This is a genomic window from Streptomyces sp. AK08-02, assembly GCF_033795085.1.
In the GTDB taxonomy this organism is placed as follows: Bacteria; Actinomycetota; Actinomycetes; order Streptomycetales; family Streptomycetaceae; genus Streptomyces; species Streptomyces echiniscabiei.
Window position 1 is genome coordinate 518,377 of the sequence record NZ_JARAZV010000002.1, and the last position, 54,501, is coordinate 572,877.

Annotated in this window: 42 protein-coding genes and 2 pseudogenes; 21 read left to right on the plus strand and 23 right to left on the minus strand. The window is 71.0% G+C overall.

From position 1 onward, the window contains the following. Nucleotides 1-468 precede the first annotated feature (468 nt). Together PV734_RS06165 and fxsA are read left to right on the plus strand one after the other, a co-directional pair. Nucleotides 469-1,263 (plus strand): polyprenol monophosphomannose synthase, encoded by a 795-nt coding sequence (locus PV734_RS06165; RefSeq protein WP_319093927.1) that lies wholly within the window; start codon nucleotides 469-471, stop codon nucleotides 1,261-1,263. Between the two features lie 91 nt (nucleotides 1,264-1,354). Then, nucleotides 1,355-1,954 carry an FxsA family membrane protein gene (gene fxsA / locus PV734_RS06170; protein ID WP_319093926.1) on the plus strand — a complete coding sequence of 200 codons (600 nt, stop codon included), beginning with the start codon at nucleotides 1,355-1,357 and terminating at the stop codon, nucleotides 1,952-1,954. Between the two features lie 191 nt (nucleotides 1,955-2,145). On the opposite strand, the gene PV734_RS06175 is transcribed toward fxsA, so the two are convergent. From PV734_RS06175 to PV734_RS06190, 4 genes are all read right to left on the minus strand, one after another. After that, on the minus strand, nucleotides 2,146-2,520 hold the full coding sequence (locus tag PV734_RS06175) for an RNA polymerase-binding protein RbpA (protein WP_003977404.1): 375 nt from the start codon (nucleotides 2,518-2,520) through the stop codon (nucleotides 2,146-2,148). A gap of 267 nt (nucleotides 2,521-2,787) precedes the next feature. Beyond that, the gene (locus PV734_RS06180; RefSeq protein ID WP_319093925.1) at nucleotides 2,788-4,146 is read right to left on the minus strand and encodes an MFS transporter; all 1,359 of its coding nucleotides are present in this window, start codon (nucleotides 4,144-4,146) and stop codon (nucleotides 2,788-2,790) included. A gap of 42 nt (nucleotides 4,147-4,188) precedes the next feature. Next, complete coding sequence (locus PV734_RS06185; protein ID WP_319093924.1) at nucleotides 4,189-4,956, minus strand: glycerophosphodiester phosphodiesterase; 768 nt, start codon at nucleotides 4,954-4,956, stop codon at nucleotides 4,189-4,191. Then, nucleotides 4,953-5,576 carry a YczE/YyaS/YitT family protein gene (locus tag PV734_RS06190; protein WP_415924159.1) on the minus strand — a complete coding sequence of 208 codons (624 nt, stop codon included), beginning with the start codon at nucleotides 5,574-5,576 and terminating at the stop codon, nucleotides 4,953-4,955. Before PV734_RS06190 ends, PV734_RS06185 begins: the two co-directional genes overlap by 4 nt. Nucleotides 5,577-5,714: 138 nt before the next feature. Between PV734_RS06190 and PV734_RS06195 the strand changes: the two genes are divergently transcribed. Then, entirely contained in the window at nucleotides 5,715-7,214 is a 1,500-nt protein-coding gene (locus PV734_RS06195) for a PLP-dependent aminotransferase family protein (RefSeq protein WP_319093923.1), read from the plus strand. A 6-nt stretch (nucleotides 7,215-7,220) separates the two neighbouring features. On the opposite strand, the gene PV734_RS06200 is transcribed toward PV734_RS06195, so the two are convergent. Next, nucleotides 7,221-8,801: an ATP-binding protein gene (locus tag PV734_RS06200; RefSeq protein ID WP_319093922.1), complete on the minus strand. Its 1,581-nt coding sequence runs from the start codon at nucleotides 8,799-8,801 to the stop codon at nucleotides 7,221-7,223. 37 nt (nucleotides 8,802-8,838) lie between these two features. Next, nucleotides 8,839-9,033: a hypothetical protein gene (locus tag PV734_RS06205; protein WP_006377407.1), complete on the minus strand. Its 195-nt coding sequence runs from the start codon at nucleotides 9,031-9,033 to the stop codon at nucleotides 8,839-8,841. 236 nt (nucleotides 9,034-9,269) lie between these two features. Between PV734_RS06205 and PV734_RS06210 the strand changes: the two genes are divergently transcribed. The 5 genes and pseudogenes from PV734_RS06210 to PV734_RS45780 all read left to right on the plus strand — a co-directional run bounded on the left by PV734_RS06210 (nucleotide 9,270) and on the right by PV734_RS45780 (nucleotide 14,715). After that, entirely contained in the window at nucleotides 9,270-9,662 is a 393-nt protein-coding gene (locus tag PV734_RS06210; protein ID WP_319288887.1) for an ankyrin repeat domain-containing protein, read from the plus strand. 301 nt (nucleotides 9,663-9,963) lie between these two features. Then, nucleotides 9,964-11,394 (plus strand): HEAT repeat domain-containing protein, encoded by a 1,431-nt coding sequence (locus tag PV734_RS06215; protein ID WP_319093920.1) that lies wholly within the window; start codon nucleotides 9,964-9,966, stop codon nucleotides 11,392-11,394. A 128-nt stretch (nucleotides 11,395-11,522) separates the two neighbouring features. After that, nucleotides 11,523-12,647 (plus strand): glycosyltransferase family 1 protein, encoded by a 1,125-nt coding sequence (locus tag PV734_RS06220; RefSeq protein ID WP_319093918.1) that lies wholly within the window; start codon nucleotides 11,523-11,525, stop codon nucleotides 12,645-12,647. Then, entirely contained in the window at nucleotides 12,644-13,849 is a 1,206-nt protein-coding gene (locus PV734_RS06225; protein WP_319288888.1) for a glycosyltransferase, read from the plus strand. The genes PV734_RS06220 and PV734_RS06225 overlap by 4 nt, the downstream gene beginning before the upstream one ends. Next, nucleotides 13,846-14,715, plus strand: a pseudogene (locus PV734_RS45780) (SGNH/GDSL hydrolase family protein). The gene PV734_RS06225 and the pseudogene PV734_RS45780 overlap by 4 nt, the downstream one beginning before the upstream one ends. Before the next feature lie 7 nt (nucleotides 14,716-14,722). Here the strand turns inward: PV734_RS45780 and PV734_RS06235 are convergent. Genes PV734_RS06235 through PV734_RS06255 form a run of 5 tightly spaced genes read right to left on the minus strand, consistent with a single transcriptional unit; the run spans nucleotide 14,723 to nucleotide 19,136 of the window. Then, entirely contained in the window at nucleotides 14,723-15,592 is an 870-nt protein-coding gene (locus PV734_RS06235; RefSeq protein ID WP_319288889.1) for a biotin-dependent carboxyltransferase family protein, read from the minus strand. Continuing rightward, nucleotides 15,589-16,206, minus strand: coding sequence for a 5-oxoprolinase subunit PxpB (gene pxpB / locus PV734_RS06240; RefSeq protein WP_319288900.1), 618 nt, complete (start codon nucleotides 16,204-16,206; stop codon nucleotides 15,589-15,591). The genes PV734_RS06235 and pxpB overlap by 4 nt, the downstream gene beginning before the upstream one ends. 14 nt (nucleotides 16,207-16,220) lie before the next feature. After that, nucleotides 16,221-16,973: a 5-oxoprolinase subunit PxpA gene (locus PV734_RS06245; RefSeq protein ID WP_319288890.1), complete on the minus strand. Its 753-nt coding sequence runs from the start codon at nucleotides 16,971-16,973 to the stop codon at nucleotides 16,221-16,223. Nucleotides 16,974-16,998: 25 nt separating this feature from the next. Continuing rightward, on the minus strand, nucleotides 16,999-17,820 hold the full coding sequence (locus PV734_RS06250; RefSeq protein WP_319288891.1) for a putative hydro-lyase: 822 nt from the start codon (nucleotides 17,818-17,820) through the stop codon (nucleotides 16,999-17,001). After that, nucleotides 17,817-19,136 carry an MFS transporter gene (locus PV734_RS06255; protein WP_319093913.1) on the minus strand — a complete coding sequence of 440 codons (1,320 nt, stop codon included), beginning with the start codon at nucleotides 19,134-19,136 and terminating at the stop codon, nucleotides 17,817-17,819. Before PV734_RS06255 ends, PV734_RS06250 begins: the two co-directional genes overlap by 4 nt. A 180-nt stretch (nucleotides 19,137-19,316) precedes the next feature. On the opposite strand from PV734_RS06255, the gene PV734_RS06260 reads away from it, so the two are divergent. The 4 genes from PV734_RS06260 (at nucleotide 19,317) to PV734_RS06275 (ending at nucleotide 27,479) form a co-directional block, all read left to right on the plus strand. After that, entirely contained in the window at nucleotides 19,317-20,012 is a 696-nt protein-coding gene (locus tag PV734_RS06260; RefSeq protein WP_319288892.1) for a GntR family transcriptional regulator, read from the plus strand. 132 nt (nucleotides 20,013-20,144) lie between these two features. Further along, nucleotides 20,145-21,671 (plus strand): hypothetical protein, encoded by a 1,527-nt coding sequence (locus PV734_RS06265; RefSeq protein WP_319288893.1) that lies wholly within the window; start codon nucleotides 20,145-20,147, stop codon nucleotides 21,669-21,671. 118 nt (nucleotides 21,672-21,789) lie between these two features. Further along, on the plus strand, nucleotides 21,790-22,674 hold the full coding sequence (locus tag PV734_RS06270; protein ID WP_319093910.1) for a hypothetical protein: 885 nt from the start codon (nucleotides 21,790-21,792) through the stop codon (nucleotides 22,672-22,674). Between the two features lie 62 nt (nucleotides 22,675-22,736). Next, the gene (locus PV734_RS06275; protein WP_319093909.1) at nucleotides 22,737-27,479 is read left to right on the plus strand and encodes a hypothetical protein; all 4,743 of its coding nucleotides are present in this window, start codon (nucleotides 22,737-22,739) and stop codon (nucleotides 27,477-27,479) included. A gap of 63 nt (nucleotides 27,480-27,542) precedes the next feature. On the opposite strand, the gene PV734_RS06280 is transcribed toward PV734_RS06275, so the two are convergent. The 4 genes from PV734_RS06280 to PV734_RS06295 all read right to left on the minus strand — a co-directional run bounded on the left by PV734_RS06280 (nucleotide 27,543) and on the right by PV734_RS06295 (nucleotide 33,518). After that, on the minus strand, nucleotides 27,543-29,093 hold the full coding sequence (locus PV734_RS06280) for a GMC family oxidoreductase (RefSeq protein WP_319288901.1): 1,551 nt from the start codon (nucleotides 29,091-29,093) through the stop codon (nucleotides 27,543-27,545). 46 nt (nucleotides 29,094-29,139) lie between these two features. Continuing rightward, complete coding sequence (locus PV734_RS06285) at nucleotides 29,140-30,711, minus strand: APC family permease (protein ID WP_319288894.1); 1,572 nt, start codon at nucleotides 30,709-30,711, stop codon at nucleotides 29,140-29,142. A gap of 190 nt (nucleotides 30,712-30,901) precedes the next feature. Next, entirely contained in the window at nucleotides 30,902-32,362 is a 1,461-nt protein-coding gene (locus PV734_RS06290) for an aldehyde dehydrogenase family protein (RefSeq protein ID WP_319093907.1), read from the minus strand. A 583-nt stretch (nucleotides 32,363-32,945) separates the two neighbouring features. Further along, nucleotides 32,946-33,518 (minus strand): hypothetical protein, encoded by a 573-nt coding sequence (locus PV734_RS06295; RefSeq protein ID WP_319098843.1) that lies wholly within the window; start codon nucleotides 33,516-33,518, stop codon nucleotides 32,946-32,948. Nucleotides 33,519-33,937: 419 nt separating this feature from the next. On the opposite strand from PV734_RS06295, the gene PV734_RS06300 reads away from it, so the two are divergent. From PV734_RS06300 to PV734_RS06315, 5 genes and pseudogenes are all read left to right on the plus strand, one after another. After that, complete coding sequence (locus PV734_RS06300; protein WP_319098841.1) at nucleotides 33,938-36,814, plus strand: nitrate- and nitrite sensing domain-containing protein; 2,877 nt, start codon at nucleotides 33,938-33,940, stop codon at nucleotides 36,812-36,814. Continuing rightward, on the plus strand, nucleotides 36,811-37,251 hold the full coding sequence (locus PV734_RS06305; protein ID WP_318318697.1) for a roadblock/LC7 domain-containing protein: 441 nt from the start codon (nucleotides 36,811-36,813) through the stop codon (nucleotides 37,249-37,251). The genes PV734_RS06300 and PV734_RS06305 overlap by 4 nt, the downstream gene beginning before the upstream one ends. Before the next feature lie 9 nt (nucleotides 37,252-37,260). Continuing rightward, nucleotides 37,261-37,656, plus strand: coding sequence for a DUF742 domain-containing protein (locus PV734_RS06310; protein ID WP_006380241.1), 396 nt, complete (start codon nucleotides 37,261-37,263; stop codon nucleotides 37,654-37,656). Between the two features lie 35 nt (nucleotides 37,657-37,691). Continuing rightward, nucleotides 37,692-37,882, plus strand: a pseudogene (locus PV734_RS45785) (hydantoinase B/oxoprolinase family protein); the annotation flags it as partial. Then, nucleotides 37,863-38,468: an ATP/GTP-binding protein gene (locus PV734_RS06315; RefSeq protein ID WP_319098840.1), complete on the plus strand. Its 606-nt coding sequence runs from the start codon at nucleotides 37,863-37,865 to the stop codon at nucleotides 38,466-38,468. The pseudogene PV734_RS45785 and the gene PV734_RS06315, both read left to right, overlap by 20 nt. A gap of 106 nt (nucleotides 38,469-38,574) precedes the next feature. Here the strand turns inward: PV734_RS06315 and glpK are convergent, their stop codons facing one another. The 4 genes from glpK to PV734_RS06335 all read right to left on the minus strand — a co-directional run bounded on the left by glpK (nucleotide 38,575) and on the right by PV734_RS06335 (nucleotide 42,738). Beyond that, nucleotides 38,575-40,086 carry a glycerol kinase GlpK gene (gene glpK, locus PV734_RS06320; RefSeq protein WP_319098839.1) on the minus strand — a complete coding sequence of 504 codons (1,512 nt, stop codon included), beginning with the start codon at nucleotides 40,084-40,086 and terminating at the stop codon, nucleotides 38,575-38,577. A gap of 59 nt (nucleotides 40,087-40,145) precedes the next feature. Beyond that, on the minus strand, nucleotides 40,146-40,871 hold the full coding sequence (locus PV734_RS06325; protein ID WP_319288895.1) for an MIP/aquaporin family protein: 726 nt from the start codon (nucleotides 40,869-40,871) through the stop codon (nucleotides 40,146-40,148). A gap of 254 nt (nucleotides 40,872-41,125) precedes the next feature. Next, complete coding sequence (locus PV734_RS06330) at nucleotides 41,126-42,316, minus strand: lipid-transfer protein (RefSeq protein ID WP_319098837.1); 1,191 nt, start codon at nucleotides 42,314-42,316, stop codon at nucleotides 41,126-41,128. After that, nucleotides 42,313-42,738, minus strand: a complete 426-nt coding sequence (locus PV734_RS06335; protein WP_319098842.1) for a Zn-ribbon domain-containing OB-fold protein — start codon at nucleotides 42,736-42,738, stop codon at nucleotides 42,313-42,315. The genes PV734_RS06330 and PV734_RS06335 overlap by 4 nt, the downstream gene beginning before the upstream one ends. Before the next feature lie 242 nt (nucleotides 42,739-42,980). Here PV734_RS06335 and PV734_RS06340 point away from each other — a divergent pair, with 242 nt between their 5' ends. After that, on the plus strand, nucleotides 42,981-43,514 hold the full coding sequence (locus tag PV734_RS06340; RefSeq protein ID WP_319098836.1) for an NUDIX domain-containing protein: 534 nt from the start codon (nucleotides 42,981-42,983) through the stop codon (nucleotides 43,512-43,514). 5 nt (nucleotides 43,515-43,519) lie between these two features. On the opposite strand, the gene PV734_RS06345 is transcribed toward PV734_RS06340, so the two are convergent. Further along, on the minus strand, nucleotides 43,520-45,889 hold the full coding sequence (locus PV734_RS06345; protein WP_319098835.1) for a glycoside hydrolase family 31 protein: 2,370 nt from the start codon (nucleotides 45,887-45,889) through the stop codon (nucleotides 43,520-43,522). A 181-nt stretch (nucleotides 45,890-46,070) separates the two neighbouring features. Here PV734_RS06345 and PV734_RS06350 point away from each other — a divergent pair, with 181 nt between their 5' ends. Further along, complete coding sequence (locus tag PV734_RS06350; RefSeq protein ID WP_319098834.1) at nucleotides 46,071-48,047, plus strand: acetoacetate--CoA ligase; 1,977 nt, start codon at nucleotides 46,071-46,073, stop codon at nucleotides 48,045-48,047. Nucleotides 48,048-48,067: 20 nt separating this feature from the next. On the opposite strand, the gene PV734_RS06355 is transcribed toward PV734_RS06350, so the two are convergent. Beyond that, nucleotides 48,068-49,387, minus strand: a complete 1,320-nt coding sequence (locus tag PV734_RS06355) for an aminotransferase class I/II-fold pyridoxal phosphate-dependent enzyme (protein WP_319098833.1) — start codon at nucleotides 49,385-49,387, stop codon at nucleotides 48,068-48,070. Between the two features lie 110 nt (nucleotides 49,388-49,497). On the opposite strand from PV734_RS06355, the gene PV734_RS06360 reads away from it, so the two are divergent. Next, on the plus strand, nucleotides 49,498-50,706 hold the full coding sequence (locus PV734_RS06360; protein ID WP_319098832.1) for an MFS transporter: 1,209 nt from the start codon (nucleotides 49,498-49,500) through the stop codon (nucleotides 50,704-50,706). 22 nt (nucleotides 50,707-50,728) lie between these two features. Then, nucleotides 50,729-51,622, plus strand: coding sequence for a hypothetical protein (locus PV734_RS06365; protein WP_319098831.1), 894 nt, complete (start codon nucleotides 50,729-50,731; stop codon nucleotides 51,620-51,622). A gap of 99 nt (nucleotides 51,623-51,721) precedes the next feature. On the opposite strand, the gene ptsP is transcribed toward PV734_RS06365, so the two are convergent. After that, a complete protein-coding gene (ptsP, locus tag PV734_RS06370; protein ID WP_319098830.1) occupies nucleotides 51,722-53,392 on the minus strand; it encodes a phosphoenolpyruvate--protein phosphotransferase in 1,671 nt (556 codons plus the stop codon). A gap of 77 nt (nucleotides 53,393-53,469) precedes the next feature. Beyond that, the gene (locus PV734_RS06375; protein WP_319098829.1) at nucleotides 53,470-53,919 is read right to left on the minus strand and encodes a PTS glucose transporter subunit IIA; all 450 of its coding nucleotides are present in this window, start codon (nucleotides 53,917-53,919) and stop codon (nucleotides 53,470-53,472) included. Nucleotides 53,920-54,501 lie beyond the last annotated feature (582 nt).

The following is a 54,501-nucleotide window of genomic DNA, read 5'->3' on the forward strand; positions in this document are numbered from 1 at the left end:
TGACCAGGCAGTTGTCGAAAGAACCGCAGTTCAAGCAACTGTTGACAGCCGACGGCTGATGGCCGGTAGGTTCTGCCGGGTCCACCACCGGACGCCCGACCGGGGAACCTCCGCGCAGTCGCCGCGGCGCCGCTGGGTCAGGGATGGTGTGCCGCACCGGCGCACCATCACTGCCAGCCAGGCCCAGCGCCCGCGCCACGGCGACGGAACGTTCCACCCGGTCGGCAAGGTGTGACCCGGGTGGGGCCCGGACGTCCAGTAGACAACGGCTTTCGGTCGACCCGCAGCCAGCGGGTCCCAGGTCGGCCCGAAGGGCGCCGGGCCCCGATCCGCAGTGCGCACAGGTGACGAAGCGGACTCGCTTACCCGGCTCTTGCCGAATCGACACCCCCGTAGGCAGTGCTGACACATCGGCGCAGGCCGTGCCGACTATGGTGGACCTCTGCGTACGGACTCGAAGGGGCAGCAGTGAACGACGGCGACGGGACTCTCGCGGCAGAGGCCCAGGAGCGGCGGTTCGGCCCGCTCGGCACGGCTTTGGTGATCATTCCGACCTACAACGAGGCGGAGAACATCAAGAAGATCGTCGGCCGGGTGCGCGAGGCTGTCCCTGACGCACACGTTCTCGTGGCGGACGACAACAGCCCCGACGGCACCGGCAAGCTCGCCGACGAACTGGCCGCCGGGGACGACCAGGTCCAGGTGCTGCACCGCAAGGGCAAGGAAGGCCTCGGCGCCGCCTACCTCGCGGGCTTCCAGTGGGGCATGGACAACGACTACGGCGTCCTGATCGAGATGGACGCCGACGGCTCCCACCAGCCAGAGGAGCTGCCCCGCCTGCTGACCGCCCTGAAGGGCGCCGACCTGGTCCTCGGCTCCCGCTGGGTGCCCGGCGGCCGGGTGGTCAACTGGCCCAGGTCGCGCGAGTTCATCTCCCGGGGCGGCAGCCTCTACTCCCGGGTCCTGCTCGACGTACCCATCCGGGACGTCACGGGCGGCTACCGCGCCTTCCGCCGCGAGACCCTCGAAGGCCTCGGCCTCGACGAGGTCGCCTCGCAGGGCTACTGCTTCCAGGTCGACCTGGCCCGGCGCGCGATCAGGGCCGGCTACCACGTGGTCGAGGTGCCCATCACCTTCGTCGAGCGCGAGTACGGCGACTCCAAGATGAGCCGCGACATCCTGGTCGAGGCCCTGTGGAGGGTCACGACCTGGGGTGTGGGGGAGCGAGTGAACCGGGTCCGGGGCAGGACCTGGAAGCCGTAGCAGTCCTTCGCGGGTGTGCCCGTACGACGTCACAGGCGCTGTTGATCATCCGCTTATCCTGTGCTGAGCCCGGCCCGGGCACACTGGACGTATGACGACTGGCGCACCGACCCCCACGTACCCTGCGCAGCCGCGGCGTTCCCGGCTGCGCACGTTCCTGCCGCTGGGCATCGCCGCCTGGCTGGTGCTGGAGATCTGGCTGCTGACCGTGGTCGCCGGCGCGGCGAGCGGCTTCACGGTCTTCCTTCTCCTGGTCGCCGGTTTCCTGTTCGGGTCCGTGGTGATCAAGCGGGCGGGCCGCCGGGCCTTCCGAAACCTCACCGAGACGCTGCGACAGCAGCAGAACGGCACGCCGCCGGCGAGCACGACCCGCCCCGGCGGCAGCGAGGGCAACGGCCTGCTGATGCTCGGCGGTCTGCTGCTGATGCTGCCCGGCCTGATCTCGGACGCGGTGGGTCTGCTGCTGCTGATCCCCCCGCTCCAGAAGGCGATCAGCCGCTATGCGGAACGCACCTTCGAGCGCAAGCTGAGGGAGGCGACCCCGGGCACCCTGGGAGGCGCCTTCCAGCAGGCGAGGATGCACCGCCCGGACGGCAAGGTGGTGCAGGGCGAGGTCATCCACGGTGAGGTGGTCCGGGAAGACGGGACGGGTGGCACCCCGGAGGACCGGCGCCCGCCGCTGACCGGCTGACGTCCGCCTCCGCACGCGACGGGCCCGCGCCAGGAGGCGCGGGCCCGTCGCGTCGCAGTGACCGCTCCCGGTCCCGGTGGCCGCGGTAGAAAGCTTCTGAAAAACGCAAAACCGCAGGCACCGCACGCCAGACTCACGTACGGCACCCGCGGTGTCACGTGTGCGTTGTATGCCACCCAGTCCCGGAGGGACTACGCGGACTTGCGGCTGTCCCGCGGATGTACCGCGATGTTCATCGCTCCGGAGCGAAGTACAGCCAGTCGCTCCTCAAGGACCTCTTCGAGTTCCTCGCGGGTGCGTCGCTCCATCAGCATGTCCCAATGCGTACGCGCGGGCTTGGCCTTCTTCTCCTCAGGGCCGTCACCGTCGACGAGAAGTGCCTGGGCCCCGCAGACCTTGCACTCCCACTCCGGCGGAATTTCGGCCTCCACCGAGAAGGGCATCTCAAAGCGATGGCCCTTCTCGCATGCGTACTCCACGGCCTGGCGCGGAGCCAGGTCGATGCCGCGGTCCGTCTCATAGCTGGTCACTACGAGGCGTGTGCCGCGAAGAGCTCGCTCACTCATGAATCGTGCCTCCCGGGCTTGTCGCCCACAGGACAGGTGTCGCTGTCGTCGTCATCCGGTCAACGTCCGGTCGGCGGTAAAGATTCCCGTCCCGTGTCCCGTTTCGGGTCATGCGTCGCCGTCGTAGCCGCCCCTTGTTGTACCCACCAGCGCCCGGTTTGTCACATCTGCAAGCAGATATCACCCAGCGTTTCGTCATCTTTGACGCGCAGTAACGGTACGCCTGGCAGGCCAACGGCGTACACTACCGCTCTTTGGCCGCCGATGCTAAATCCTTTCGGGAACGGGATTGCCCGCGTCGCGGATCGCGCGGCCCACCGGAACCCGGGCCAGCAGCACGAACCCGATGACGAAGAAGGCCACGAGCGAGATGATCGCGTCCCGGTAACTGCCGGTCAGCTGGTAGGTGATCCCGAACAGAAGCGGGCCCAGCCAGCTCATTCCGCGGTCGCTCATCTCGTACGCCGAGAAGTATTCGGCCTCCTTGCCGGGCGGCACCAGATGGGAGAACAGCGACCGGGACAACGCCTGACTGCCGCCGAGGACCAGGCCGATCCCGGCGGCCAGCACGAAGAACCACGCGGGGGCACCGGCCGGCAGGAAGTACCCCGCCGCCAGCGTCACCGTCCACGCCACCAGCGAGCCGAGAATCGTCCGCTTGGCCCCGTACACGCGGGCCAGTCGGCCCATCCCCAGCGCTCCCGCAACCGCGAGCACCTGGACCAGCAGCACCGCCCCGATGAGGGTGGACTGGCCCAGCCCGAGCTCCTCCGAGCCGTAGACCGAGGCCTGGGAGATCACGGTCTGGATGCCGTCGTTGTAGACCAGGTATGCGAGCAGGAAGGCGAGGGTGAGCGGATGGCGGCGCATGTCGCGGACCGTCGCCGCCAGCTGCCGCAGCCCCGGGGAGGTGGCCTCCTTGCCGGCGGTTTCCGCCGGGGCGGCCCGGCGGTCGCGGAGCCTGCGCAGCGGCACGAGGGTGAAGGCGCCCCACCACAGGCCCGCCGAGGCCAGGCAGACGCGGACGGCCATGCCCTCCGATAGGCCGAAGGAGTCGTGGGCCGTGTACAGCACCAGGTTGACGACGAGGACCAGTGAACCCGCCGCGTAGCCGAACGCCCAGCCGCGCGAGGAGACCGCGTCGCGTTCCTCGACCGGGGCGATCTGCGGGAGGAAGGAGTTGTAGAGCATCATCGAGACGGACAGGGCCGCGTTGGCGATGATCAGCAGCAGCCCGCCGAGGAGATAGCGGTCACCGCCGAGGAAGAACATCCCCGTCGTCGCCGTGGCACCCACGTAGGCGGCGGCGCCCAGGAGCGGCTTCTTGCGTCCGGTGCGGTCGGCGGCAGCGCCCACCACGGGCATGACGAGCACGGCCACGATGATCGACAGGGACACCGAGTAGGCGAAGACCGAACCGGCGCGGACAGGTATGCCCAGCGGGTGCACGAACCCGTCCGCGTCGGCCGCCTTCTCGGCGACCGACGTCAGATACGGGCCCAGGAACACGGTGAGGACGCTCGTCGAGTAGACGGAGCACGCCCAGTCGTAGAAGTACCAGCCGTGCCGCTCACGGCGTCCGGCAGCCTCGTCGGACGCCTCGTCCCGCACGGTCTCGATGCCCACCCGTGCCCTCGCTTTCCCCGTGAACGTCGTGCGCTCGGGGAGTCAGAACCAGGTGCCCCGGTCCTCCAGAACCTTGCGCAACGTGTCGATGTGATCGGTCATGATGCCATCGACTCCCAGGTCCAGGAGCCGGTGCATGCGATCGGGATCGTTGACCGTCCACACGTGGACGTGCAGCCCGCGCGCGTGGGCGGTGCGCACGAAGCTGCGGTCGACCACCGGAATGCCCGACTGGGCCTCCGGAACCTGCGCGGCGACGGCCGACCGCCGCACCGCCACCGGCAGACCCCACGAGCGCAGCCGCAGGTTGAGTACCCCCCGGGTGCCGTACGACGTTGCCAGGCGCGGACCGGCGAGCCGCTGGGCGCGCGCCACACGCGCCTCGGAGAAGGAGCCGACGCAGACGCGGTCCCAGCAGCCGGTGCGCTCGATCAGGTCCAGGAGCGGGCGCAGCGCGGGCTCGGCCTTGACGTCGACGTTCCAGCGTGCGTCGGGGAAGGCTTCGAGCAGGTCTTCGAAGAGGGGCACCGGCTCGCTGCCCGCGACGCGGGCGCGGCGTACGTCGGACCACGGGAGGTCCGCGATCCGGCCGCCGCCGTCCGTCACCCGGTCCAGCGTCGAGTCGTGGAAGGCGACGAGCCTGCCGTCCGCCGTGCGGTGCACGTCGGTCTCCAGATAGCGGTAGCCCGCCTCCACCGCCCGCCGGAACTGGAACATGGTGTTCTCCAGGCCGTCCGCCGCCCCGCCCCGGTGGGCGAAGGGGATCGGGCCGGGGTGGTCGAGATAGGGATGGCGTATCCGCGTCGTCACGGTCGCAGTATCGCCTCCTCCGGTTGACCGGTGGCAACGACCGGACTGCCGGCCGGTGCCACCGGAACGGCGAACAAGCGCAGGAACAGCTGGGCCAGCGGTCCGATCGCCAGCGCGTACAGCACCGTGCCGACACCCACCGTGCCGCCCAGGGCGAAGCCCGTCGCCACGACCGCCACCTCGATCGCCGTGCGGACGAGCCGGATCGAGCGGCCGGTGATCCGGTGCAGACCGGTCATCAGGCCGTCGCGCGGGCCCGGGCCGAAGCTTGCCGCGATGTACAGGCCGGTGGCCACACCGTTCAGGACGATGCCCGCCACCAGGAGGGGGACGCGGGCGGCGAGGGCGTGCGCGTCGGGGACCAGGGCCAGCGTGCCGTCCATGGCGAGGCCGACGACGAAGACGTTCGAGACCGTGCCGAGGCCCGGACGCTGGCGCAGCGGGATCCAGAGGAGCAGCACGGCCGCGCCCACGAAGATCGACACGACGCCGATGGTCAGCCCGGTCAGTTCGGCCAGCCCCTGGTGCAGTACGCCCCAGGGCTCCAGACCGAGGCCCGACTCGACGAGCAGGGCCGAGCTGGCGCCGTACAGCGCGAGACCGGTGTAGAGCTGGACCAACCGTCGACCGACACGATCCGGCGCTGACAACGAACTCACGAGCTGCCCCCTGTGGTGGTAGTGGCCTGGCACATGACACCCTGTGGCTTGCTGTGGGATCGCATCCATGGCCAATTCGGGGAAGGTGGACTGATCTGCATGGTGCAGTGGACTTCCGCGGTGGGTACCGCGCAGCTCGCCCGGCTGCTCACCTCCCAGCAGGACCGCCCCGCGGGCCCCGGTACCCGACGTCCGCCCGCCTACCGTTCACTCGCCGACGGCATCCGTCTGCTGGTGCTGGAGGGCCGGGTGCCGGTCGCCGCCCGTCTGCCCGCCGAACGCGAACTGGCTCTCTCCCTCTCCGTCAGCCGTACCACGGTCGCCGCCGCCTACGAGGCACTGCGCGCCGAGGGCTTCCTGGAGTCGCGGCGCGGCGCGGGCAGCTGGACCGCCGTACCTGCCGGTAACCCACTTCCCGCGCGCGGGCTCGAACCCCTGCCCCCCGAGGCCCTGGGCTCGGTGATCGACCTCGGTACGGCGGCCCTGCCCGCGCCCGAGCCCTGGCTCACCCGCGCCGTCCAGGGCGCCCTGGAGGAACTGCCGCCGTACGCGCACACGCACGGCGACTACCCGGCCGGACTGCCCGCGCTGCGCGCGATGATCGCCGAGCGGTACACCGCGCGCGGGATCCCGACCATGCCCCAACAGATCATGGTGACGACCGGCGCGATGGGCGCCATCGACGCCATCTGCCATCTGTTCTCCGGCCGGGGCGAGCGCATCGCCGTCGAGTCGCCCTCGTACGCCAACATCCTGCAGCTCATGCGGGAGGCGGGCGCCCGGCTGGTGCCGGTCGCGATGGCCGAGGGGCTGGCCGGCTGGGACCTGGACCGCTGGCGCCAGGTGCTGCGCGAGGCCGCGCCCCGGATCGCGTACGTCGTGGCCGACTTCCACAACCCCACCGGCGCGCTCGCCGACGAGGACCAGCGGCGACAGCTCGTCGACGCGGCCCGGTCGGCGGGGACGGTGCTCGTCGCCGACGAGACGATGACCGAGCTGTGGCTGGACCCGGACGTCGAGATGCCACGGCCGGTCTGCGGTTTCGATCCCGCCGGGTCCACGGTCATCACCGTGGGTTCCGCCAGCAAGGCGTTCTGGGCCGGGATGCGCATCGGCTGGGTGCGGGCGGCTCCGGACGTGATCCGCAGCCTCGTCGCCGCGCGCGCCTATGCGGACATGGGCACGCCCGTACTCGAACAGCTGGCCATCAACTGGTTGCTGAGCACGGGTGGTTGGGAGCAGGCTGTCGAGATGCGGCGCGAACAGGCCCGGGACAACCGGGACGCGCTGGTCGCGGCGGTACGACGGGAGCTGCCGGACTGGGAGTTCACGGTGCCCAGGGGCGGGCTCACGTTGTGGGTCCGTACGGGTGGCCTGTCGGGGTCCCGGCTCGCGGAGGCGGGGGAGCGGGTGGGGGTACGGGTGCCTTCGGGGCCCCGGTTCGGGGTCGACGGGGCCTTCGAGGGGTATGTGCGGTTGCCGTTCACCGTGGGAGGAGCGGTGGCCGACGAGGCGGCCGCCCGGCTGGCTGCCGCGGCGCGGATCGTGGCGAGTGGCGGTTCGGGGGGCGCGGAGTCCCCCCGGACCTTCGTGGCGTGAGCGGCCTCAGGCCACCGGCTCCTGCTGCTGTTCCTGCTCGTGTTCCTGCTCCTGCTCCTGCTTGACGAGGAGTGCCGGAGCCGTTCTCGGGGGGAGCAGTTCCAGGACCGCCTGGCGCTGCGCGTCGCTCGTCGCGTCGTCGTGGGGGTCCGGGGTGGCCGGGACCTGGAGACGGTGGACCGGACCCGTGCCCAGCCGGGCGTAGCCGCGGCCGGGGGCCATGACCGGAACCGGTGTCGTCTGCGGGCGCGCGCCCAGGACCGCTTCCAGTTGGGTGGAGGACGCGGCGCCGAGTACGACACGCGCGCGCGTGTGCTGCCGTACGGCGTCGCTCAGGGTGTCCGCGCTGTCGAACTGCTCCGCCACCACGACGGTGACGTTCGCCGCCCGGCCGTGCCGCAGGGGGACCTGGAGCAGGGACTGGGGGTCGGGGCGGCCGTCGGCGGCGGCCAGATGGGCGAGGGCTCCGGGGCGGTCGAGGAGGAGCCACAGCGGGCGGCGGGTGTCGTCGGGGAGCGGCTCACCGGCCTGGCGGGCGAGGTTGGCCGTGATCAGCCGGCGCTCCGTTTCCCGGGAGGCCCATTCGAGGCTCGCCACGGCCGAGGTCGGAGCGCACTCGACGGCCAGCACGCCGTCCCGGCCGGTCAGGCACGCGTACTCGCCGGTGCCACTGCCGTCGACGATCAGGACGTCGCCGTACTGGAGGGCCTGCAGGGCGATCGAACGCAGGAGTGTGGTGGTGCCGCTGCCCGGTTCGCCCATCACCAGGAGGTGCGGTTCGGTGGAGCGGGGACCGGTGCGCCAGACGACCGGCGGGACGTCACGCCGTTCCTCGCCGTGACTGAGGGGGAGCGTGCGCTGGACCTGGGTGGGGTCCGTGAAGCCGAGCACCGTCTCGCCGGGGGACGTGACGAAGCGCTGCGCGGCGATGTCGGTGGGCAGCGGCGGCAGCACGGTGACCGTGAGCTCGTTGCCCTCCTCGTCCCACGCGAAGTGGTACTCGCGGCCACGGCCCGACTTGGCGTGCAGCAACTGCTCGATCCGCGCGCGGGAGTCGGCCTCGCCGTCGGTGAAGTACGCCGGGTAGCGGACCACCAGATGAGAGACGCGGCCGGTGCCGTCGAACTCGTACGCCGGGAAGGTCTTCTCCCAGTCGCCGCCGTGGGTGTACAGGGGAGCGGGGTCGTCGGGGGTCGTGAAGTAGGGGACCAGCGCGTCGTACAACGACTGGAGTCGCTGGGTCTGGGACTCGTCGGGGCCCTCGGGCTCCGCCGGGGCGCGGTCGCGGCCGTGCCAGGCCGCCGCCGCCATCACCGACGTGACGGCGAGCAGTGGGCCGTACGGCACGAGGGCCACGACCAGAACCACCGAGGCCACCAGGAACAGCAGTGGCCCACGCTTGTCCTTGGGCGTGTCCGCCCACTTGCGCCGCCCGGCCGCAGCCAGTCGGCGAAGACCCCGGCTGATCGTGATCAGCGGGTGAAGGACGTCCGTGGCACTGTCGGCCGCGGTCCGGGCCAGATCCCGGCTCCGGGCGATCTGTGCGCTGCCGTTGCTCAGGATGCGGGGGAGGGGGCGCCGGGCCACTGCTGTCTCCTGGAGGTGCGTGCGGTCGGGACGGGCGTCAGAACTTGATTCCGCCGAGCAGGCTCGCCAGGCTCTCGCCGCCTGCCTTGATGCTCGGTGCGATGGCGGTGCTCGCGAGGTAGAAGCCGAACAGCGCGGCGACGAAGGCGTGGGACCCCTTGAGGCCGTCCTTCTTGAAGAAGAGGAAGACGATGATGCCGAGCAGAACGACGCCTGACATGGAGAGGATCATGTGGATCTCCTGGTGTGGTGGGGACAGTCACCATGAGTTCTTCCAGGATCACAGCATGTATCCATACGATAAAAGGTGCAGTTGGGTGAATTTCGGCGTATTTCACTCCACTGGTGTACCTGTTCGGTGTCATTTGGACGGGCTGATCTTTGCTGCTCGGGAGTCGGGTCTTGCGCCTGTTAAGCCAGTACTCTGGCGATTCACCCGTACGGTTGTAACGAGAGGCGGTCCGGCCGATGAGTGAAGCCCCCGACCCCGAGGTCGTGGAGCTGGCGACCAAGATCTTCGATCTGGCGCGGCAGGGGCGGACCGAGGCACTCGTGGCGTACGTCGACGCGGGCGTTCCGGCCGATCTCACCAACGACCGTGGCGACTCCCTGGTGATGCTCGCCGCCTACCACGGCCACGCCGAGGCGGTCCGGGCGCTCCTCGCGCGCGGTGCCGACGGGGACCGGGTGAACGACCGGGGTCAGACGCCGCTCGCCGGCGCTGTTTTCAAGGGTGCGCAGGACGTGATCGAGGCGCTCCTGGAGAGTGGCGCCGACCCGGCCGCGGGCATGCCCTCGGCTCTCGACACCGCCCGGATGTTCGGCAAGACGGAACTGCTGGAGGTGTTCGGCGCGCGCTGAGCCGTACGCACTGACCAGCCAGGACAAGGAAAACGGGGGAGGCGGAACGGGGCCGCCGGAAATACGGTCGCGGCAGCTTGAACAGCCGGGTCATCATGACGTCGTGATTCATGGACGTGATGGCCGGGCAGATGTTGCCGCACCGCGCGGGCCGTGATGCGGTCCGCATGGGCCCACCTACGAGAGGCAGAGGAAGATGGTCTACAGCAAGCAGGAAACGGCGGGCGCCCCGACGTGTTGTCACGTGGCCAGGTAAAGCAGGATCCCGGTTGCGTCGACGCTTGATGTGAGGCTGTTTCCCATGTTCGATCCGGTCATAGCGCCCAGCGGTACGCTGCTCGGCCTGCTCCAGAGGGGCCGCGGCGACGGCACGCTGCACGCACTCACCGCACCGCGGGCCGAGGCGCTCGCGGCACTGAACCAATGCGTGCTCCGCGACCCCCGCCACGACTGGCAGGTGGAGAACCGCTCCCTTTACTACGCCCGCCTCTATGTCGACCTCCATGGTGAGCTCGACGAGATCGAGGGCCATCTCTTCGACGCCGAGGACGTCCTCGACACCGACGAGTCACGCACCGGGCTCGCCCTCGCGGTCCTCGGACACCTCGCCTCCTACGGCAGGCGGGACGCGCTCGAACTGCTGCGCAGGTACGCCGCCACCGGCACGAGCTGGGCCTGGGCGCTGGACGAGCTGGCACTCAGGGACGACGACGCGGGGCTGCGCGCCCTCGCCGCCCCCGTGCTGGCCCGCTTCGGTACCGACCCGGAGGGCGAGGCGGAACTCGCCGCCGTCGTGCGGGATGCCTTCGAGCCCCGGCCCTGGCGGCTGTGGGCCGACGATCCGCGCGACTCGGTCTCCACGCGCGTGCGTGCCGCCCAGGAGACCGGCTGTTTCGACCGCTGGCAACGCCAGATGCGACCGTCCGGGCCCCGCCCGGGCTGGAGCGTGCAGGCCGTCTTCGAGTGGGCCCAGCAGGGCATCGACCGAGGTGCCGTCCTGCACGTGCCCGCCGCGCGCTGTCTGACGGCTGTGGCAGGTCCGGAGGACCGGCCACAGATCGTGGAGGCGGCCCGCAGCGGTGGCGACGGCGCCCGCTGCACGGCCCTTCGTTATCTCGCGGACAGCAATGATCCCGATGCCCTCGATCTGGTCGAGGGCGCGGTGGCCGACGGCACGACGGCTGTCGTGGAGGCCGCCGTCGACGCCTTCGAACGTATGCGCAGTATCGCCGCCGTCGACCGCGCGCGCGGGTGGGTCCACCGACCCGACCCGCTGGGCGCCGCCGCCGGACGGATGCTCGCCTGCCTGGGAGCCACCCGGGACAGCGACCTCGTCCTCGGCGCACTGCGTGAGGCCGTACGGGGCGAAGGACCCGACGCGCCGACCCTGTGGACCCTGGTGGACGGCACGGGACGGCTCGGCATCGTCTGCGCCGCCCCCGTACTGCGTCACATCTACCGCGAGACCGCCTCCTCCCATCTACGCGGACGGGCCGCCCGGGCCCTCGCCGCCACCGACCCCTCGTTCGCCGCCGGATTCGCCGTCGAATGCCTCTGGGACTGCGAGGAGACCACCCGCGAGGTCGCCGCCCGGCACGCCGAGACCGGTGACGCCAGGGTCGTCGACCAACTGCGCAGACTCGCCGCGGACCCCGCCGAGGAGGCCGAGGTCCAGACCGCGGTGAGAAGCCGTATCGGGCCCGATTCCACCCGCCACATGAACGGGGGATGACCCGGGGATCAGGAGCGTGTGGACGCGCGCCGACCCAGGAGGGGGCGGTGCGCAACGCTCATGGGACGTTCCCCGTCCGGAAAGATCGACGTTGACGCGAGCACGTCCGGTACGGCGACAACCTCCCTATGCGTGTCGTCATCGTGACCGAATCCTTTCCCCCCGATGTGAACGGCGTGGCCCACTGCGCGCTCCAGACCGCCCGGCACCTCGTCGACAGCGGTCACGTTCCCCTCGTCGTCGCCCCGGCCACCGCCGCCGGGGCCGGGTCCGACGCCTCGGCGCCGTGCCCCGTCGTCCGAGTCCCCTCCCTCCCGCTCCCGGGCTATCCCCAGGTCCGCGTCGCCCTCCCCAGCCGACGCGTCGCCGCCGCGATCACCGAGCACCGCGCGGACATCGTCCACCTGGCCAGCCCCTTCGTCCTCGGCGTACGCGGCATGGCCGCCGCCGCCCGGCTCGGTATCCCCGCCGTGGCCGTCTACCAGACCGACCTGGCCGGATACGCCCGCACGTACGTCCACGCGGGCGAGGCGGCCGCCTGGCGGCGCATCCGCTCCGTCCACGCCTCCGCCGACCTCACCCTCGCGCCCTCCAGCGCCGCTCTGCACGACCTGGAGTCGCACGGCGTGCCCCGGGTGAAGCTGTGGCAGCGCGGAGTGGACACCGTGCGCTTCCGCCCCGAACTCCGGGACGAGGCCATCCGCCGCGAACTCGCCCCCAATGGTGAGCTGATCGTCGGCTACGTCGGCCGGCTCGCCCCCGAGAAGCAGGTCGAACTCCTCGCCGGGGTCTGCGGGCTGGACGGCGTGCGGGTCGTCGTCGTGGGCGACGGACCCAGCGAGCCGGCCCTGCGCGAGCAACTGCCCGGCGCGGTCTTCCTCGGCCGCCGGACCGGCGACGAACTCGCCCGGATCTTCGCCTCGCTGGACGTCTTCGCGCACACCGGCCCGTTCGAGACCTTCTGCCAGACGGTGCAGGAGGCCATGGCGAGCGGTGTGCCCGTCGTCGCGCCCGCCGCCGGAGGACCGCTGGACCTGGTCGCCCACGGGCGCACCGGCCTGCTGGTCCCACCGCGCGACGCGGCCGCCGTCCGGGACGCGGTGTGGTCCCTGGCCCGTGACCCGGGCCTGCGGGCCGCCTACGGCGCCGTCGCCCGGGCGACGGTCGAGGGCCGTACCTGGGCGGCCGTCGGCGACCAACTCGTCGGGCACTACGCCGACATCCTCAGCGCGCGGACGGCGGTGGCCGCATGAACGGCGAGACACCACGCGGCGCGAGCGGACCACTGCGTATCGTCCGGCTGGCGAACTTCGTCGCCCCGTCCTCGGGCGGGCTGCGCACCGCGCTGCGCGAACTGGGCGCCGGTTACCGGGCCGCGGGCCACGAACCCGTCCTGATCGTGCCCGGTGAGCGCGCGGGCGACCGCGACACCGAACAGGGGCGCGTGATCACCCTGCCCGGCCCGCTGCTGCCCGGCACCGGCGGCTACCGCGTCCTCACCGACAAGCGACGCGTCGCCGCCCTCCTGGAGGAACTCGCGCCGGACCGCCTGGAGGTGTCCGACCGCACGACGCTCAGATGGACCGGCAAGTGGGCGCGCCGGGCCCGCGTCCCCGCGGTGATGGTCTCCCACGAGACCGCCGACGGCGTCCTGCGCACCTGGGGCCTGCCGGAGAACCTCTCCCGGCGCGCCGCCGACACCCTCAACGTCCGCACGGTGCACACCTACGCGCGCGTGGTGTGCACCACGGAGTTCGCCGAGCGGGAGTTCGTACGGATCGGGGCTCGCAATGTCGTACGGGCTCCCCTGGGCGTCGACCTCGTGCGGCGGCATCCGTCACTGCGTGACCCGGCGGTGCGGGCCGCGCACGCGCGCGACGACGAACTGCTCCTGGTGATGTGCTCCCGACTGTCCGTCGAGAAGCGGCCCGGTACGGCCCTGGACGCCCTGCGGGCGCTGCTGCGGCGCGGGCTGAGGGCGAGGCTGGTGGTGGCCGGGGACGGGCCGCTGAGGGCCCGCCTGGAGCAGCGGGCGCGGGAGCGCGGACTGCCGGTCACCTTCCTCGGGCACGTGGCCGACCGGGCACTGCTGGGCGCACTCCAGGCGTCCGCCGACGTGTGCCTGGCGCCCGGACCCGCCGAGACGTTCGGACTCGCCGCGCTGGAGGCGATGGCCTGTGGTACTCCCGTGGTCGTCAGCGCGTCCTCCGCGCTGCCCGAGGTGATCGGGTCCGCCGGGGCGGTCGCGGCCGACGACGGAGAGGCCTTCGCGGACGCCGTACGGCTGCTGCTGGGGCGGCCCGAGCGCGAGCGCCGGGAGACCGCACGCGCGCGTGCGGAGTGTTTCGGCTGGCCGGCAGCCGTCGAGGCGTTCCTCGCTGCGCACGACGCGGTGGTGCGGTCCGTCGGCGACGCGGCCGTACGGCCGGTCGTCGTCCCGGAGAGTGTCGGATGAGACCGCTGCGGTTCGTGGCGCTCGGCGACTCGCTGACCGAAGGTTGAGAACTGTTCGGCAAGGAGTGCGCACGAGGCCGAGTTAGCTCGATCGTGTGATGGTCGGGTTCCGAGCTTGCGGTGCCCTGGGCTGATCGGGCTAACGTGAGTGTGCGATCTGGGACACCGGGTACGGCGTCAGTGTGCGGGGCCCCTGCTCCACCAGTGGATGGTTCAGGGCCTCCCCGTCGCCTCTGGCCGTGCCCACCTGGCCAGGTCGCACAGGGAACTGGCCTCCCGGGATCGGACCACGCACAGGATGCGTGTCGCCACCCGGGGTCGAGTACGCCGGGGACCAGTTCGCCCAAGACCGTTCGGGGCGCGCGGCTGAACGGACTTACTTCCGCTCAGTCCACAGGAACGGTGAACGACATCCTGCGCTGTACGTTCGACATCCACGCGCTTTCCGAGCGCTACGGGGCGGTTCATGTGCACGCGGCCGAGGGCGAGTGGCTCAGCGGGCGCGAGATGTGGAGCGCGGACCGGCTGCACCCCGGCGAGCAGGGGCACCGGCAGCTCGCGGTCCGCTTCCACGCGCTGCTCACGGAGGCGGGCGTCACGGGCGGTGCGGGTCCCTCGGCCGCGCCGGGACAACCCGCGCCCACCCGGTCGGCGAACCTGCGCTGGCTGGCCACCGCGGGGACGGGCTGGGTGGCACGGCGGTGCACCGACCTGCTGCCGCAACTCCTCCGGCTCGCCGCCCAGGAGGTCCGCCACCGTGCGCGCGGTACCAGCGCCCGCCTCGACCTGGGTGCCTCCCACGCCGTGGCGGCGGCCCTGGCGGCCCTGTCGGTGGCGGAGCACCGGGCGGAACCGGAGGTGGCGTAGGGGCGGCTCAGCGTCGGCGTACGGGCACGAACCTGACCGGCGTGCCCGGCGCCGCCTGAGCGGCGGCCGGCAGGTCGGCGGTGCGTACGACGGCGATCACCGGATAGCCGCCGGTGGTCGGATGGTCGGCGAGAAACACCACCGGTCTGCCGTCCGGGGGTACCTGGACCGCGCCGAGGACCATGCCCTCACTGGGGAGTTCACCGGAAACGGCCCGCTCCAGGGCGGGCCCTTCCGTGCGCAGCCCGATGCGGTTGCTCGCGGAGGACACCCGGTAGGTGGAGGTGGCGAAGGCCCGTAGTGCCCCCGGCGTGAACCAGTCGTCGCGTGGCCCGACGGTCACCCTGAACACGAGTTCGGCCGGGGGCGCGGGCTGCGGAACGACGTCCACGCGCGCGTGCCCGCCGATCACCGGCCCCAGGGGCAGCACCGCGCCGTCCGTCAGGGGCGGCGGACCCAGACCGGACAACAGGTCGGTCGAGCGGCTGCCGAGCACCCGCTCGACGGCGACTCCGCCGGAGACGGCCACGTAGGCCCGTACCCCGGACAGAGCTGTCCCGATGTCCAGCAGCGCGCCGGCGGGCACCCGCACCGGGGCGCCCCAGGCCGCGGGGCGGCCGTCCACCGTGACCGGACAGGGGGCGCCGCCCACCGCCACGGTGACCGCACAACGGGGGCGCAGGGTGCAGCCGTTGAGGGTGGTCTCCAGGACGGCCGCCTTGGACGGGTTGCCGACCAGCCGGTTGACGAGCGCGGCCGTGGGCGGGTCCAGGGCCCCGGAGCGGGGCACCCCGAGATGGGCGTGACCGGGACGCCCGAGGTCCTGAACGGTGGTCAGCGCCCCGGCGCGTACGACGAAGAGCGCACGATCCGTCATCGGCGGCCCACCGGGATGAAACGGACGCTGGTACCCGGCGACAGCAGTGCGGCCGGCACGCGCGTGTGGTCCCACAGGACCGCGTCCGTCGTACCGATCAGCTGCCAGCCACCCGGTGACGCACGCGGGTACACGCCCGTGTACGGGCCCGCCAGTCCGACGGCGCCGGCCGGGACGGACGTGCGGGGGGTGGCCCGGCGCGGAACGTCGTAGCGCGCCGGGAGACCGGTGAGGTAGCCGAAGCCGGGCGCGAAGCCGCAGAAGGCGACGCGGAACTCGGTGCCCGCGTGAATGCGCGCCACCGCTTCCTCGGACACGCCCCAGAGGGCGGCGACGTCGGCGAGGTCCGGGCCGTCGTAGCGGACCGGGAGTTCGATGACCCTCTCGGTGCGGGGGAGCGTCGGGGGTACCTCGGAGGCGGTCAGCTCGGAGGCCAGCCGGGCGGGGTCGGTGAGGCCGTCGAGGAGGACCGTCCGGGCGGCGGGGACGATCTCCCGTACGGACAGCGTGCCCTCCGCGCGCCGGCGCAGCAGTTCCGCGTGCAGGGCCTGGGCCCGGTCGCCGGACGAGACCTCGATCAGCAGCGCGTCGTCGCCGACCGGCAACGCCCTCATGCCGCTCGTGCCGCTCATGCGAAGGCCTCCACGCGGACACCCGAGGCCTCAAGGCGCTCGCGGACCCGGCGGGCCAGGTCCACCGCGCCGGGCGTGTCGCCGTGGACGCACAGGGAGCGGGCGCGGATCGCGAGGGGTGTCCCGGAGCGCGAGGCGACCACGCCGGTCCGGGCGAGGGTCACGGAGCGTGCCACGACGGCCTCGGGATCGGTCACCAGGGCCCCGTCCTGACCGCGCGGGACCAGGGTGGCCTCCTCGGTGTACGCGCGGTCGGCGAACGCCTCGGGGACGGCGGGCAGGCCCGCCGCCTCGGCCAGCGACAGCAGGCGCGAGCCCGGCAGCCCGAGCACCGGCAGGCCCTGGCCGGCGAGGAGCACGCCGGCGATCACCGCCCTGGCCTGTTCCTCGTCGTGCACGGCCCGGTTGTAGAGGGCGCCGTGCGGCTTGACGTACGCCACACGCGCGCCCGCCGCGCGCGCGAAGACCTCCAGGGCGCCGATCTGGTACGCCACTTCGGCCGCCAGTTCGTCGGGCGGCACGTCCATCGCGCGCCGCCCGAAACCCGCGAGGTCACGGTAGGAGACCTGGGCGCCGATCCGTACGCCGCGCTCGGCCGCCAGTTCGCACACCCGCCGCATGGTCGGTGGGTCCCCGGCGTGGAAGCCGCAGGCCACGTTGGCGCTGGTGACGACGGACAGCAGCTGTTCGTCGTCGGTCAGCCGCCAGCGGCCGAAGCCCTCGCCGAGGTCGGCGTTGAGGTCGATCATCTTCCGGACTCCTGTCACGCTCCGGTCAGGCGACGCGGTACTGCGCGTCGCGGGTGTCGGTGAGAAACATCTGGCCCGGCGCGTGCGTGATGGCGAAGGGCGGTCCGGACGCCATCACCGCGGCCTGTGGGGTCACCCCGCAGCCCCAGAACACCGGGATGTCGTCCGGCGCGAGGTCCACCGGATCGCCGAAGTCCGGACGGCCGAGGTCGTCGATGCCGAGCCCGGACGGATCGCCGCAGTGTACGGGGCTGCCGTGCACCGCCGGGAGCAGGCTGCTCTCCCGGATCGCGGCCGCCAGGTGCTGCGGCGGCACCGGGCGCATGGACACCACCATGGGGCCGTGCAGCCGCCCGGCGGGACGGCACTGACGGTCGGTCACGTACATCGGGACGTTGCGGCCCTGCTCGATGTGCCGGATCGGGACGCCCGCCCCGGCGAGCGCCCACTCGAAGGTGAAACTGCACCCGATGAGGAACGTCACGAGGTCGTCGCGCCAGTGGGCGAGCACGTCCGTGGGCTCCTCCACCAGTTCGCCGTCCCGCCAGACCCGGTAGCGCGGCAGGTCGGTGCGCAGGTCCGCGCCCTCGGCGAGGACGGTGGTCCAGGAGCCGGCGTCGGTGACGTCCAGGACCGGGCAGGGCTTCTGGTTGCGCTGGCAGAACAGCAGCATGTCGTACGCCCAGTCGGCGGGCACCGAGATCAGGTTGACCTGGGTGTGGCCGGCCGCGACGCCCGCCGTGGGGCCCGTGAGGCCCGCGCGGAACCTGGCTCGGGCGGATCGCGGGCTCCACGCGTGCGCGTGCTCGTCGACGAAGGACAGGGGGCGGTCTTCCGTACGGTTCACTGGAGTTCCTTTCCGAGGGTCTCCGGCAGCCCGAGCAGGGCCAGGGCGGCGATGCCGTATCCGATGGCGCCGAAGACCAGCGCGCCGCCCACGCCCCAACTGTCGGCCAGGAAGCCGACGGTGGTCGGGAAGACGGCGCCGACGGCCCGGCCGGTGTTGTAGGTGAAGCCCTGCCCCGTGCCCCGTACAGCGGTCGGGTACAGCTCGCTCAGATAGGAGCCGAAGCCGCTGAAGATCGCGGACATACAGAATCCGAGCGGGAAACCGAGCACCAGGAGGAGGGTGTTGGAGCCGTTGGGGATGTTCGCGTAGGCGAGGATGCACAGCGCCGAGAGGACCGCGAACAGCCAGATGTTGCGCCTGCGGCCGATCCGGTCGGTGAGGTACCCGCCGGTCAGATAGCCGATGAAGGCGCCGGAGATCAGGAACGTGAGATACGTGCCGGTGCCGACGACCGACAGTCCCCGTTCCGTCTTCAGATAGGTGGGGACCCAGGTCGCGAGGGTGTAGTAGCCGCCCTGGACACCGGTCGACAGCAGGGCCGCGAAGATCGTGACGCGCAGCAGGCCGGGGGACTCGGGGGTGCCGGGCCGGAAGATCTCCGTGAACGAGCCCTTCTTGGGGTTTCCCTCGCGCTCGGCGACCGCCCGCGGAGCGTCGTGCACCGAGCGTCGTACCCAGATGACCAGCAGCGCGGGCAGAGCGCCGGTCCAGAACATCACGCGCCAGGCCAGGTCGTCGTCGAGGAACGAGAAGACCACGGTGTAGACGATCACTGCCAGGCCCCAGCCCACGGCCCAGGAACTCTGGATCGCGCCGAGCGTACGGCCGCGGTGCTTCGGGCTCGCGTACTCGGCCACCAGGATCGCGCCGACGGCCCATTCGCCGCCGAACCCGAGGCCCTGGAGGGCGCGGAACACCAGCAGCGTCTCGTAGTTGGGCGCGAAACCGCAGGCGACGGTGAAGACCGCGTAGGTGATCACCGTGATCATCAGCGCCCTGACCCGGCCGATCCGGTCCGCGAGCACACCCGCGCCGGCGCCGCCTATGGCGGAGACGACCAGGGTGACGGTGGTGAACAGCCCGGTCTGACCGCTGTCCAGGCCGAAGTACGCGGACAGCGCCACCATGCTCAGAGGCAGCGTGAAGTAGTCGTACGAGTCCAGGGCGTAGCCGCCGAACGCGCCGCCGAAGGCGCGGCGCCCGCGCGGACCCAGTGCCCGCAGCCAGGCGAACGCGCCGTCGTCGACGGCCGTTTCGGGCGCTCCGGGGTGGACGTCGCCGGGCAGGGCCTGCGGTGGAGGGGTCGTGCTCATGTGCACCTCGCAGATGAGGGACGGAGGGTGCTTCCGGAATGAGCGGTCGAACGGAATGAGCGGTCGAAGCAGTCGGCGCCGTGCGATCCGATGGCGCCTGTACGGCAAGGTAGAGGATCGTTGAACGATCCTTCAATACCTGTGTTGTTTCGTTCTCGTATCTACGATTGAATTCCGGGCATGGCAGAGCAGTTGACGGGACTGGCCGACGACCGCGCGCTCCTCGGGCGCACCAGCACCGCCGAGCGGGTGTCGGACATCCTCAGGAGCCGCATCGCCGACGGCTACTTCCCGCCCGGGACCCGGCTCTCCGAGGACAGCATCGGCGGGGCCCTCGGGGTCTCCCGCAACACGCTGCGCGAGGCGTTCCGCCTGCTCACGCATGAACGCCTGCTGATCCACGAGCTGAACAGGGGCGTCTTCGTGCGCGTCCTCGCGGTCGAGGACGTCGAGGACATCTACCGCACCCGCGCCCTCGTCGAGTGCGCCGTGGTCCGCGGTCTCGGAGAGCCGCCGTACGCCCTGGAGAACCTCGCCGCCGCCGTCGAGGAGGGGCAGCGGGCCGTACGCGACAGTGACTGGAAAAGGCTGGGTACGGCCAACATCCACTTCCACGGCGAACTCGTCGCGCTGGCCGACAGCGCCCGCACCGACGAACTGATGCGCAGCGTCTTCGCCGAACTGCGCCTCGCCTTCCACGTCGTGGACGACCCGCGGCGCCTCCACGAGCCCTATCTCGCCCGCAACCAGCAGATACTGCGGGCGCTCGAACGAGGGAACAGGGCCGAGGCCGAGGAACTGCTCGCGGTGTATCTCGCCGACTCGCTGGAGCGGGTGGTGGACGCCTACCGGCGCCGGGTGGGCGAGGAGGCCTGAGGGGCGCTGGGAACCGCGCGACCGGCCCCCGCCGGCCCGCCGACGACCGGCGGCCGGTGGCCCCTGTCCGCCCGCCGGAGGCGATCCGCGTCGTTTGGGGAGTTGTCAGACCGAGGACCTAGTCTGGGCACCGTGACTTCGCCTGCATCGACGGACAGCGTTCCGCCCCAGCTCAGCGCGGGGCCGCGCCCCGCTCCGGGCCCGGCCGCCGACGAGGGACTGGCGCGGCGCCTGCGCGCGCTCGCCTGTACGGCCCCGCTGCACGACCTGGACGCGCGCAAGGCCAATCTCGCGGGCGAGTACTCGGTGTACGGCATGGCGGAGGTGGCCCTCGCGGCCATCGACCTGGTCACCCTGAACATGGACTTCGACACGGGCGCCGACCACGACCAGATCGTCGCCCGCCTCATCCCGCGCATCGCCGCCCAGGCCCCGCGGCGGCCCGTCGGCGAACACGAGCGCGTCGCCCGCTGGGTGCTGGAGAACCTCATCAACGTCGGCAGCGTCGACCGCGGCTTCCGGGCCGTGTACGGCACGTTCGCGCCGGACGGCACATATGTACGCCGTGACTACGACTTCAAGCTGATCGAAGAGGTCCCGGGGTACGGCGGCAGCGTCTACCTCCGTACGACGGACGAGGCCGTCAACGTGCTCGTCGGCGCCCTCGACACCGATGTCACCAGCGCCCAGATCGCCGCCGAGGTCAAGCTGGAGGTGCTCATCAGCAGGGGCCGGCTGGCCGACGCCCAGCTCGCCGCGGAGCAGGCCCGCTACCGCACCGTGCAGTACTCGGAGATCCTGCGCAGGGCCCTGGACGCGACCCGGCGCAACGTGCGCGCGGTGGACTGGCTCCAGACCGTCCCCGACATGATCGCCGAAGCGCTCGACCACGTCGCCGACCGGTACCGCCACGAGAACGCGATCCTGACCAACATCCGCAAGGCCCGTGACGAGTCCGAGGACCCGGAGCAGAAGCGGCGCGCCGCCGAACTCGTCGACATCGTGAAGGACTGCATCCGGCGGCACACTCTCCTCCAGTCCCGCCTCCTCGAAGCGGGACCCCTGTTCCGCGCGGAACAGGACCGGCAGGCCTTCGCGACCCCGATGACGTCCTCGGGGATAGACCTGTACGGCCATCTGGTCGCCCCTGTGCTGCCGTTGCCCCTGGAGGCGGCGGTGCGGGTCACCAACGCGTTCTTCGCGCGCGGGACGGGGCTTCGTACGCCGGTGTCGGTCCGGGTCGGCGACCTCGTGGACATCCTGCTGACCCCGCCACTGGAGCGGGAGCACCTCGGGGCCGAGATGCCGGAGCCGGATCTGATCGCCACACCGGACGACAGCCGCTTCAGCGAGGAACAGCTGGCGGCGGCGATGGAGTTGCTGGACCTGCCCGCGGACGCGCCTCGGAGGCTGTCGGGGCTGCTCGCCGAGGCGCGACTCCGGGACGCGGAACTCCCTTATCTGGTGGCGCTGTTGGCCGTACACGCGGCCAGCCCACCGGTCGGGACGGCTTATCGGCAGGGCGAGGAGAGGTTGTTGTTCGCTGTCGATGACGGGACGGAGCTGGACGATCCGGAGTTCGGGGGTGCGGATCTGATTGTGGGGATGGCGTTGCTGGACACCGTGGGGATGGCCGCAGGCAGGTCGGAGGCGGCGTGACGGGGCTGATGTTGTCGCCTGGCTGCGGGCCCGTTGTGGCTGGTCGCGCAGTTCCCCGCGCCCCTGTAGGGGCGCTTGTCCGCCCGTCCGATCATCAGAACCCCGAGGAGCCTCAGCTGTGAACGAGCAGGTCGAGTGGAGTGAGGCGGAGGCTGTTGCCACGCCGGCTGCCGCTGCTGTGATCACTCCTGGCGATGCCGCCGATGCCGCGCGGCTGGTCGCCTTCGGGCTGCAGCCCAAGCTGCAGCCCGCCCGGGACCAGGAGTACGCCGAGCTGTTGCGGCGGTACCGCGAGGACTCGGCCTTCGCCCGGCTCGCCGACGCCGTGGCCGCCGGGCTGGGGCTGGTGGTGCTGGAGGTGTCCCCGCGCGCGGGGATGGCGGTGACCGCCGCCGAGGACTCCGTGTTCGCCGTTCGGATGGGGGACTACGCCCGTCGTACCTCCGCCGACGGATCGGACCGTTTTCTGCACGGGCTCGCCCACCTCGCCGTGGCCGCCATGGCGTTTCCGCGGCCCGAGGACCTCGCCGACGACGGCTACATCGGGCGCGTCACCGTCAACGGCGTCGAGGCCTTCGTACGGCAGGCCTGTCGGCGGCTGGAGGAGCGGGCCGAGGCACAGGGCGAGATCACCGACCCGGTCAGTGACGCCCCGGGACTCGAAGCCGCCTGGCGGATCTGGATGAGGCGCAGCGCGACGGGGGTCACCAAGGACGCGCGGAGACCGGCCGGTTCGACCACCGGCATCGTCGGCAAGGCCGTCGGCTTCCTCACCGACTCCGGCTTCCTCCAACGCACCGGCGACGACAACGGCGGTACGTACCGGACAACGGCTCGTTACCAGCTGCAGGTCCGCGACATGGCGGGCAACGCGGCCATGGCCGAGCTGCTGGAGCTGGGCGTCGTGCCGGTCACCGACGGGACACCGACGCTGCTGCCCGCCGAGGACACCGACGACCTTGAGCTGGTGGCCGACGCCGGACTGCCCTTCCACCACTCCTGACCACCGTTCCGACCGCCTTCACCCCCAGCCCGACTACTCCCTTACGACTACGAGAGTCCGCCATGTACGAGCTGTCCCGGGTCCGCCTCTACTCCATCGGTCCTGCCGGTGCGCGCTACGCCGACACCGTGCTTGACCTGCGGGGAGTCGGTGCGCCGGTGCCCGACCCCGCGCCAACCCAGGCGGAGTTCTTCCAGGACGAGCCCGTGGGACCCCCGCGTCGGCCCGCGCCGGCCGGCGTGCTCTTCCTGGAGAACGGCGGCGGCAAGTCCGTACTCCTCAAGCTGATCTTCTCCGTGATGCTCCCCGGGCACCGCAACACGCTCGGTGGAGCCAGCTCCGGTGTGCTGCGGAAGTTCCTGCTCGCCGACGACTGCGGACATGTGGTCCTGGAGTGGCAGCACACGCTCACCGGTGAGCTGGTGGTGGTCGGCAAGGCGAGCGAGTGGCGGGGGCGGCAGGTCTCCAACGACCCGCGGAAGTTCGCCGAGGCCTGGTACTCCTTCCGGCCCGGTCCGGGGCTGAGCCTCGACAACCTGCCCGTCGCCGAGTCCACCGCCGTACGGCCGCCGGTGGAGGGCGCCTCCGGTGCCCAGGGGCGGCGCCGCACGATGAAGGGCTTCCGGGACGCGATCACCGACGCGGGCAAGGCGTATCCGCATCTCGAAGTGCACTGGGAGGAGATCCACGACCGCTGGGTCGAGCATCTGGGGGAACTGGGTCTCGACCCCGAACTCTTCCGCTACCAGCGGGAGATGAACGCCGACGAGGGTGAGGCTGCCGGCCTCTTCGCGGTCAAGAAGGACTCCGACTTCACCGACCTGCTGCTGCGCGCGGTCACCGACACCCGGGACACGGACGGGCTCGCCGACCTGGTCGGAGGCTTCGGCAACAAGCTGGGGCGACGGTCCGAACTGATCGCCGAACGGGACTTCACCGCCGGGTCCGTGGACCTGCTCGGCCGCATCGTCGAAGCAGCGGAAACACGTTCCCGCGCGCGGGACGTCCACACCGGTGCGGAGCGCCGGACGCGCACCCTGGCCCGGCGGCTGTCCGCGCGGGGCGTCCAGGAGCGTGTCAGGGCCGGTGACCTCGCCCAGCGGGTCACCGCGGCGGCGTACACCGTCACCCACTCCGAGGGTGGGCGGGAGCGCAGCGCGCTGGTCGCCGCCGAACTCGCCTTCCGGCATGCGTCCCTGGCCCTCGCCGCGGCGGAGAAGACGGCAGCCGCACAGAAACGCGAACTCGCCGACGCGCGCACCATGCACTCCGCCTGGCAGGCCGCCGAGCTCGTCCTGCGGCACCGCGCCGCCGCCGACCGCTCCGCGCGCGTGGCCGTCGCGATCCGCGAGGCCGAACGGGACGCGGCCCCGGCGCTCGCCGCCCGCGCCAAGGCCGCCGTGGACCTCGTACGGGCGCTGCACTCGGCCGCGGAGGGCGCGGAGGCGCTGGCCAACGAGGAGGAGGAGCGGTCCGCAGCCCTTCAGGAGATCAGCGAGGTCGCCCACCGGGACTCGACCGGCGCGGCCACCGAGGCACAGCGCGCCCGCAGCGAGGTCGGGCATCTGCGGCAGCGGCTCAGCGAGGTGGAGCAGGAGACCGCCGAGGCGGTGCGCGCGGGCTGGCTCGACGACAGCGCTCCCGACGCGGACCCGGCCCGGGCAGCGCTCGCCGCCAGCGACGCCGAGAAGGCGGCCGTAGAGGCCTGGGACACCTCCCGTGAAGCGTCCGGGCGGGCATCCGAGCACGCGCGGGAGACGGCGTCCGCCGAGTCCCGCGCGGAGCTGACGGCGGCCCGCGCGGCGGACGCCGCCACGGCGGCCGAGCGTGCGTACGAGGCCGAGCTGCGCACCGCCGAGGCCCTGGCGGCGGAGGAACGGCTCGCCGACCTGCTGAGCCTGCCGTCCGTCGGCGGCACGCGTCAGCGGGGACGGGCCGCGGTGCCGCGTCAGCACGGCGCGAGTGAGGGCGAGGGCGAGAGCCAGGGCGGCGCCGACACCGGCGCGGACGGGTCCGACGGTGCGGCCGGGGCAGCGGTGAAGGGTTCCCCCCGTGCCGCCGGCGAAGGCCACCTGACCCCCGAGGAGCTGGACCGCTTCGCCGACGAACTCCATGAACTCCTCGACGGCGGTGTCACCTCCGCCGAGCGGCAGCTCTTCGAGCTGCGGACCGCCGCCGCCGACGACGCCCGGATCCTCGGCGCGCTCGGTGACGGCGGGCTGCTGCCGGCCGGCCCCGATGTGCTGGCGACCGTCGAGTTCCTCGGCGAGCACGGCATTCCCGCACTGCCCGGCTGGCGCTATCTCGCCCAGGCCGTCGACCCCGTCGACCACGCGCGCGTGCTGGCCGCCCGCCCCGAACTCGTCGACGGCGTCATCATCACCGACCCCGGCACGCACGCGCGTGCCCGCGAGGCCCTCGCCGACGCGGCCCTGCTGCCCCGGTCGGCCGTGGCGGTCGGTACGGCAGCCGCCCTGCTCGCCCCGACCCCGGCCCCCGGACCGGGCGACGGCGACGTGTTCCTCGTACCGCCGAACCCGGCCATGCACGACGAGCACGCCGCCGACGAGGAACGGCAGGCGCTGCGGGCCCGGGCGGGTGAGCGGGAGGAGGAGATCCGCACGCTCGCCGCGCGGCTCGGCAAGGACCGTGAACTGGGCGCGCGGCTCGCCTCCTGGCGCACCGGCTGTCCGGCCGGGCGGCTCGGCGAGCTGGCCCGAGCCGCGCACGACGCGCGTGCCTTCGCCGAGGAGGCCGAGGCCGAGCTGGCCGAGGCGCGGACCGTGCGGGCCGAGGCCGACGAGGTGGCGAGTGAGGCGTCCCGGGTCCGGGAGGAGCGGCAGGAGGCCGCCCAGCGGGCCCGGCGCGCCGCCGACGCGCTCGCCGGCCTGGCGTACCGCTTGCGTGAACGCGCCGGCTGGCAGGTCAAGGTGCGTGAACTGGCCGACGAGGCTGTCGAGTCGGAGGCCCGCGCCCAGGTCTGCCTGGAGCGTGCCCGGTCCGCCGACGAGGACCGGCGCGCCGTTCAGCGCGCCGCCGACGACGCGCGCCGCACGGCTCGCGCCCTGCGCGCCGAGCGCGCGGAGATCGCCGGCGCCCCCGATGATCTGCCGGAAGCCGACGAGGACGCCGCGAAGTCGTCCCTGCCCGCCCTCCGCGAGGCCTATCGGGCCGCCTCGCAGCTGTACGAGAAGGTCGGGGTCGGGGCCGACCTGCGGGCGGAGCAGGCACGCTCCGAGAGCGACGAGAGCGCCGCGCGCGCGGACCTGGACCGGCTGAGCAACAAGGTGCGAACGCGCGCCGAGCAGTTGCTGCAGGCGCCCGAGGGATCCGACGGACCGTCCCGGCAGGCCGCCTCCGCGCGGGCCGAGGAACTCGTCCAGCTCCTGGAGACCCGGGTGTCCACGGCCAGTGAGCAGCTCGGGCGGCTGCGCGGCGAGGCCGAGCGGCACGCGCCCGAGGACGGCGAGGCGCACACCGAGCTGGCCGAGGAACTCGTCCCGCGCGACGCCGAACACGCTCAGGCACTGCTGCGCACCGCCACCGCCGAACTCGCGTCCCGTACCGAGGCGTTGGCCCGGGCCAGGCAGGCGCACGCCGAACTTCTCGGCTCCCACCGGGCAGCCGAGGACGCGGCCTCCGGGTTCGACGAGATCGCCGCGATGCTCCGCGACCTGCTGCGCGAGCACGCCTCGGACGATGAACAGGAAGCCCCGGCGCCCTACCCCGGCAGCCCGGAGGAAGCACGGCAGTCTGCCGCCGAGGCCCGCCGCTCCCTGCGCGGCTGCGCCGCCGACCTGTCCGCGGCCGAGGCCGCCGTGCGCGAGGCGAGCGACATTCTCGTACGGCATGCCAACTCCACACGGTACGAGGCGGTGCGCACCCCCGCCCGACAGCAGATCCGTGAGCTGCCCGCGTCCGCGCTGCCCGAGCACGCGCAGAAGTGGGCCGACGCCTTCGCACCCCGACTCCGGGTCCTGACCGACGAGTTGGCGCAGCTGGAGCGCAACCGGGACTCGATCGTGGACCGGTTGCGCGGCCTGGTGGAGTCGTCGCTGGCCACCCTGCGGTCCGCGCAGCGGCTGTCCCGGCTGCCCGAGGGGCTCGGCGAGTGGTCCGGGCAGGAGTTCCTGCGCATCCGGTTCGAGGAGCCCGACCAGGCGACACTCACGGAGCGGCTCGGCGAGGTCGTCGACGAGGCGACCCGGGCGGCCGTGAAGAAGAACTCCGACCTGCGCCGGGACGGAATGTCCCTGCTCCTGAGGGGAGTCGGTGCCGCCCTCCAGCCCAAGGGCATCGCTGTCGAGATCCTCAAGCCCGACGCCGTACTGCGCGCCGAACGTGTGCCTGTCGGGCAGATGGGCGACGTGTTCTCGGGCGGTCAGCTGCTCACCGCGGCCATCGCCCTGTACTGCACCATGGCGGCGCTCCGCAGTAACGACCGGGGCCGCGACAAGCACCGGCACGCCGGGACGCTGTTCCTCGACAACCCCATCGGGCGAGCCAACGCGACCTACCTGCTGGAGCTCCAGCGAGCCGTGTCCGACGCACTCGGCGTCCAACTCCTCTACACCACCGGCCTGTTCGACACGACCGCGCTCGCCGAGTTCCCCCTCGTCATCCGCCTCCGCAACGACGCCGACCTCCGCGCCGGTCTGAAGTACATCAGCGTCGAGGAACACCTCCGGCCGGGACTGCCTCAACAGGCCCCGGCCGGAGAGGGGGACGCCGTGCACAGCGAAATCACGGCGACGAGAATGTTCAAACGCCCGACACAGTCGACTCCCTCAGGGGCAACTCCGTAGGGGCGCGGGGAACTGCGCGACCAGCCACAACGGCGCGGCAGTTCCCCACGGCCCGCACCACCCCTACGCGTCACCCTTCAAAAGGTCGGCGCACTTCTCCCCGATCATCATCGTCGTGATGCACGGGTTCACCGTCACCAGATCAGGCATCACCGACCCGTCAGCAACCCGCAACCCGGTGACCCCCTTGACGCGCAGCCGCGCGTCCAGCGGAGCCGACGCGTCGTCGTCTGCGCCCATCTTCACCGTGCAGGCCGGGTGGTAGACGGTGTTGTGGGTCTTGTGGATGTAGTCCAGCAGCTCGTCGTCCGTCCGGACATCCGGCCCGGGGGCCAGCTCCGCCCCCGCCCAGCCGCTCAGCGCCGGCTGGGCGGCGATCCGGCGAGCCAGCTTCAGCCCGTACGTCATCACCCGCGCGTCGTGTTCGTGCGTGAAGTACCGCGGATCGACCATCGGCTTGTCCCGGTAGTCGCGGGTACGCAGCCGCACCGTGCCGCGCGACTTCGCCCGGGTCACGTTGGGGGTGAGGCAGAACGCGTTCTCCGAGGTCGGATAGCCCCAACGCGCCGTGTTCATGTCGAACGGCACCGAGCCGTAGTGGAACATCAGGTCGGGCCGGTCCAGGCCCGGTTCGGTGTCGTAGAAGATGCCCGCCTCCCACCACTGGTTGGACGTCGTGGGCATCGGCTGCTTCGCGTCCCACATGATGACGCCCTCGGGGTGGTCCTGCAGGTTCTCACCGACGCCCGCGGAGTCCACGACCACCTCGACGCCGACTTCGCGCAGCTGTTCGGCCGGTCCGATACCGGACAGCATGAGCAGCTTCGGGGTGTCGATCGCCCCGCAGGACACGATGACCTCGCGGCGCGCCCGTACGGTCCTGGTGTGGATGAGATCGGGGTCGAGGTACTCGGCGCCCACGCATCGGCGCCCCTCCAGCACGAGCTGCTTCGCCCGCACCCCTGTCCGTACCTCCAGATTCGGCCGCCTGCCCATGACAGGGTGGAGATAGGCGACGGAGGACGACTGGCGGATGTTGTTCTCGTCGGAGTTGATCTGAAACCAGTTGGCCCCGCGGAGCACGGTGTTCCCGCTGTTGAAGGGCGTGGTGGGGATGCCCGCCTGTGCGCAGGCCTCCAGCAGGGCGGCGCCGCACGGGTCCTCGCTCTTCACCGTACGGAGCTTCACCGGGCCGGTGCGGCCGTGGTGGTCGCCGGGGGCGTCGTTGGTCTCCAGGCGCCGGTAGAGCGGGAAGAGGTCGCTCGCGCTCCAGCCCGTACAGCCTGCCGCCGCCCAGTCGTCGAGATCCTCGGCCGGGGCCCAGAAGGCGATGCAGGAGTTGTGGGAGGAACAGCCGCCGAGTACCTTCGCGCGGGCGTGCCGCATGAAGCTGTTGCCGCTGGCCTGCGGTTCGACCGGGTAGTCCCAGTCGTAGCCGGACTCCAGCAGGCCCATCCAGCGTTCGAGTCTGAGGACGTCGTCGTCGCCGACGTCGCTGGGGCCCGCTTCCAGTACGCACACGGTGACGGACGGGTCCTCGGAGAGCCGCGCGGCCACCACGTTGCCGGCGGTGCCACCGCCCACCACCACGTAGTCGAACTCGTCGGTGGTCATGAGTGACTGGTCCATGGGGGATTGCTCCATCAGTGCTCGACCTCCTTCAGTCGGCCGCCGGGGCGGCGAGGGGAGCCGCCGGCGCGGCCGGGGTTCCCTCGAGACGGTGTCCGGCGAGCACACCCGTGCGGTGCCGCTGGACGAACCAGTAGTAGGCGAAACCGCCACCCGCGATGACCGAGACGAACAGCACGGCGCCCCACTGGAGGTACCAGTGGAAGGGGGCGGTGGCGTTGTAGACCGAGGCCCGGGGCCAGATCAGGTTCGTCGTCATGGCGCCGCCCCAGATCACCGCTCCGATGTTGACCGGCAGGCCCCAGCGGCCCAGCGAGAACTTGCCGTCGCCGGCCGGCTGCCACCTGCCGCGGAGCCGTGCCACCAGCATGGGTACGGTCACGCCCAGATAGGCGAGGTAGATCATGATGATGCCGATGCTGGTGACGACGGTGAAGATCTGCGGCTGGCGGATGTTGACCACCAGGATCGCCAGCGCCAGCACACCGACGATCACGGCGGGCAGCACCGGTGTCTGGAAACGCGGGCTGACCTTCGCGAGCAGGGAGGACGCCGGGAGGTTGTTGTCGCGGGCCATCGCGAACGCCAGCCGGATCGCCGCCGTGTGGACGGCCAGCGCGCAGACGGTGACCGCGATCAGCACGCACCACAGCATCGCCTTGCCGGCCGTCGGCCCGAGCACGTCGAGCACGACGTACTGCAGACCGTCCGTGGACAGCTCCTTGCCCTTCAGGCTGGAGACGCTCATCAGCGCGAGAAGGAGGATCAGGCCGCCGAGGACGAAGGAGGCGACGATCGCCCGGATGATGGCGCGGGGCGCGTTCCGGGACGGGTCCCGGGACTCCTCACCGAGAGAGGCGGCGGTGTCGAAGCCGTACATGACGTACGCGGACGCCAGCGAGGCCACCAGGAACGCGCCGAGATAGCCGGCGCCGTGGCCCGCGCCCGTGCCGTTCGTCTGGGTGACGACCTGCGGGCCTCGGGTGATGTGCACGGCGAACAGGACGATCAGCACCACGGTGGCGACGAGCTCGATGAAGACACCCGCCGTGTTGATCGTGGCCATCAGCTTGACGCCGAAGGCGTTCACCACGGTCGTGAACAGGATCAGCACGCCGGCCAGGATCACCGCGTTGGTCGCCACGTCGTACTTGCCGGTGCCGTCACCGACGATCTGGAACACGCTGGAGATCTGCGGCAACGTGAGCTGGTAGGCGAGCGCCACCGCGGCGATCGACACGATCGAGGCGATCAGCATCATCCAGCCGGCGAGCCAGCCCAGATGCGGATTGCCGATCTTCTTCGACCAGTTGTAGACCGAGCCCGCCACGGGATAGCGGGCGGCCAGCTCCGCGAAGCAGAGCGCGACCATGAACTGGCCGACGAACACCATCGGCCACGACCACCAGTAGGCGGGACCGCCGCTGCCGTAGCCGAAGTAGAACAGCTGGAAGGTGCCGGTCAGGATCGAGATGTAACTGATCCCGGCCGCGAAGGTGTGGAAGTTGCCGAGGGTGCGCTTGAGTTCGGGCTTGTATCCGAACTCGGCGAGTTCGGCGTCGTCCGTGTGCCCTGGGCCTGTTGGTTGTTCGGTGGGTGCCATGAGCGGACTCCTGGGGGACCGGGGAAGGGGAGGGAGCGGCTCGTTGCGGGTGCCGGGATGAAGGGGTGGGATCGGTGGTGGTGGAGGGTGGGGGCGCACATTCAGGACACGCACCAGGGGAACGGTGCGATCAGAGGCGCTGTGATCAAGGGCGGTGCGAACAGGGCGCGAAAAGGGCGCGCAGGTGGCGCTACGAGAACCAGCCCTGCGGAGACGGATCGGTGTTGCGATAGATGTGCTTCGCCTCGCGGTACTCGGCGAGTCCCGAGGGGCCGAGTTCACGGCCGAAGCCGGACTGCTTGTAGCCACCCCACTCCGCCTGGGGGACGTACGGGTGGTAGTCGTTGATCCACACCGTGCCGATCCGCAACCGGGCCGCGACCCGCTGGGCCTTGGCCTCGTCGGTGGTGAAGACGCCTCCGGCGAGCCCGTACACGGTGTCGTTGGCGAGCCGGACCGCCTCGGCCTCGTCCGTGAACCGTTCCACGGTGAGCACCGGCCCGAACGACTCCTCCTGTACGACGGCCATCCGGGCGTCGCACTCGTCGAGCACCGTCGGCGGGTAGTAGAAGCCGTCGTCGAGCCCCTCGGGACGCGCCCCGCCGCAGCGCAGGACCGCGCCCTCGGCCAGGCCCTGGGCGACATACGCCTCGACCTTCGCGCGATGGGCCTCGGAGATCAGCGGGCCGGTCTGGGCCTCTTCGTCGAACGGGCCGCCGAGACGGATCAGCTGGGCCCGCCGGACGACCTCGTCGACGAAACGGTCGTGCAGCGAGTCCTCCACCAGCAGCCGGGCCCCGGCCGAGCAGACCTGTCCGGAGTGCAGGAACACCGCGGTGAGCGCCATGTCGACGGCGGTGTCGAAGTCGGCGTCCGCGAAGACGATGTTGGGGTTCTTGCCGCCGAGTTCGAGCGCGACCTTCTTCACGGTGCCGGCCGCGGCGGCCATCAGCCTGCGGCCCGTCTGGAGTCCGCCCGTGAAGGAGAGAAGGTCGACGCCCGGATGGTCGCCGAGCGGTGCGCCCGCCTCCGGGCCGGCGCCGAGGACGAGGTTGGCCACGCCCGGGGGCAGTCCGGCCTCCTCCAGGAGCCGCATCAGACGGATCGCGGTGTGCGGGGTCAGCTCGCTCGGCTTGAGGACGAAGGTGTTCCCGGCCGCGAGCGCCGGAGCGACCTTCCACGCGGTCTGGAGGAGCGGATAGTTCCACGGGGTGATCAGGGCACAGACACCCACCGGCTCGTACACGACCCGGCTGTCCACGCCCGGCGAGCCGGTGTCGATGACCCGCCCGGTCTCGCTTGCCGCGAGCCGGCCGAAGTAGCGGAAGCAGTTGACGATGTCGTCGATGTCGTAGGCGCTCTCCACCAGGCGTTTTCCGGTGTCGAGGGATTCCGCGCGGGCCAGTTCGTCCTTGTCGCGGACCATGAGGTCGGCGACGCGCAGCAGCAGGTCACCGCGCTCGCTCGCCGGTGTACCGGGCCAGGGGCCCTCGTCGAAGGCGCGGCGTGCGGCGGTGATGGCCTCCACCGTGTCCTTGCCGCCCGCCTCGTCGACGACACCGACCAGAGAGCCGTCGGCGGGACAGCGGATCTCCCTGGTGCGCTCGTCGAGCGCTGACCTCCACGTACCGCCGATGAAGAGTTCGGGCATGTTCTCGTTCCTCCTGGTCAGCGCCGCATCGAAGGCGCCCTTGCGGGAGGGCGCCTTACCGGCCGACGCCGATTCATGCCAAATGTGATCTTCGACACGTCTGGCCGGGAGGTCGGCGGGCCATGGCCGAAAGGAGCGGTTCCCCTGGTGACCCCTTCGTCCGGCACCAGCACACCACCGTTCGGGCGCGCTCGCGATGTCGTCGGCGGCGGCACACGCCGGCGGGAATCGAAAGTCAGCTCGATCCCGCGCCAGGGGAGTCCTCGACTCCGACGACGTCGGAACCGAGGGGGAGTGCTGCCGAGCACGGTGCTGATCGCGGCGGGAGGCAGCGGTGAGGGCGGGCCGAACCGTCGCGCGGCGGCGCCTCGTGACGCCTTCGGCGATCAGCTATTGGCTGTGGCGCTCACACCGGCGGAACGTGACGCTCGTACGGCCGCCCGCGCTAGTTCGTGCGGGCTCGCTCCGCCGGGCGTGGGGGATGCCTCCATGGCGACGAGCACGCCACACAGGCCCGGGCCGGCGCGGCCCGGACGCGTCCCTGTCGCCCTGCCCACCCGGGGCCCACTCGCCCGGGCGCCTGCTAGGAGTGCGACAGCTGCCCGGACCCGCCGCTCTGCCTGCGTATGCGCTCCTGGGTCCTGGCGGTCACCCGTGCTTGCCGCCGCGCCTTGCGGCGCTCGCGTCGCAGCGCCCGCGCCGTGCTGCTCGGGATCGACACCACGCCGTTGCGCTGGTTCCAGACCTGGCGGGTCACCCATACGTCGAGCACCGCCCAGGTGGCCACGACGGTGCTGGCCACGCTGCTGATCACCATCGGGAAGGCCAGCCAGGAGCCGGCGAGCGTGGACAGGAAGGCCACCATCGCCTGGATCAGCGTGACCGAGATGACGAGCACCGCCCGAACGGCCGCCGTACGCACCGGATCCGGCAGACGGCGCCGACGCGCGGGCTCCTCCACCCACAGTGGCCGGTAAGCCTGCCGGGTCTCCGTCCGTGCGGACGAAGGGAGTTCCCCGGTCTCCCCGGAGGCGGTGGACGGTTCGCCACCGCCGCCCGTTTTCCGACTCGCGCTGATGCTCCTGCCGCCTTCGTGCACCACCAAAGGCGCCGCCACGTCGCTCCCGAGCGCTTCGCGTCGTTCCGCCGTGTCCATCACGTGTCACTCCCCACCGCCCAGCACCCCGCCCGTCCCGGTGTCGGTGACACCGGCTCCCCAGTGGTTGCCCGGCTAACGCTGTTTTACGCGGTCTGGACGCGGGACGCGGAACTGCAGACGGTTCCACCACCCATTGCCCATGTACAAAGACGATCAGCGTGTCTCGAAGATTCCCGTCAAACGTAAAAATCCAGCCAAACGGCCAAGTTGGCCCAGGGATGCCGTTGTGTGGTCGGTGCCGGATTCGAGTGGGCAATCTCCCGCAATGACAGGACAACTCGCCATGTCTCGCCGGGAGCACGGCAGTTCAGTACCCAGACAGGTCTTCGAGTTATCTGTGGGTCAGTAGTAGGCTCACGCCGATTATTGACGCACATGTGTACCCCCGCGTCGACGGGGGCGAGCTGGGGGAGGCCATGCGCTTTCGCGGGAAGTCCATCCGCCGGAAGATCGTGGCGCTGCTTCTCGTGCCGCTGGTGTCCCTGACCGCGATCTGGGGCTTCGCCACAGTGCTCACGGGTCGTGAGGCGGCCGAGCTGTTCAACGTCTCGTCGATCGTGGAGAAGGTCAGCTACCCCACGGAGGACGCCGTACGCGTGCTTCAGCAGGAGCGCCGCCAGACCCTCGTCTATCTCGCCGACCCCCGTGCCTCGGACGCGCTGGCCGCCCTGCGGCGCAGCCGCACCGCCACCGACGGGGTCATCGACAAGATCCGCGCCAACGCCGACAAGGCCGACGTGCGCAACTCGATCAGCGACAGCGACGGCGAGCGACTCACCGCCGTCCTTGAGGCGTTCGACGGTATCGGCCCGCTGCGCCGCAGCGTCGAGGAGGGCACCGTCACCCGGTCCCAGGCTCTAGACCTCTACAACCGCCTGGTCGACCCCTGTTACGTCCTGCTCGCCAACCTGCACATCATCGACAACCTGGAGATGGACAAGCAGGCCCGGGCGCTCGTCAACACCGCTCGCGCCCGCGAACTGCTCTCCCGCGAGGACGCCCTGCTCGGCTCGGCCCTGGTCGTCGGCAGACTCTCCCGCGACGAGTCCCGCGACATCTCCGACCTCGTGGCTCAGCGCACCGTCATGTACGACGTCAGCCTGCCGCTGCTCCCGCTGGCCGACCGCGCACGCTACGACCGGTTCTGGAAGAACGCTTCCACCGCGCCGCTGCGCGTGGCCGAACAGGCCGCCATCGGCACCGAGTCCGGCCACCCGAGAGGCGTCACGGCGAAGAGCTGGGACACCACCGCGGGCGACGTCCTCGACGAACTGCGCAAGCTCAACGACGAGTCGGGCGACCGCTATCAGGACCGGGTCCGCCCGGTCGTGACCGGTGTCATCGTCAAGGCCGTCGTCGCCGGCGTCCTCGGACTGGTCGCCCTGCTGTTCTCGCTCTTCCTGTCCGTACGCATCGGCCGCGCCCTCATCCGCGACCTGCGCCGACTGCGCCTTGAGGCCCACGAGGCGTCCGGCGTACGACTGCCGAGCGTGATGCGCCGTCTGTCGGCCGGCGAGCAGGTCGACGTGGAGACCGAGGTCCCGCGCCTCGAGTACGACAAGAACGAGATCGGCGAGGTCGGTCAGGCCCTCAACACCCTGCAGCGCGCGGCCGTCGAGGCGGCTGTCAAACAGGCCGAACTCCGCTCCGGAGTCTCGGAGGTCTTCGTCAACCTCGCGCGGCGAAGCCAGGTCCTGCTGCACAAGCAGCTCACCCTGCTCGACACCATGGAACGCCGGACCGAGGACACAGACGAACTCGCCGACCTGTTCCGCCTCGACCACCTGACCACCCGTATGCGCCGGCACGCCGAAGGCCTGGTGATCCTCTCCGGGGCCGCCCCCTCCCGGCAGTGGCGCAAACCCGTCCAGCTGATGGACGTCGTCCGCGCGGCCGTCGCCGAGGTCGAGGACTACGAGCGCATCGAGGTCCGCAGGCTGCCGCGCATGGCCGTCACCGGACCTGCCGTCGCCGACCTGACGCACCTCGTGGCCGAACTCCTGGAGAACGCCACGGTGTTCTCGCCCCCGCACACCGCCATCCAGGTTCTGGGTGAACGTGTCGCCAACGGCTTCACCCTGGAGATCCACGACCGGGGTCTGGGCATGGCCGCGGAAGCACTTCTCGACGCCAACCTGCGGCTCGCCGAGACACCCGAGTTCGAACTGTCCGACACGGACCGGCTCGGCCTGTTCGTCGTCAGCCGGCTCGCCCAGCGGCAGAACGTCCGGGTCTCCCTCCAGCCGTCCCCGTACGGTGGTACGACGGCCGTTGTCTTCGTCCCCGACGCGCTGCTCACGGACGACGTCCCGGACACCAACGGCATCGGCTTCCGCCTCGACCGCGCGCAGCCCTCCAAAGAGGCCGAGTTCGAGGGGAGCCGCAGGGCCGCGCTCTCCCCGGCGCCCGTGCGCCTCCCCGGCCTGCCCCCCTCGCTCATCGACGGGCCGGTCGAACTCGAGGCGCCGGTCGACCTGGACTCCCTCGACGACTTTCCCGGTTCCTTCGACGACGCGGACAGCGAACAGGGCGTACTTCCCCGTACACGACGCTCGGTCACCGGGGTCCCGGGCGACCTGAGCGACTCCTTGGAGCTGCCGCGCCGCCGGACTCCCAAACTGGTCAGTTCCCACGGCCGTCCGGTCACCGAGCAGTCGTCCCGCCGCAACCCGTCGTCGGACGAGCAGCCGGTGGAGAGCACGGGCTCGACGGACTCCGACAAGCTGGCCCCGCTCCCGGCACGCCGCCGGGGCGAGGCGGCGATCCGCCGGGAAACCGACCCGCGTGAGGGCTTCGGCGACCGAGCGGAGTCCCCTGGGCGCCCCTGGGACGGCAGAGGGAAGCCGGTGGAACCCCTTGCCTCGCGCTTCGGCGACCGACCCGTCGGCGACCGTCCCGACCTGCCCGCCCGTGGCACCGCCGGGCGAGCGGAGACGGCCCGCGACAGGCTCGGCGACCCGTTGCCGCAGGCCCCGGCACTTCCGCAGCGCGACCGGCGCGGTGGCTCTCCTGCGGCGCCCGACCCCACCGAGTCCGGTCCGGCGGGCCTGCCCCGCCGGGTCCGGCAGGCCAACCTGGCTCCCCAGCTGAGGGAAGGCCCGGAGCGCCGCACCGAACGGATGAACCCACGTACCCAGGACGGGGCGGACCTCCTCGATCGTGACGCCGACGAGGTCCGCAGCCGAATGGCCTCGCTGCAGCGCGGTTGGCAGCGTGGTCGTGAGGAGAACGCCGTGGGCGACGGCGCCACGGACGGCACAGCACAAGGAACGAGTAAGGGGGACGGTCGATGACCGCACCGAAGGCGACCGGCCAGACCGCGAGCGACAAGGCGTCGGGGGAGCTCAACTGGCTTCTCGACGACCTCGTCGACCGGGTCGCCAGCATCCGCAGAGCGCTGGTGCTCTCCGGCGACGGATTGCCCACCGGGGTCTCCAAGGACCTCAGCCGGGAGGACAGTGAGCACCTTGCCGCCGTCGCCTCCGGATTCCACAGCCTCGCCAAGGGTGTGGGGCGTCACTTCGACGCCGGCAACGTCCGCCAGACGGTCGTCGAACTCGACGACGCGTTCCTGTTCGTGACGGCGGCCGGGGACGGCAGTTGTCTGGCCGTGCTGTCGGACGCGGACTCGGACGTGGGCCAGGTCGCCTACGAGATGACTCTCCTGGTGAAGCGTGTCGGTGTGCATCTCGCGGCTGCTCCGCGCACCGATCTGCCCGCAGGCGGGTAGTGGGATGACATGAGCGGAGACGGTCAACCCAGAAGCCACTGGTTCGACGACGAGGCGGGACCGGTCGTCCGTCCGTACGCCATGACGCGGGGCCGCACCAGCCATGCGGCCCAGCACCGCCTCGACCTGATCGCGGTGGTCATCGCGGAGGCGCACGCCGACGACCCGGAAGCGGATCACACGCTGTCCCCGGAACACGTGGACATCGTCGAACTCTGTCGTGACGCTCCCCAGTCGGTTGCCGAACTCGCCGCCGAACTCAATCTCCCCATCGGCGTGGTGCGGGTGCTCATCGGGGACCTCGTCGACGAGGAAATGGTTCATGTGACGCGTCCCGTGCCCCCCGCCGAACTGGTGGACGAGAACATTCTGCGCGATGTGATCAACGGCCTCCGAGCGCTCTGAGCAGCGCGGAAGCGGGGTAGAGACGTGACACTCCCCTCGAACGGTTCGCGGTGCGGCGCGGCAGCGGCGGTGCGGGACAATGGTCCGGCGGAGAGGGGCGGTTCGCCGTCTCCGGTGCAGCGAGCCGATGACGTCATCGAAACCCCCCGGCGGCGGGGGCCACGGACCACCGCCGACCGATCCCGAACAAGCAGGAGAAGAGACCGATGATCTTCGGGCGTTCTGAACGCGGCAAGCCCCCGGTCGAGCCCGTCACGCTCAAGATCCTCGTGGCCGGTGGATTCGGCGCGGGCAAGACGACCCTGGTCGGCGCGGTCAGCGAGATCAAACCGCTGCGCACCGAGGAACTGCTCACCGAGGCGGGCCGCCCGGTCGACGACATCCGAGGGGTGGAGGGCAAGCACACCACCACCGTGGCCATGGACTTCGGCCGCATCACGCTCCGCGAGGACCTCGTGCTGTACCTCTTCGGTACGCCCGGACAGGACCGCTTCTGGTTCCTCTGGGACGAGCTCGCCACCGGAGCGCTGGGCGCGGTCGTCCTCGCCGACACCCGCCGGCTGGAGGACAGCTTCGCCGCGGTCGACTACTTCGAGCGGCGCTCCATACCCTTCCTGGTCGGCGTCAACTGCTTCGACGGAGCTGCCCGTTACCCGTCGCAGTCCGTCCGTGCGGCGCTCGACCTCGACCCCAACGTGCCGCTCGTGCTGTGTGACGCGCGCGACCGGGAGTCGGTCAAGGAGGTCCTCATCGGAGTCGTCCAGCACGCGATGGCGTACGCGGCCGACCGCCGCGCGGCCGTCACCACCTGACGGCTCCGCACCGTCCCGCACGCGCACGGCCCGTACCCCCGCCGACCGGGGTACGGGCCGCGGTCCAGTGGCACGCGCGCGTGGACCTGCGTGGCGAGCGGTGGCGCTAGCCCCGGCCGTCGTCCTCCCAGCCGAAGCTCTTCTCCACCGCCTTGCGCCAGTTGTTGTACTCGCGGTCGCGGACCGTCGCCTCCATGGCGGGCGTCCACTCGACGTCCTTCTGCCAGTGCGACTTCAGCTCGTCGAGGTCGTTCCACACCCCGGTCGCCAGCCCCGCCGCGTACGCCGCTCCCAGGCAGGTCGTCTCGGAGACCTTCGGGCGGATGACCGGCACCCCGAGGACGTCCGCCTGGTGCTGCATCAGCAGGTTGTTCTTGGTCATACCGCCGTCCACCTTCAGGGTCGTGATGCTCACCCCGGAGTCCTGGAACATGGCGTCCACGACCTCCCGCGTCTGCCAGCTCGTCGCCTCCAGCACCGCACGCGCCAGATGCCCCTTGGTGACGTACCGCGTGAGGCCCGTGACCACCCCGCGCGCGTCCGAGCGCCAGTAGGGCGCGAACAGGCCGGAGAACGCGGGCACGATGTAGGCGCCGCCGTTGTCGTCGACGCTCGCCGCGAGCGTCTCGATCTCGTCGGCGGTACGGATGATGCCGAGCTGGTCGCGGAACCACTGCACCAGCGCCCCGGTGATCGCGATGGACCCTTCGAGGCAGTAGACGGGAGCCTCGCCGCCGATCTTGTAGCCCATCGTGGTCAGCAGACCGTTCTTCGAGGCGACGGGTCGGTTGCCGGTGTTGAGCAGCAGGAAACTGCCGGTGCCGTACGTGTTCTTGGCCGTCCCCACGTCGTAGCAGGCCTGGCCGAACACCGCGGCCTGCTGGTCGCCGAGAGCGGAGGCCACGGGGACGCCCGCGAGCTGGCCCACCGCCGTGCCGTACACCTCGGACGAGGACCTGATCTCGGGGAGGATCTTCTCGGGGACGTTCATCGCCGACAGGATGGACGGGTCCCATTGGAGGGTCTCCAGGTCCATCAGCATGGTCCGGCCGGCGTTGGTGACGTCCGTGACGTGCCGTCCGCCCTCCGTGCCGCCCGTCAGGTTCCAGATCAGCCAGGAGTCGATGGTGCCGAAGGCGATCTCGCCGCGCTCGGCGCGGGCGCGCAGGCCCGGCACGTTGTCCAGCAGCCAGGCCGCCTTGGGGCCGGAGAAGTAGCTGGCCAGGGGCAGTCCCGTCTGCTCGCGGAAACGGTCCTGGCCGTCGGCGCCGCCGAGTTCGTGGCAGAGCGCGGCCGTCCGCGTGTCCTGCCAGACGATCGCGTTGTGGACCGGTTTGCCCGTGGCACGGTCCCAAAGGACCGTCGTCTCGCGCTGGTTGGTGATGCCGAGCGCGCTGAGCTGGTCGGCGCGCAGCCCGGCTTTGGCGAGCGCGCCCGCGACGACCGCCTGCACCTTCGACCAGATCTCGGTGGCGTCGTGTTCCACCCACCCGGGCTTGGGAAAGATCTGGCGGTGCTCACGTTGGTCGACAGCGACGATCGCGCCGTCCTGGTTGAAGACGATGCAGCGACTGGACGTGGTGCCCTGGTCGATCGCGGCGACGAACTTGTCCGTCATGACGTCCCCTTCGTGGGAAACTCCGGAAGTCTGCAGCCCCGGAGAGGTGTGCGTGCGCGTCAGAAGGCTGCCTTGAAGACGAACCCGGCCAGCACACCGCCGATCAGCGGCCCCGCCACCGGGATCCACGCGTAACTCCAGTCCGAGGTGCCCTTGTTGGGGATCGGGAGCAGCGCGTGGGCGATGCGCGGGCCCAGGTCACGGGCCGGGTTGATGGCGTACCCGGTGGGACCGCCGAGCGACAGCCCGATTCCGACCACCAGGAAGGAGACGATCAGGATCGACGTGCCGGACTCGCCGAGCCCCTTGGTCAGACCGAACGCGAGGATCGGCAGAACCAGGCCCATGGTCGCGATGATCTCGGTCACGAGGTTCGCGACGGGATTGCGGATCGCGGGCGTGGTGGAGAAGATCCCGAGCGTCGGCTGGGCCGTTTCCTCGTCGGCGTTGGCCTGGAACTGGGCGAGGTAGACCAGCCAGCACAGGACCGCGCCGAGGAGGGCGCCGACCAGCTGCCCGGCGATGTAGACGGGCACCTGGTCCCAGTCCCCGGTGTCGACGGCGATCCCCATCGTCACCGCGGGGTTGAGATGCCCGCCGGACAGCGGTGCGGCGGTGTACGCCCCCGCCAGCACGCCGAAGCCCCAGCCGAACGTGATGACGACCCAGCCGGCGTCCTTCGCCTTGGAGTGGTTCAGTACGACAGCGGCGACCACGCCGGTGCCGAAGAGGATGAGAGTCGCCGTACCGATGATCTCGCCGACGAAGATGTCCCCATTGCTCATGGTGGCTCCTGGGCCCTCGCCCGGGGCGATCCGGCCCCGGCCGACCTTGCAGAGTGCGTTCCCATGGCTGCTTCAGCCGAGACGAGCGTGCTGCCGTGGCCGCATCGCACCCGGAGACAGGGCCCATGATCCGGACGGGTCCCGCACGGCGCATTGTCTGCGTACGCCGAGAATGTGCGGCGAGGCCGACTGACACCGGAAGTGTTCTCCGGCGTCCTGTGGGCGTCAAGGTGGGCGGCGACAACGAACGTGCCTCACCGCACCGCGATCACCGACGAACCGTGCCCGAACAGGCCCTGGTTGGCAGTGATACCCACGCGTGCCCCGGCGATCTGCCGGTCACCGGCGTCTCCTCGCAGTTGCCAGGTCAGCTCGCACACCTGGGCGATGGCCTGCGCGGGTACGGCCTCCCCGAAGGAGGCGAGGCCGCCGCTGGCGTTGACGGGTATCCGCCCGCCCGGAGCCGTCGCGCCCTCCCGCAGCAGCTTCGCCGCCTCGCCCTCACCGCACAGCCCCAGATCCTCGTACCACTGCAATTCCAGGGCCGTGGACAGGTCGTAGACCTCTGCCAGGGAAAGGTCCTCGGGACCGATGCCCGCTTCCGCGTAGGCCGCCTGCGCGATCGAGGACCGGAAAGTCCCGTCCGCCGGCTCCACCGTCACCGCCGAGTCCGTGGCGATGTCCGGCAGATCCAGCACGGTGGTGGGGTATCGGGGCGTCACCGTGGACACCGCCCGGATCCGCACCGGCTCCGCCACCCCGTGCCGACGCGCGAACTCCATGCCGGTCAGCACCAGCGCGGCCCCGCCGTCGGAGGTGGCGCAGATGTCGAGCAACCGAAGTGGATCGGCGACCACCGCGGACGCGGCGACCTCGTCGGCGGTGACCCGCTTGCGGTAGCGCGCGTTCGGGTTGAGCGCGCCCAGAGCGGCGTTCTTGACCTTGACCTGCGCGAAGTCCTCCAGGGTGTCGCCGTGCAGCGCCATCCGCCGCCGCGCGTACAGCCCGAAGTACGTCGGGTTCGTCGCCCCCAGGACCCGGAACCGCAGCCAGTCCGGGTCGTCGGCCCGGTTCCCGCCCGCAGGCCGGAAGAACCCCTTCGGAGCGGAGTCCGCGCCCACGACGAGCACCACCTCCGCGAGCCCGGCGAGGATCTGCGCACGCGCGACGGCGACCGCCTGCGCCCCGGACGCGCACGCCGCGTACACGCTGGTCACCCGGGCGCCCTGCCAGCCCAGCGCCTTGGCGAACGTCGCCCCCGCCACGAAGCCGGGATAGCCGCCGCGCACGGTGTCCGCACCGACGACCGAGTCGACGTCCCGCCAGTCGACGCCCGCGTCCACGAGTGCCGCGCGCGCGGCGGCCGAGCCGTACTCTGTGAAGCCGCGTCCCCACTTGCCCCAGGGGTGCATACCCACGCCGAGCACTGCCACCTCTCCGGTCATTTCATCGCCCCCGTCGGCCGCCAGTGCCAGGTCGTCCAGGTCGTCTCCGCGTCCTCGTGGAGAACCCCCGGAACGACCTCCACCTCCATACCCACCGTCAGATCGGCGACGGTGACCCCGGGAACCGCCTGTCCCAGCACCACCATCCGCTCGGACTCCAGCTCCACTGCGATCAACGCGTACGGTTCCCACGGAAGTTCCGGGTCGGTCACATACGGTGACGGAGGCCGGTACCGGCTGTCGGTGTACGACCAGACGCGACCACGCCGGGACAGGGGCACCTCCGCCAACTCGCCGCCCGGGCAACCCGGATTGCGGCAGTGCACGTCCTCACGCGGGAAGAAGACGGAAGCGCAGGCCGAGCAGCGGGTGCCGAGCAGCCGGAACCCCTCCGCATCCTCCGTGAACCACCCGGCGACCACAGGTGTACGGCTGTGTGCCACATCCCCTCCAGAGCCGAATCTGACGGAACGTCAGAAGTGTGGCACGACCACATCGGATTGGGCAGCCGTCGAACAGAACCGCACAGGCCCTGTGTGCGTCGTCGTAGCGGAGGGGACGGCCGGGGCCCACGGGGGTGGTTCCGGCCGTCCCCTCCGCTACGACGACTTCCAGGGGTGCCCCCGGAAGGCCCCCGTCCACATGATCGGATACAGTCCGCGGCGTGTCCGTAAATGAACTTTCAACCGACAACTCCGCGCCGAACTCCCACTGTTCGAGCTGTGGAGCGCCCTACGGAGAGGGCGTCTCCGGCTGGCCCCGAACCTGCCCCTCCTGCGGCACCGTGGCCTACCGCAACCCGCTGCCCGTCGCGGTGGCACTCCAGCCCGTGTACGACACCAAAGGCGCCGCCCTCGTCGTCATCACCCGAACCATCGCCCCCGCGCGCGGAGGCACGGCCCTGCCCGGCGGGTACGTCGACCACCGTGAGGACTGGCGGCAGGCCCTGGTCCGTGAGCTTCGGGAGGAGACGGGCATCGAGGCCGCGAGCCGCGACGTCCGCCTCGCCGACGCCCTGAGCTCGCCCGACGGGCACCTGCTGCTCTTCGGAGTCCTGCCCGAACGCCCAGCCGACCACCTGCCGCAGTCCGCCGCCACGGACGAGACGGACGGCTGGCACCTTCTGCGCCGGCCGGAGGAGCTCGCCTTCCCGCTGCACACGGTGGCCGCACGCGCCTGGTTCGAGGGCCGCTACTGAGCCGCTCAGCGCCCCTGGAGCCCTCGTACACGCACGGGGTGGGGCGGCTGCTCGCTCACGCCGTCCTCCCCCTCCCGCTGGACGAGCACCCGCCCTCCCTCCCAGCGCGTGACGTACCGCTCGATCTCCGGCTCCTCCCACCCCTCACCCGCGTCCGGTACCACCAGCCCGCCTCCGGTACGTCCCCGGGCGGGCGCCCACGCCTCCAACTCCAGACGGCCGTCGTCGCCCCGCACGGGCACGACGGCGCCCGCGCGCGCGAGAACCGGGATGCGCGACAAGGGGGCGTCGACCAGCACCTGACAGGGCCCCTCGTACGCCTGTTCCGTCGCCGTGTCGTACCAGCGCCCGGGCGGCAGCCGCACCGCACGCCGGACGGCACCCGGGTCGAGGACCGGCGCCACCAGAAGACAGTCACCCAGCAGGAAGGCGTCCTCGCAGTCCCGCAGAGCACGGTCCTCGGGCGCCCCCCACCACAACGGCCGAACACCTGGCGCCCCCGTGCGGCGCGCCAGGTGCGCCAACGTCATGAAATACGGCAGCAGTCGCCGACGTTCGCCGAGTGCCACGCGCGCGTGGGCGAGGACGTCCGCACCGAACTCCCAGGGCGCCCCGCGTCCCGCCCGCAGCCTCGTGCGAGTGCGGAACAGCGGCAGATAGGCACCCAGTTGCAGCCACCGCAGATACAGCTCCGGCGACGGGCTCCCGTCGAAACCGCCCACATCGGATCCCGAGTGGGGCACCCCGCACAGCCCGAGGCCCATGACCAGCGACAGCGACGAGCGCAGCCCCGGCCAGCCCGCCGCCACGCCCGCGGACCACGCTCCGCCGTAGCGCTGCATACCCGCCCACCCGGAGCGGGAGAGTATGAAGGGCCGCTCCTCGGGGGCGAGTTCGCGGAGCCCCTCGTAGGCGGCCTGGGCCATGCACAGGGCGTACACGTTGTGCGCCTCACGATGGTCGCCGCCATGTCCCTCCAGCGCGTGGCGGGCCGAGCGGGGCAGGGTCGATTCTCCGAACGCGGTGAACGACGTCGGCTCGTTCATGTCGTGCCAGAAACCGGCGAACCCCTGCCCGAGCCGCTCCTCGTACATTCGCCCCCACCAGGCACGCACACGCGCGTGCGTGAAATCGGGATAGACCGACTCCCCGGGCCACGCGACTCCCCGCACCAGCTGTCCCGACGCGTCCTGTACGAACACGTCCTCCGCGCTCCCGCTGTCGTACACCGCGTTGCCCGGCTCGGCCCTGACCGCCGGGTCGACCATCGACACCAGGCGTGTGCCGTCGCGCCGCAGATCCTCGGCCAGGGCAGGCAGCTTGGGAAACTGCTCCTGGTCGACCGTGAACACCTGGTGCTCGTCGAAGTGGCCGATGCCGAGATGGACGGCGTCGAGCGGAAGATCGTGCTCCTGGCAGCCCGTGACGATCCGCCGCACCTCCTGCTCACCGCCGACGCCCCGGTACGCGTGATGATGGCCCAGAGCCCACGCGGGGGGCAGCGCGGGCGCCCCCGTGAGGGTGGCCCAGGTGTGCAGCACGCGCGCGGGGGTGCCCACCATCATCCAGCAGCGCAGCGGCCCGCCGTCCAACCGCAGTTCGCACGTTCCGGTCCGGTCGTGCCCCGAACCCGCCCCTTCCTCACCCTCCCGCAGTGTCACCGTGCCGTCCCAGGAGGTGTCATGGAACACCAGATGGGTCGAGGCGTCGGCCACCACCAACTGCACCGGCATGGTGATGTACAGCGGATCCTCGTCAGGACGGAAGGCGCGACCGGGATCCGTGTTCCACAGGCGGTACGTCCCCTCGCGCAACCGGGGTCCCGAGGCGCGCCCGCCGAGCCCGAAGAACCGTGCGTCCGCGGCCACTTCGGAGCGCTGCGTCCAGCGGCTCCCACCGCCGCCCACGGGATCCCACCACCGAGGCGGAAGCTCTCGTCGCAGGCTCACCCCTCCGGGGGTCAGCACTTCCACCCCGCCGTGCCGGGAGACCACGACCGTCACCCGCTCGGCCACGACCCGCCAGCCACCCTCCGTGTCCGGCTCCAGCGAGGCCCGGGGATCGGGATCGGGGCAGCGATCGGCGAGTGCGTACGACGGCTCGGGACCGGCACCGTCCCAGCCCCAGAAGACCGCCCCGTTGACGGCGACCATGATCCGCAGCTCGGACCTCGCGAACCGGACCACACCGCCACCCGGACCCGGCTCCACCTCCCGTACGGGCCCGGGCACCCGCGCGCGCTCGGCGCCCCGCGGCGGCAACCCGGCGGCGTCGACACGCCTTCTGCGCCAGGCGGCCCGAACGGTGCGCAGCCCCTGGGCAGCCCCCGCCGAACCGACCGCCTTCACCGAACGCACCAGGTCACGACCTTCCATACTGCTCAGCCTGCCACTGACTTCCCCCGATGGACGCACTGTTCAGCAGCCGTTCACCCTGGTAGGGACCACATCTTCATCTTCACGACACGGCCCCCGCGCGGCGCACCCTGGTGCCGGAGTCGATCAGATGGCATGGTCCGTGTCAGTCGTGTCAGGAGCACAGTCCGGGAGCCGCCCCATGTCCACCACGAACCCCGCGCCCCTGTGGCAGCCGGACCGAGAACGCATCGCCCGGGCCCGGATCACCGAGTTCCAGGCGTGGGCGGCCGAGCACCACGGAGCCCCCGCCGACGGCGGTTACCCAGCACTGCACCGTTGGTCCGTGGACCGGCTCGACACGTTCTGGCAAGCCGTCACCGAGTGGTTCGACGTGCGCTTTTCGACGCCCTACGCGCGCGTGCTCGGCGATCGCACTATGCCCGGCGCGCAGTGGTTCCCCGGGGCGACACTCAACTACGCCGAGCACGCCCTGCGCGCGGCCGACACCCGCGCGGACGAACCGGCCCTCCTGTACGTCGACGAGACCCACGAACCCCGCCCGGTGACCTGGTCCGAACTGCGTCGCCAGGTCGGCTCCCTCGCCGCCGAGCTCCGTGTGCTCGGCGTGCGCCCGGGAGACCGCGTGAGCGGCTACCTCCCGAACGTTCCCCAAGCCGTGGTCGCCCTGCTCGCCACGGCCGCCGTGGGCGGCGTATGGACGTCCTGTGCCCCCGACTTCGGCGCCCGCAGCGTTCTCGACCGCTTCCAGCAGGTCGAACCGGTCGTGTTGTTCACCGTCGACGGCTACCGCTACGGCGGCAAGGAGCACGACCGCCGTGACACGGTCGCCGAACTCCGCCGCGAACTGCCCACCCTGCGCGCCGTCGTCCACATCCCGCTGCTGGGCACCGAGCCTCCCGAGGGCGCCCTGGAATGGTCCGCCCTCACCTCCGCGGATGTTGCCCCCGTCTACGACCAGGTCGCCTTCGACCACCCCTTGTGGGTGCTCTACTCCTCGGGTACGACCGGCCTCCCCAAGGCGATCGTCCAGTCCCAGGGAGGCATCCTCGTCGAACACCTCAAACAACTCGGCCTGCACTGCGACCTAGGGCCCGAGGACCGCTTCTTCTGGTACACGTCCACCGGCTGGATGATGTGGAACTTCCTCGTCTCCGGCCTCCTGACGGGCTCCACGATCGTCCTCTACGACGGCAGCCCCGGCTATCCCGACACAGGCGCGCAGTGGCGCATCGCGGAACGGACGGGGGCGACCCTCTTCGGTACCTCGGCCGCGTACGTCATGGCCTGCCGCAAGGCCGGCGTGCACCCGGCCCGGGACTTTGACCTCTCCAAGGTGCAGTGCGTCGCCACTACCGGCTCGCCGCTGCCCCCCGACGGATTCCGCTGGCTGCACGACGAGTTCGTGAAGGACGGGGCGGCCCTGTGGATCGCCTCCGTCAGCGGCGGCACGGACGTGTGCTCCTGCTTCGCAGGAGCGGTGCCGACGCTCCCGGTGCACATCGGTGAGCTCCAGGCGCCCGGACTGGGTACCGACCTCCAGGCCTGGGACCCGAACGGCAACCCCCTCGTGGACGAGGTCGGCGAACTGGTGGTCACCAACCCGATGCCGTCCATGCCCATCCACTTCTGGAACGACCCCGACGGCAGCCGCTACCACGACAGCTACTTCGACACCTATCCCGGAGTGTGGCGCCACGGCGACTGGATCACCATCACCTCGCGCGGCTCCGTGGTCATCCACGGCCGTTCCGACTCCACACTGAACCGTCAGGGCGTCCGCATGGGGTCGGCCGACATCTACGAAGTCGTCGAACGGCTCCCCGAGATCAAGGAATCCCTCGTCATCGGCGTGGAACAACCCGACGGCGGCTACTGGATGCCCCTCTTCGTCCACCTGACACCCGGAGCCGTCCTCGACGAGGCGCTGCTGGCCCGCATCAAACAAACCATCCGCGAACACCTCTCGCCGCGCCACGTCCCCGACGAGGTCATCGAGGTCCCGGGCGTTCCGCACACCCTCACCGGCAAACGCATCGAGGTCCCGGTGAAGCGCCTTCTCCAGGGAAGCCCCCTGGAGAAGGCGGTCAACCCCGGCTCCATCGACAACCTCGACCTGCTGCACTTCTACGAAGAGCTGGCCCGCAAACGCGGCTGACCAGCTCACGGAACCAGCGGTCAACCGCCGTAGGTGGCCTCGGACTCGACCAGTACAGAGGCGAAGTCCGAGGCCAGCCGCGCCGCGTCGGCCGGCTGGAGGTCAGCCACCGAGATCCGCACCGCCGGCCCGGACACGAGCCGGAACCGCGCGCCCGCGGCCACCCACCAGCCGTACGACCGCAGTCCGTTCACCACGGCGGACTCGTCCGGCACGGGTACCCATACGTTCATCCCGCTCGCTCCCCGGGCCGGGATCCGGTGCCGTTCGAGCTCCCGCAGAAGGGTGTTCCGGCGCAGCGAGTATGTTGCCCGTGCCCGCGCGGCCAACGCGCGTGTGCCGTCGTCCGTCATCAGCCCGTACACGGTCTCCTGGAGCAGATGGCTGACCCAGCCGGAGGTCAGCAGCATCCGTCCGTCGTGCCGGGCCAGGGTGATCGGGTCACAGGCGGCCGCGGCCCACCGCAGGTCGGTCCCGAGGAACTTGCTCACCGTGCGGACATGCACCCAACGGGCCAGTCCACCCGAGGTCAGGGTGTACAAGGGCGCGTCCGCGACGGCGGACGCGTGATCGTTCTCCACCACGAGGACCTCCGGCTCCTCGCGGAGCACCGCGACCAGCGCGTCCCGGCGCGCCGCCGAGAAGCACCCACCGCGGGGATTCTGTGCGCGCGGACTGCACACGACGGCCCGCACACCCGCCCGCAGCGCCTCTCTCAGCGCTTCCGGAAGCAGCCCCTCGTCGTCCACGGCGACCGGGACGTTGCGCAACCCCAGCGCGGTCACCAGATCCAGCAGATGGTGGTAGCCGGGGTCCTCCATGGCCACGGCATCGCCGGGGCGCAGCTCCACCGAGAGCAGCCGTCCGATCAGATCCAGCGCACCGTGGGCGAAGGCCACCTGCTCGGTGGGTACCCCGTCCGGCCCGAGCCACTCCCGGACAGCCTGTTCCAAGCGCGCCAGCCGGGGCGTCGCGCGGTGCGACCGGGCACCGGGGGAGAGGCGTGAAGGCGGTACCAGCCGGGGGAGCAGGTCAGGATCGGGATGCCCGCCTGCCAGGTCGCGCAGTCCGTCCGGCACTCTCGGAGGCCGCCGCGACGCGACAGCGGGAGCGGCAGCCACGACGGTCCCGCCACGACCCCGGGTGACCACGATCCCGCGCCGCCGCAGCTCCTTGTAGGCCGTCGCGACCGTCCCCGGACTCACTCCCAGACCGTCGGCGAGCCGACGCACCGGAGGCAGCGCGGTGCCGGGCCCCAACAGCCCCTCGGACACACCTCTTTCGACGGACGAGGCAATTCCCTTGGCCGTCGTACCACTGATCCCATATTGTGTTGCCACACTGTTGATTATGTATCAGTACATAAATTGAGGCAAGAGAGGACGTGCGTCCAATGCGCCGTGCGGCAGCCTGGACCGATCGCGTGCCAGGAGGGTCCGACGGCCGAAAGATGCTCCTGATCACCCTCGTCGACCGCATCGGCAGCGGACTGTGGGCATCCGTCTCCGTCCTGTACTTCACTTACGTCTCCGGCCTCTCCGTCGCGGAGGTCGGCGTCCTTGTCGCCGCGGCGGGAGCCATCGGCATCGCCGGAGCGCCCATGGGCGGCCGCCTCGCCGACCGCTTCCCGCTCACCCGCGTCCTGGTCGCCGTCCAGCTGATGCGTGCTCTCGCCTCGTTCGCCCTGCTCACGACCGATCACTACGTGGTGCTCCTCGCGTGTACGGCCGTCGGCGGCTTCGGAGACCGAGCGTCGAGCGTCATCACGAAGCTCTACGCCACCCGCGTCGCCGGACCGGACCGCGTCCGATACCAGGCGGTCAACCGAACCGCCGCCAACGCGGGTTGGGCCCTGGGTGGACTCGCCGCCGCCGCGGCCCTGGCCCTCGGCTCCACCGCGGCGTACCGATGGCTTCTCATCGGCGACGCCCTCTCGTTCGTCGTCATCGCGATCCTCACCGTCCGCTGTGCGGAACCCCCCTCGCCCTCCCGCACGGTCATCACGTCGTCCGACCCGACACCCACGGACAGACCGTCGAATCCCTGGCGCGATCGCACCTACCTCGCCTACGTCGCGACCGAGACCGTCCTCTTCCTCGACGACGCGGTCTTCAAAGTCGGCCTGCCCCTCTGGATCGCCCACACCGGCAGCGCACCTGCCGGCCTGGCTCCGCTGCTGATGGTTCTCAACAACGTGATGGTGGTGGCCCTCCAGGTCCCTCTGGCCCGCCTCGGCGCCACCACCAAGGCCGCTCGCGCGCTACTGCTCCCGCTCTCCGCCGTCTTCGCCCTGAGCGGCATCACCATGGCCCTCTCGGCAACCGGAACGGCCACCTCCGCGTCACTCTTCCTCGCCGTCTCGGCAGCCGCCTTCACCCTGGCAGAGATGCTCCACGCCACCGTCTCCTGGGAACTCTCCGTCGCGCTTGCCTCGGACGCCGCCCAGGGCGCGTACCTCGGTGTCCACGGCCTCGCGCAAGCAGTCCAGCGCAGCATCGGACCACTGGCCGTAACGGCGGCGATCACCGCCGGCCCCCTCGGTTGGACCACCTTTGGCGTCGGCATCGCTGTGACCTGCATGATCCAGCACCGAGTCGTTCGCGACCGCCTGACTCAAAAGGCTTTGTCAGTGCCTCCGATTACTGTGAGTGAGCATTGATCGACAGCGCACAGGGGGAACCATGGCGAACACCGGGCAATCGACCACGCGGCGCGCTCTGCGCCGCGAAATCGCGGGCACCATCGGCCTGCTCACCGACGAGCACGACTTCCGGGCGATGCGGCGCTACCGCACCTTCACCTTCGACAACCACGCGGCCTACCTCCGGGAGGTGGAAGCTCTTCTGAGGAGCCTCGCCGCCCAGGGCAACCACACCACGGTCGCGCTCTTCGACCCGGAGGAGTACGCCGAATTCTGCTCCACCACCGGCCTCGACCCGGACGCTCCGACCAGCCGCACCCGCTTCACAGCGGAACTCGCGACCACGGGCCCGACCGTTCCGTACGACGGCCGGCCCCTGGCCGAACTGCTCCCGGACCTGGTCGACGAGGCCGTCCGCCAGGCGACCTGGGAGTACGCCGCGACACTCCTGGCGCGTATCGGCGCCTGCACGTCCTGCGGTGAGGACATCGGACGTGCGGCCTTCGCCCGGGCTTCGAGCCTCCTCGTCCGCATCATCGACACCGCTCCACAAGGAAACAGGCATCTCGTCTGCAGTGTCACGACGCCAGTCGAAACACTGATCGCCGTCCTGCACGCCGACGACGACAGCGAGGGCGCCACAGAACTCGACGAGGCCGAAGCCCTCGAATTCACGACGGTCCTGGCGCTCGGACTGGCCACGCAGAGCCCCGGCGGCCTCGTCATGCGCACCACAGCCCCCGGCGACAGCGATCGCATCTACGGCTGGCGCCTGCGCGCCGACGGCGTCGAGCCGCTCACCGCCGGAGAGGTCTTCGACGCCTACTGCACCGACGCCGAATCGGGCGATCTCATCTCCCCGGAATCGGACGTCGACTACTGCACACCCCCCGACCTCGCAGAAGGGAAGCCCACGACAGGACACGCTCACTGAAACGAGAACAGGCGAGGGACGCCCGAAGTGGGGCGCCCCTCGCCGGACGAACGGTCTGCACCGAGCGCGCCTGACGGAAGAGGCGGGCAGACCGGCCCTCTACTCGCCCGACAGCACCGCTTGAGCGGCGTCGCGAGCTTCGTCGGCGCTGTCCACAGCACGGGCCGCCGCGGCGGCCCGCTCACACTGAGCCAGCGTGTACTTGGCCAACGACGCCCGCACATACGGAATCGAAGCCGCCCCCATGGAAAGAGAGGTGACGCCCAGACCGATCAGCACGCACGCGAGCACCGGATCCGCCGCTGCCTCACCACAGACTCCACAGCTCTTGCCCTCGGCCCTGGCCGCCTCGGCGGACAGCGCGACGAGGTCGAGCAGGGCGGGCTGCCACGGATCCTGCAAGCGAGAAACCGCACCCACCTGACGGTCCGCGGCGAAGGTGTACTGCGCGAGGTCGTTGGTTCCCAGAGAAAGGAACTCGACCTCCTGCAGGATGGAGCGCGCCCGCAGAGCGGCGGACGGGATCTCCACCATGGCGCCGAACTTCGCCCGCAGCCCGGCCGCACGGCACGCGTCCGCGAACGCCTTGGCGTCGGCACGATCCGCGACCATGGGAGCCATGACCTCAAGGTGGACAGGCAGTCCCTCCGCGGCCTTGGCAAGCGCCGTCAGCTGCGTCCGCAGCACATCGGGGTGATCGAGCAAGGTCCGAAGACCGCGCACACCGAGAGCCGGATTGGGCTCGTCGGCCGGTGTCAGAAAGTCCAGCGGCTTGTCCGCGCCCGCGTCGAGCACGCGTACGACGACGCGCCCCTCGGGAAATGCCTCAAGAACCTGCCGGTACGCCTCGATCTGCTTCGCCTCGGACGGCGCGTTCTTGCTGTCGTCGAGAAAAAGGAACTCGGTACGGAAGAGTCCGACACCCTCGGCCCCGGCCTCGATGGCGGCCGGCACGTCCGCAGGCCCCCCGACGTTCGCCAGCAGCGGCACCATGTGGCCGTCGGACGTGGAGCCCGGCCCGGTCGAGGCCGCAAGCGCCGCCTTGCGCTGGGCCGCCGCCGCCCGCAACCGCGCTTTCCGATCCTCACCGGGTTCCACGAAGATCTCACCCGTGCTGCCGTCCACCGCGATCACGGTGCCCTCGGCGAGCTCACCCGCGCCGGGCAACGCCACCACCGCGGGAACGCCCAAGGCCCTGGCCAGGATCGCGCTGTGGCTGGTCGGCCCGCCTTCCTCGGTGACGAAGCCGAGTACCAAAGTCGGGTCCAGCAGTGCGGTGTCGGCGGGAGCGAGGTCACGGGCTATAAGGACGTACGGCTCGTCGCTGTCGGGGACACCGGGCATGGGAACCCCGAGCAGCCGGGCGACGATACGATTCCGCACGTCGTCGAGGTCGGCCACGCGACCGGCCAGGTACTCGCCGGCACCCGCCAGTAGAGCGCGGTATGCGGCGAACGCGTCGTACACACCTCGCTCGGCCGTACTGCCGACCGCGATGCGCCGGTCCACATCCGCCATGAGCTCGGGATCCTGGGCCATCATGGCCTGCGCCTCGAGCACCGCCTGGGCTTCGCCGCCCGCCAGGTTGCCGCGCGCGTTGAGGTCCGCCGCGACGGCGTCCACGGCCTGGCGCGCGCGTCCCTGTTCGCGTTCCGCATCCTCCGCCGGAATCTGCTTGGCAGGCGGTTCGAGTACCGCCGTCCCCATGTGTCGAACCTCGCCGATCGCCACCCCGTGGCTCACGCCGACGCCTCGCAGCGTTGTCTCCATCTCACCGTCTCCGATAGTGCGGCGGGTCCCGCCACCGCGGTGGTCTTCCTGTTCGCCGTCGTGGAACGTCGCTGACGTCACTGCCAACCGAAGAGGGTGTCTCCCGCCTTCACGGCGCCGCCTTCCACGAGCCCGGAGAGGGAATCGGCCGTGGCTTCGAGAGCCACGATCGGGCACACCGGGGACTTGCCCGCAGCTTCCACGGCGGCCGGGTTCCAGCGCACCACGCTCTGACCACGTGTCACGGTGTCGCCCTTGTTGACGAGCAACTCGAAGCCCTCGCCATTGAGCTGCACGGTGTCGATACCGAGGTGAGTGAGTACACCGTGTCCCTCGTCGTCAACGACCACGAATGCATGCGGGTGGAGCGAGACGATGACTCCGGCGACGGGGGCGACGGCCTCCGAAGGCTCACGCACGGGGTCGATCGCGGTGCCGGGGCCGACCATGGCTCCGGAGAAGACCGGATCCGGCACGGCGGCCAGTCCGATGGCACGCCCTGCTAGAGGGGACGTCACGCTGGTCAAGGGAAGCCTCCCGGGGGTGAAGATTCATCACGGGCCGTCGCTGCCTGTCCCGGACGGCACACTGTTGAGCAGCGTATGTCATATGAAGTGCCGGTTCCGTGTGAGAGACGTCGGTTGGCGTCCCGGGCCGCCCGAGAATCGATTTGCGCCTGCTCCAAACGCCCGTGTACTGTTGCACTCCTGCTTGAGGCCGAGTGACGAGATCAAATGTCCTCGCCCGGCAGCATCCAACTTGTCAGATCCCCTCCAGGATCTCGTTCTGCATGCCTGCTGAACGGTGGTCAGGGAGACGGAAAAACGCTGATAGAGTTTGGAACACCGAAGGGAAACTGCCCGGAGGAAAGCCTGAGAGAGTCTCTTGGGTGAGTACGAAGGAAGCGTCCGTTCCTTGAGAACTCAACAGCGTGCCAAAAATCAACGCCAAGTTTGTTGATACCCCGTTCCCGGCCGTTCGGTCGGGGCGAGGTTCCTTTGAAGTAACACAACACAGCGAGGACGCTGTGAACGGTCGGGCTTATTCCGCTTGACTGTTCCGCTCTCGTGGTGTCGTCCCGATTACGGGAAAACATTCACGGAGAGTTT

What these genes read in the sequence shown, in the direction of transcription:
- fxsA (WP_319093926.1), top strand. Translation starts at nt 1,355, where the DNA reads ATGACGACTGGCGCACCGACCCCCACGTACCCTGCGCAGCCGCGGCGT.
- PV734_RS06175 (WP_003977404.1), bottom strand. Translation starts at nt 2,520, where the DNA reads ATGAGTGAGCGAGCTCTTCGCGGCACACGCCTCGTAGTGACCAGCTAT.
- PV734_RS06195 (WP_319093923.1), top strand. Translation starts at nt 5,715, where the DNA reads ATGGTGCAGTGGACTTCCGCGGTGGGTACCGCGCAGCTCGCCCGGCTG.
- PV734_RS06205 (WP_006377407.1), bottom strand. Translation starts at nt 9,033, where the DNA reads ATGATCCTCTCCATGTCAGGCGTCGTTCTGCTCGGCATCATCGTCTTC.
- PV734_RS06210 (WP_319288887.1), top strand. Translation starts at nt 9,270, where the DNA reads ATGAGTGAAGCCCCCGACCCCGAGGTCGTGGAGCTGGCGACCAAGATC.
- PV734_RS06215 (WP_319093920.1), top strand. Translation starts at nt 9,964, where the DNA reads ATGTTCGATCCGGTCATAGCGCCCAGCGGTACGCTGCTCGGCCTGCTC.
- PV734_RS06220 (WP_319093918.1), top strand. Translation starts at nt 11,523, where the DNA reads ATGCGTGTCGTCATCGTGACCGAATCCTTTCCCCCCGATGTGAACGGC.
- PV734_RS06225 (WP_319288888.1), top strand. Translation starts at nt 12,644, where the DNA reads ATGAACGGCGAGACACCACGCGGCGCGAGCGGACCACTGCGTATCGTC.
- PV734_RS06235 (WP_319288889.1), bottom strand. Translation starts at nt 15,592, where the DNA reads ATGACGGATCGTGCGCTCTTCGTCGTACGCGCCGGGGCGCTGACCACC.
- pxpB (WP_319288900.1), bottom strand. Translation starts at nt 16,206, where the DNA reads ATGAGGGCGTTGCCGGTCGGCGACGACGCGCTGCTGATCGAGGTCTCG.
- PV734_RS06245 (WP_319288890.1), bottom strand. Translation starts at nt 16,973, where the DNA reads ATGATCGACCTCAACGCCGACCTCGGCGAGGGCTTCGGCCGCTGGCGG.
- PV734_RS06255 (WP_319093913.1), bottom strand. Translation starts at nt 19,136, where the DNA reads ATGAGCACGACCCCTCCACCGCAGGCCCTGCCCGGCGACGTCCACCCC.
- PV734_RS06260 (WP_319288892.1), top strand. Translation starts at nt 19,317, where the DNA reads ATGGCAGAGCAGTTGACGGGACTGGCCGACGACCGCGCGCTCCTCGGG.
- PV734_RS06275 (WP_319093909.1), top strand. Translation starts at nt 22,737, where the DNA reads ATGTACGAGCTGTCCCGGGTCCGCCTCTACTCCATCGGTCCTGCCGGT.
- PV734_RS06280 (WP_319288901.1), bottom strand. Translation starts at nt 29,093, where the DNA reads ATGACCACCGACGAGTTCGACTACGTGGTGGTGGGCGGTGGCACCGCC.
- PV734_RS06285 (WP_319288894.1), bottom strand. Translation starts at nt 30,711, where the DNA reads ATGGCACCCACCGAACAACCAACAGGCCCAGGGCACACGGACGACGCC.
- PV734_RS06290 (WP_319093907.1), bottom strand. Translation starts at nt 32,362, where the DNA reads ATGCCCGAACTCTTCATCGGCGGTACGTGGAGGTCAGCGCTCGACGAG.
- PV734_RS06295 (WP_319098843.1), bottom strand. Translation starts at nt 33,518, where the DNA reads ATGGACACGGCGGAACGACGCGAAGCGCTCGGGAGCGACGTGGCGGCG.
- PV734_RS06300 (WP_319098841.1), top strand. Translation starts at nt 33,938, where the DNA reads ATGCGCTTTCGCGGGAAGTCCATCCGCCGGAAGATCGTGGCGCTGCTT.
- PV734_RS06305 (WP_318318697.1), top strand. Translation starts at nt 36,811, where the DNA reads ATGACCGCACCGAAGGCGACCGGCCAGACCGCGAGCGACAAGGCGTCG.
- PV734_RS06310 (WP_006380241.1), top strand. Translation starts at nt 37,261, where the DNA reads ATGAGCGGAGACGGTCAACCCAGAAGCCACTGGTTCGACGACGAGGCG.
- PV734_RS06315 (WP_319098840.1), top strand. Translation starts at nt 37,863, where the DNA reads ATGATCTTCGGGCGTTCTGAACGCGGCAAGCCCCCGGTCGAGCCCGTC.
- glpK (WP_319098839.1), bottom strand. Translation starts at nt 40,086, where the DNA reads ATGACGGACAAGTTCGTCGCCGCGATCGACCAGGGCACCACGTCCAGT.
- PV734_RS06325 (WP_319288895.1), bottom strand. Translation starts at nt 40,871, where the DNA reads ATGAGCAATGGGGACATCTTCGTCGGCGAGATCATCGGTACGGCGACT.
- PV734_RS06330 (WP_319098837.1), bottom strand. Translation starts at nt 42,316, where the DNA reads ATGACCGGAGAGGTGGCAGTGCTCGGCGTGGGTATGCACCCCTGGGGC.
- PV734_RS06345 (WP_319098835.1), bottom strand. Translation starts at nt 45,889, where the DNA reads ATGGAAGGTCGTGACCTGGTGCGTTCGGTGAAGGCGGTCGGTTCGGCG.
- PV734_RS06350 (WP_319098834.1), top strand. Translation starts at nt 46,071, where the DNA reads ATGTCCACCACGAACCCCGCGCCCCTGTGGCAGCCGGACCGAGAACGC.
- PV734_RS06360 (WP_319098832.1), top strand. Translation starts at nt 49,498, where the DNA reads ATGCTCCTGATCACCCTCGTCGACCGCATCGGCAGCGGACTGTGGGCA.
- PV734_RS06365 (WP_319098831.1), top strand. Translation starts at nt 50,729, where the DNA reads ATGGCGAACACCGGGCAATCGACCACGCGGCGCGCTCTGCGCCGCGAA.
- ptsP (WP_319098830.1), bottom strand. Translation starts at nt 53,392, where the DNA reads ATGGAGACAACGCTGCGAGGCGTCGGCGTGAGCCACGGGGTGGCGATC.